Origin of the sequence: Erwinia sp. CGal63 (genome assembly GCF_037026505.1) — a bacterium.
Classification (GTDB): Bacteria; Pseudomonadota; Gammaproteobacteria; order Enterobacterales; family Enterobacteriaceae; genus Erwinia.
Window position 1 is genome coordinate 110,416 of sequence record NZ_JAKUMN010000008.1, and the last position, 56,399, is coordinate 166,814.

A 56,399-nucleotide genomic window follows, 5' to 3' on the forward strand; every position below is an offset into this window, starting at 1 on the left:
GCCGCGTAGGTGCCCTGCAGCTCCGCCGGAATGCCCGGATGCCGTTTGGTCAGGCCACGCACGTGGGCTTCATAGATCACCGTCGATCCCCAAGGCACGCGCGGCGGCTCATCGTCTTCCCAGTCGAAGTCGTCCGCCAGCACCACGCTTTTCGGCGCGACGGCGGCGCTGTCCGCCGTGTCCATCTTCTTTTCGCCGCACTGGAAGCGCGGATCGTCCGTGACTTCGCCAATGACCTCACGTGCGCAGGGATCGATCAGCAGCTTATGCGGATTGAAGCGATGCCCGGCTTCCGGCTGCCACGGCCCGTGGACGCGATAGCCGTAGAGCTGACCAGGCCTGATGGCGGGCAGATAGCCGTGCCAGATATCGTCGGTACGCGCGGGCAGATCCAGCCGCGTTTCGACGCCACGCTCATCGAACAGGCAGAGCTCTACCCGCTCGGCATGCTGCGAAAAAAGCGTGAAATTTACCCCTTTGCCGTCGTAGGTCGCGCCTGACGGCGTCGGCTTGCCGGGCTGCAAATGACTCATGACGCCTCCCTCACCAGCCAGACCGTGGCGAGCGGCGGCAGAGTGATACTGACGGAGTGTTCGCGGTTATGGCTCGGAATCGCCTCGCTCAGAACCGGCGCCAGGTTACCGACGTTGCTGCCGTGGTAATAAGCGGAATCGGTGTTCAGCACTTCCCGCCAGCTGCCAGGCTGCGTGACGCCGAAACGGTAATCGTGGCGCGGCACCGGCGTGAAGTTGCTGGCAACAATCAGCTCGTTGCCTTCGCGATCGCGGCGAACGAACACGAAAACGGAGTTATCGAAATCATCGACCACCAGCCACTCAAAGCCCATCTGATCGAAATCGAGCTGATAAAGCGGCGGATTTTCGCGATAGGTGTGGTTGAGATCGCGCACCAGGCGCTGCACGCCGTTGTGCCAGTTGTCTTCGCCTTCCAGCAGGTGCCAGTCCAGGCTGATATCGTGGTTCCACTCTTTGCCCTGAGCGAATTCATTGCCCATAAACAGCAGTTTTTTGCCGGGGAAGCCGAACATCCAGCCGTAGTAAGCGCGCAGGTTGGCGAACTTTTGCCAGGCGTCGCCAGGCATACGATCCAGAATCGAGCGTTTGCCGTGTACTACCTCATCATGCGACAGCGGCAGCACGAAGTTTTCAGTGGAGTTGTAGAGCATCCCGAAGGTCAGGTTGTTGTGGTGATGCTTGCGGTACACCGGATCGACCTGCATATAGTTCAGCGTGTCGTGCATCCAGCCCAGATTCCACTTGTACCAGAAGCCCAGGCCGCCGGTTTCGGACGGACGCGACACGCCCGGAAAATCGGTCGACTCTTCCGCGATGGTGACGGTGCCGGGCGCGGCGTTGCCCAGCGTGCGGTTGGTGTAGCGCAGGAAGGCGATGGCTTCCAGGTTTTCCCGACCGCCGAAATGGTTAGGGATCCATTCCCCTTCCGCACGGCTATAGTCGCGGTAGATCATCGAGGCGACAGCGTCCACGCGCAGGCCGTCGATACCGAAGCGCTCAATCCAGTACAGCGCGTTGCCGGTAAGATAGTTGCTGACCTCGCGGCGGCCAAAGTTGTAGATCAGCGTGTTCCAGTCCTGATGGTAGCCTTCGCGCGGGTCGCCGTGCTCGTAAAGCTCGGTGCCGTCAAATTTGGCCAGGCTGAAATCATCATCGGGAAAGTGGCCAGGCACCCAATCCAATAACACGTTAAGGCCAGCCTGATGGGCGACGGCGATAAAGTTGCGGAACTCGTCACGCGTGCCGAAACGGCGCGTCGGCGCGTACATGCCGGTCGGCTGGTAGCCCCAGCTGCCGTCGAAAGGATGCTCGTTGATCGGCATCAGCTCCAGATGGGTAAAGCCCATCTCTTTGGCGTAAGGCACCAGCTGCTCGGCCAGCTCTTTATAGCTCAGCCAATAGTTGTTATCGGTATGGCGGCGCCAGGAACCCAGATGCACCTCGTAGATAGAGATGGGCGCGTCGAAATCGTTGGCGCGCTGGCGCTCTTCCGGCATGGTGACCTTAGGCGGAATGCCGCAGATCATTGAGGCGCTGTCCGGCCGCATCTGGGCTTCGAAAGCGTAGGGATCGGACTTCAGCCGCAGCTGGCCGTTTTTATCGATGATTTCATATTTATAGAGCTGCCCCTGTATCGCGCCGGGCACGAATAGCTCCCAGACGCCGCTTTCCTGGCGCAGCCGCATAGGATGACGACGACCATCCCAGAAGTTGAAGTCGCCTACCACAGAGACGCGACGGGCATTAGGCGCCCAGACGGAGAAGCGGGTACCGATAACCCCATCAATCACATCGGAATGCGCGCCCATTGTCTCGTAAGGACGCAGGTGAGTGCCTTCCGCCAGCAGCCAGCTGTCGAGCTCTTTCAGCAGTGGCCCAAAGCGGTAAGCGTCGTCGATAAGATTTTGCTGCCCGTGCCAGGTGACGGCCAGCTGATAGCGAAAAAGATTTTTGCGGCGCGGGATCACGCCCTGAAAAAAACCACGTGAATCGATACATTCAAGCTGGGCGCATTTCCGTCCGGTATTGGTTTCAATAACCCAGACTTCCGTAGCGTCCGGCAGCAGGGCGCGCACCGTCAGCCCTTTTGGAGTCTGGTGCATGCCGAGAAGCGAAAAAGGGTCAGCATAGTGGCCGGAAATTAACGCGTTAATTAACCGGCGATCCGTAAGCTCTGACATGACTGTCTTCCCGTGATGTATGGCAGCCGACTCGCCAAAATTTGAGGAGTGCGCTGCTCTTCATTGAGCCAAAAGCACGCTGCCGGGTACGACCATCCGGTGCGAAAAACCGCCGCAGCGTGCGACAACTTCAGTTGAATACTCAAAACGCGATCGGGCGCGGCAGACAGCTCCGTCATCCTGCAATCGGGCGATACAGGTAAGCATAGCCAGGGCGCAACCAAAGCCTGCACCGAATAGAGAAAAATATTGCTTTCAGATCAAACTTTCATGGATTTATAACTTCCGGAAAACGCCGATACAGCCAATCAGGCGATGATAAAGGGCTGGACAAAGGCAGGCTGGCTGCATGGTTAAGCGTTTTCATCGTCATACAAGATGAATTTAAGAGGGGGTTGCTGAATCGAGGTTAAAAAATTCTTCGGACGTACGCCGCTCGTTCAAAGTGGCGAAAAAAGGCAATTAAGCGGAAGGCGGAGAAGAGACGTCCTGCCGCTATCGGCAGGACGCGAGGAGAGTTAGTCCACCAGCAGACGCAGCATACGGCGCAGCGGTTCGGCGGCGCCCCACAGCAGCTGATCGCCAACGGTGAAGGCGGAGAGATATTCCGGCCCCATATTGAGCTTGCGCAGGCGGCCTACCGGCGTTTTCAGCGTGCCGGTCACTGCGGCAGGCGTCAGCTCGCGCATGGTCAGCTCACGGTCGTTAGGCACCACGGTGGCCCATTCGTTATGCGCGGCCAGCAGCTGTTCGATCTCCGCCAGCGGCACATCTTTTTTCAGCTTCAGCGTGAACGCCTGGCTATGGCAGCGCAGCGCGCCAACGCGTACGCACAGGCCGTCGACCGGAATGATGCCTGCCGGCTGCAGGATCTTGTTGGTTTCCGCCTGGCCTTTCCACTCTTCGCGGCTCTGACCGTTTTCCAGCTGCTTGTCGATCCAGGGGATCAGGCTGCCCGCCAGCGGTACGCCGAAGTTGTCGGTCGGCAGCACGCCGCTGCGGCCCATCTCCGTCACCTTACGCTCGATATCCAGGATTGCGGACGCCGGATCCTGCAGCTCTTTCGCTACGCCGTCGTGCAGCATTCCCATCTGCGTCAACAGCTCGCGCATATGACGCGCGCCGCCGCCGGAAGCGGCCTGATAGGTGGCGACGGAGGCCCACTCCACCAGATCCTGCGCGAACAGGCCGCCCAGCGCCATCAGCATCAGGCTGACGGTGCAGTTGCCGCCCGCGAAGGTTTTGATGCCTTTATCCAGCCCCTGGCGGATAACGTGATGGTTGACCGGATCCAGAATAATCAGCGCGTCATCCTGCATACGCAGCGTAGAGGCCGCGTCGATCCAGTAACCCTGCCAGCCTGCGGCGCGCAGTTTTGGATAGATCTCGGTGGTGTAGTCGCCGCCCTGACAGGTGATAATGATATCCAGCGCCTTCAGCGCCTCCAGGTCATACGCGTTCTGCAGCAGACCCGGAGACTGGCCGCCAAACTGCGGCGCGGCCTGGCCGTGCTGTGAAGTAGAGAAAAACACCGGGCGAATAACGTCAAAGTCGCGCTCTTCGGTCATCCGCTGCATCAGCACGGAACCGACCATGCCGCGCCACCCAATTAAGCCTACTGATTTCATATTGCACCTGTTTCAGGCGAGTTCGCCTGCCAGCGCGCCACGCTGAAGCAAAGCAAACTGTCTGCGACAAAAACGCCTGACCTGTTAGAGTAAGTGATAAGAAAGAAATATGGCTAACACCTTACAAAATGCAGCAAAAGTGGCAAGTGAATTAATTCGATTAGCGTCGCTTTTTTAGCAGAACTGCTTATAACGGACAGCGAAGCGCGGTGAAACAGAGGGAAAACCCATGACAGAGATGATTTCGGTCACCATATTATTGCTGCTTATTATGGACCCGTTGGGCAATTTGCCGATTTTTATGTCGGTTTTGAAGCATCTGGAGCCGAAACGTCGTCGAACGGTGCTTATCCGCGAAATGCTGATCGCGCTGGCGATTATGCTGCTGTTTCTGTTCGCCGGTGAAAAAATTCTCGCCTTTCTGAACCTGCGTACGGAAACCGTCTCGATTTCCGGCGGCGTAATCCTGTTTTTAATCGCCATTAAGATGATTTTTCCGTCGCATGAAAGCAGCAGCAGCGGACTGCCCGCAGGCGAAGAGCCTTTTCTGGTGCCGCTGGCGATCCCGCTGGTGGCCGGGCCTTCGCTGCTGGCAACGCTGATGCTGCTGTCGCATCAGTATCCCAATAATATCGGCTATCTGGCGGGCGCGCTGCTGATCGCCTGGGGCGCAACGGTGACCATCCTGCTTTTTTCCGGGCTGTTTTTACGGCTGCTGGGCGAGAAAGGCGTCAATGCGCTGGAAAGGCTGATGGGGTTGATTCTGATCATGCTGGCGACGCAGATGTTTTTGGACGGGATACGGGCTTATCTGAAGTTTTGAAAAAAGGGCAGCCTGCGCTGCCCTTTTACCTGTCAGGAGAGCAGCTCAAAGGCGATCATGCCGACAATCGCGCCGGTGGTGCCGAGGATAGTTTCCATCAGCGTCCAGGTTTTCAGCGTCTGGCCTTCGGTGGCGCCGGTAAACCGGCCGAACAGCCAGAAGCCTGCGTCGTTGACGTGGCTGAAAATAATCGAACCGCCAGCGATGCAGATAGATAATGCCGCCATCTGCGCGCCGGAATAGTGCAGCGGCTCGATCACCGGCATAATCAGGCCGACCGCCGTCAGGCAGGCTACCGTGGCGGAACCCTGAATGATACGTACCGCGCCCGCCAGGATAAAGCACGCCAAAGCGACCGGCAGACCCGCGCCGGTTAACGCATGGCCCAGCGCCGGGCCAACGCCGGAATCCACCAGCACCTGTTTAAACACGCCGCCCGCGCCAATCACCAGCAGGATAATGCCCGCAGGCTGCAACGCGCTGCCGCAAATCTGCATCACTCGCTCTTTTTCCATGCCCTGCCGATACGCCAGACCATAAATCGCCAGCAGACAGGCAAGCAGAATGGCGATAAACGGATGGCCGATAAACTCCAGCCACTCGTAAAGCGAAGTGCCTTCGGTAGCGAAGCGCGCGCCAATGGTTTTCAGGCCGACCAGCACCAGCGGAAACAGGATCAGCGACAGGCTGAAGCCGAACGACGGCAGCTTATGCTCTTCGAACTCAGGATGGCTGGTTTCGGTCGGCAGCGTAAACTGCACGTGACGGCTGATAAAGTTGCCGAACAGCGGCCCGGCAATCAGCATACTGGGGATGGCGGCGCAAACGCCCAGTAAAATCATCCAGCCGAAGTCGACGTGCATCTGCGAAGCCAGCAGCATCGGCGCCGGGCCAGGCAGCAGAAACGCGGCGGCGGCGGCCACGCCAGCGAACAGCGGGATCACCAGTTTGACCAGGTTGTCGCCGGTACGGCGCGCCACGGCGAAGGCAATGCTGATCAGCAGCACTACCGCGACCTCGAAGAAAAGCGGCAGCGCACAGATCAGGCCAGCGATGCCCATCGCGTAGTGCGCGCGGCTTTCGCCGAAGGTTTTCAGCATTTTGATGGCGATTTGGTCGACCGCGCCGGTTTCATGCAGGATTTTGCCAAACATCGCGCCCAGCGCCACCACCACGGCCAGGAAACCCAGCGTGCCGCCCATGCCTTTCTGCATGGTGGCGGCGATATCGTCCAGCGGCATCCCGGAGAAAATACCCGCGCCGACGGAAACCAGCATCAGCGCCAGAAAGGCGTGCATACGCGCTTTCATCACGAGGAACAGCAGCAGCAGGACAGAGCCTGCCGCGGTTAATACCAGTGTTGCAGTTGCCATGACACCCTACTTGTTAATCGCACCTTCGATGGTGGCGATAGTGGCAGCCACAACTTCATCCAGCGTCTGGTTAATATCCACGACCAGCACGTCGCGCTCGTCGCTGCCCGGCTCCTGCAGCGTTTCAAACTGCGTCACCAGCATCTGCGGCTTGAAGAAGTGTCCTTTGCGCGCGCGCAGACGGGATTCGATGGTGTCGAAATCGCCCTTCAGATAGATAAAGGAGAGGTTGTCATTGCCTTCGCGCAGGATGTCGCGATAGCTCTGCTTCAGCGAAGAGCAGACGATCAGCGAAACCTGGTTGGTACGCTGCATAGCGAAAGCGGCGTCGTTGATCGCTTTCAGCCAAGGCTGACGATCTTCGTCGTTCAGCGGATGGCCGTCCGCCATTTTTTGTATATTGCTGCGAGGGTGCAGGAAGTCGCCATCCAGGAAGGCCGCTTTCAGGTGGTAAGCTACGGCGTTGGCAACGGCGGATTTGCCGCTGCCGGAAACGCCCATCAGCACAAACACATGATTGGACGCAGGTAATTTGTTCATTGTTTTACTCCGGCGAAGATGTCAGGGGCCAGCCCATAGCGTTAGCGTTATGTTGTTATCGGTAACATTGTCTGGACGCCTGTGAAGTATGGCAACAGCTGGGCGGGAAAAAGCTGGTAAATGTGAGATGCTTCAAAAAAATGGCAGATTCAGAGTCTTTGCGGCACAAAGGGTCAAAGAGCCGGGGCAATCGGCTCTATGTCTTCAGATACTGCCGCCTTCGGAGATGGTAAAGCCGACGTCAATCTGCTGCGTGCCCGTCTGTTCGCCACGGATGCGCGCCAGCAGCAGCGAGGCGGAAACCTGCCCCATTTTTTCACGTGGCGTCAGCACTGTCGCCAGCTCCGGCGTCACCACCTGGGTGATATCGTGACCGTGAAAACCGGCGATAGCCATATCTTCCGGCACGCGAAGCCCCTGGCGCTGGCATTCAAACATCGCGCCGACCGCCAGGTCATCGTTAGTACAGAATAAACTGTCCGTATCGGGATAGCGTCTTTGCGCCTCCAGCAGCAGCGTACCGCCCATCGAGAACGACGAAGCCTCTTCCATCATCACGCTGCGCGGCTCCAGGTTAGCTTCGCGCATCGCCTGTTCATAGCCCTGATGCTTCAACAAGGTACGCTCATCCAGCCGCGCGCCGAGGTAAACGGTGCGGCGATGCCCTTTGCGCAGAATAGCGTGCGTCATCTGTCGCGCCGCCTCAACGTTATCAAAACCGACCGCCAGATCCAGGCACGGCGAGACGCAATCCATCATTTCCAGTACCGGAATGCCCGCCGTTTCTATCATGCGCAGGCTCGCTGGCGTATGGGTACGCTCGGTCAGGATCAGGCCGTCAATGTTCCAGCCCAGCAGCGAACGCATCTGCAGCTCTTCTTTCTCTGCGCTGTAGCCAAAGTGGCCGAGCATGGTCTGATAGCCCGCCGCATCGGTCACGGCTTCGATACCGCGCAGCACATCGGCGAACACCTGGTTGGTAAGCGAAGGCAGCAGCACGCCGATCGCACGGCTGGTGGCATTGGACAAAATATCGGGCGCGCGATTGGGGATATAGCCCAGCTCGTCCAGCGCGGCGGCGATGCGACTCTGCAGCGCCACGGAAACCTGATCGGGATTGCGCAGATAGCGGCTGACGGTCATTTTGGTGATGCCCACACGATCGGCAACGTCCTGTAACACCGGTCTTTTTTTCTTCATGATTTTCAGTGAGTCAGGGGAAGAGAAGCTGAGTGTAACAAAAAAGTCAGAAAAGCGGTGAAGGTTGCAGCCTGACCTTCCCAGACTCCTGCGTAACCGGTAAAGCGTCAATGCTGTTCATTGGGTTGTTTCATAACCAGCCAGGCTTCAGGCCGCTTTCCTCCCATCCTTCCCGGTGTTATTGATAATAAAAACAATGTTAATATAATATGTCAAAACATCAGGTGAGCTTATGGCCGATAATATTGCGAACTAGAAGGGAACGGGAATTTTTATTATTGTGGAACGCCTGTACAGCAGAGGCGCACCAAACTGGCATGGTATCGGAGCATCAATGATGCTGTTGCACAGAATGGTTTATCAACTTTATCAGCAGCAGGATATTTTTCTTGAAGGACAAAAAATAACCCCGTCAATGGTAACTTTATGGCAGCGCGTAAAAATTCTTTTCGGTGCCGATCTGGTTCAAAGGAACTCAGCCACAAACAGCACTCGTTTTTCTCTTGATTATGCCGGTTCACGCTTCATGGCTACGCCTCTTGCCAGCATAGATTCTAAAAAGATCCCTGATTTTCTGAGCCGTGAATATACATTACCTGGACAAAATATACTGGCATTAGGTAATGATCCTTTCCCTAACGTGACTATTTATGGCCGTTCTGATGCAAAATTTGTCATGGCGGATGGCGTTAAAGGCGACCCAACGGCAGCCGCAAAATATGACATTAAAACCAAACAACTGGTGATGATCGATCCAGGCCAGGAGTTGCCCCGGCTGATGCAGCGCTTAAAAAAGCGGGGGGGAAAGTAATGAGACGCGTCGGTATAACCTTTGTTTTTAGCCTGCTTTTTTTACTGGCCGGCTATTTTTCCTGGCATAAAGTTACGCAATTCTATTTGGGCGATGCAATGGGAAATATAACTAACATGCGGATGTATCTTATTGCTCCGCTGCTTTGCGCCGTTTTGTGGCTAATGATTTTCCTGATAGCCAAAAAAATATTCAACCAGATTACTCTTTTACCTGTGGGAAAAGAGAGTGGTTTCTGCCTGTCTTTTTTGGCGGGCAATCTCGCTTTTTTATTTTTAATAAGCAAGCTGGCATATTTTATGCGAAGCGATGAGTTAAAATCGGTGCAGTTAGACACTATCAACATTCTGCCGCTGGCCCTTATTTATCTGGCTTCCGCCTTGCTATCAGTAACATTATTTGCAATTTTAAGAAGGAAATGCAGGTGATCTGTCTGCTGCGAATTATTAAAGATTCCCTGTTAAGGAGCTTTAACTACGAAGGGCGGGAAACGCGTGGACGTTATCTGGTTTTCCTCTCTTTTCAGCTGCTGTGGTTTTGTAGCTATCTGAACTGGTTTACCGGTGCAGAACATGAAATTAGCTTTACGGCGCTGTTTCTTTTTCTGCTGCCGACTTTTTCCTGCGCCGTCAGAAGAATTAATGACGCCGGTTACTCGCGCGGCGTTATCGCGCTACTGGTTATTGCGCCTTATTTGCTACTGCCCTTTTTGCTCTTTCCGGCTTCGGTAAACCTTTCAGATGAGCGAAGCTAAACAACCTGGCCGTGTCATCCTGTCAGATGAAGAATAACGTGCGCAAAAAGGGCGCGATAAATCGCGCCCTGGTCACTTTTACAAGTCGATTAAACCGGCGGCAGATCGAACAGCAGGATTTCAGCGTCGCTGGCGGCCTCGAGGCTCAGCGTGGTTTCGTCCCAGATAGCGAAAGCGTCGCTGGTGGTCGCTTTTTCGCCGTTAACCGTGACATCGCCTTTCACCACCTGAATCCAGATACGACGGTTCGGCTCAACCTGTACGCTATCCTGCTCGCCCTGCCGCAGCACCCAGCGTGAGAGCGTCATATCCTGATAAACCTTCAGCGAACCTTCGCGCGCGTCCGGCGTCAGGATCAGCTGGCGGCCCTGCACATCGTCAAAACGGCGCTGATCGTAGCGCGGCGTGATGCCGGTTGTTTCCGGGATAATCCAGATCTGGTACAGATGCAGCGGCACTTCTTTGCTGGCGTTGTATTCAGAATGACGAACGCCGGTTCCGGCGCTCATAATCTGGAACTCGCCTGCCGGGATCTGCTCTTTATTGCCCATGCTGTCCTGATGCTCCACCGTGCCGGAGAGCACATAGGTCAGGATTTCCATATCTTTATGCGGATGGGTACCGAAACCCTGGCCGGCGTCGATCACATCTTCGTTAATCACCCGCAGCGCCGAGAAGCCCATAAAATTGGCATCATAGTAGTTGGCGAAAGAAAAGGTATGCCAGCTATCCAGCCAGCCGTGGTTAGCGTGGCCGCGATCTTGTGCTTTGCGTAAGTAAATCATATTCAATTCTCCTCAACGTTTTCACACAGTCTGCACCTGAGCCTTGCGGGAAGATAGCGGAGAAAATTGTCTCCTCTGTTCAAAATATTCGATTAAACCGCTGGCGTCTATTCAGGCCATTTGCGTAAGGCTTCGATAATTGACAGAAGAAGGATAAAAGCGTCGTATTACAGGCAAAAAAAAGCCAGCACCCGGGCTGGCTAAGTCATACTGGAAGCAATGTGAGCAATGTCGTGCCTTCCCGACCGGTCCGTGAAGTCCGTATCGAAAACGCATCGCAATAATAATCATTATCATTCGCACTTGTAAAGTTTTTACCGCAATTTTTTCACTTGCTTTTACGCACGAATCCCATGAATTTAGAAAGGAAATCACCTAAAGGAGCTGAAAATGAGCGAGATTGCGATAAGACACGCTGCCGTTGATGACGCCGCCGCGCTATACCGAATCCTTAGCCAGCCGGAAACTTATGCCGATACGTTGCAGATCCCTCATCCGTCGCTTCAGCTCACTCAGGAACGCCTGCGGAACAATAAACCCGGCGCGCAGCGGCTGGTGGCCTGCATTGATGAACAGGTCGTCGGCGATCTCTATCTGGAAGTGAATGACCGCGCGCGGCGGCGTCATACGGCGACTTTCGGCCTCTGCGTCGATTCTCATTTTCGTGGCCGCGGCGTGGCGTCGGCTTTAATGCGCGAGATGGTTGGCCTGTGCGATAACTGGCTGAATGTCGAAAGAATAGAGCTGACGGTTTTTGCCGACAACGAGACAGCCGTCAGGCTCTATCAGCGTTTTGGTTTTGAAACCGAAGGCCGCGCGAGGCGCTTCGCTATGCGCAACGGCAAGCTGGTGGACGCGTTGTATATGGCACGGTTAAGGGCTGCGTAAACCAAAAATCTATCCCGTTGGTATTCTTAATAGCAGGTTAAAACGTGCTGTTAAGGTACCTTCAAGACTTACTCTTCACGTAAGAGATCTACATAAGCTTTGTAGACAAAGCTTTTCCCTCGTTGTTTGCCCGTTGTTTCAATCAGGATGCCAGCTTGCAGCAAAGTTTTAATCGCAGCATTTGCCGTAGGAAAGGTTACGCCAAGTTCAGACTGCGCACGTTCAACCGTTAGCTTTGGCATAACGGGCAACAGTTCAAAAAGCCGGAGCGTTTGCAGCGTACTGGAACTCATAGTAAGGACTTTTTTTCTGTCAGCCGCAATCAATGAAGCAATTTGAATAATACTTTGTTGCGCCTTCTCTGCAGCAATCTCCACGCCTTCCAGGAAAAAAAGTATCCATGATTCCCAATCGCCATTGCTGCGAAGTTCAGAAAGGCAGCGATAGTATTCCGTCTGATGGGCTTTAAGATAACCTGACATATACAACAAAGGCTGAGGCAAGAGTTTCCACTCTTCAAGCAGCATAGCTATCAGTAATCGTCCAATACGACCATTGCCGTCCAGAAAAGGATGAATGGTTTCAAATTGCGCGTGTACCAGCGCAATTCGCACAAGCGGAGGTAGTGTCGCTTGTTTGCTATGAATAAACAGCTCTAAATCACTAAGCAGATCGGGGACTATTTCAGGCGGTGGCGGGACAAATACCGCATTGCCTGGCCGGGTTCCTCCAATCCAGTTTTGGCTGGTACGGACAGAACCGGGACTTTTCGCCGCTCCACGTACCCCAGCCAGCAAAATTTCATGGGCTTGCGTAAGCAATCTTATCGACACAGGTAATCCTGTAGGAGAAAGGATTTGTTCGCGCGCAAATTTGAACGCTTTTAGATAGTTGGTAACCTCTTCGACGTCATCGCTATTTGTCACGGAAATACCGGCTTCATCGTCGAATACATCAATTAGCGTGGCCTGAGTTCCTTCCAGCTGCGAAGTAAGCAGCGCTTCTTTGCGTATGGCGCTGTAAATTAACCATTCACCTGATGTCACCAGACCTGACATGCCCGATAGCCTGGCTATCGCCAATTCCGCTCTACGGCTAAGATCCGTCCAGCACTCTGCCTGAATTTCCGGAGAATGTGGGGGCAAGGCTTCAGGCACGAATGCTCGTACGCTTTCATCATGACTTTTTGTCACTACATATCGACCTGCGACTCTTTTCATTAAAAGCTCCTTTAATTGCTCCCTTTCTTATTAAACGACTCTTTAATAAAACAGCCTATAATTAAATACCGTTTTAATAGCTATGCCCAGGCTGATCTGCAATCCGGATCAAAGCGACTTCCCTGTCGCCCTTTCACTCTTAATAACCTGCCGTCAGATCGTCAACGGTGCGCGGATCGGAAGCGCCATACAGCGAGCCATCCGGGCCAATCATAATGCTCTGCGTGCTGCCCATTGCCGGCAATACCTTCACCTGCTGGCCTTTCGCTTCCAGCAGTTTCAGCGTATCGGGGCTGAAGCCTTTTTCCACCCGCAGCTGATCCGGCAGCCACTGATGATGAAAGCGCGGCGCGCTGGTTGCTTCTGCAATGTTCATCCCAAAATCGATGCTATTTACCACCATTTGCAGCACGGTGGTGATAATACGACTGCCGCCAGGGCTGCCCGTCACCAGCCAGGTTTTGCCGTCTTTGGCGACGATGGTCGGCGACATGGAGGAGAGCGGCCTTTTGTATGGCTGCACCGCGTTGGCTTCGCCGCCAACCAGACCATAGATATTTGGCGTGCCCGGTTTGGCGGAGAAATCGTCCATCTCGTTATTCAGCAGAATACCGCTGTTGCCCGCTACGATGCCGCTGCCAAAATTGGTGTTCAGCGTATAGGTGACGGCCACCGCGTTGCCCTGCTTATCCACCACGGAGAAATGGGTGGTCTGGTTGCTTTCATAAGGCGCGAGCTTGCCGGGTTTAATGTCTGCAGAAGGCCGCGCTTTGTTGATATCTATCTGCTGCGCCAGCGATTTTGCATAGGCTTTGCTGGTCAGCGCCTGCCACGGCACTTTCACGAAATCGGGGTCGCCCAGGTATTCCGAGCGGTCGGCATAGGCGCGCTTTTCCGCTTCCGCCATCACCTGCATTGCGTCGGCACTGCCGAAGCCCATTTTCGCCAGGTCGAAGTTCTCCAGAATATTGAGGATTTGTACGATATGGATGCCGCCGGAAGATGGCGGCGGCATGGAAAAGACTTCATAGCCGCGATAGGTGCCGCCGATCGGCTTGCGCTCTACGGCTTTATAGTTCGCCAGATCCGCTTTGCCGATCAGGCCGCCGTTGGCCGCCATCTCCGCCGCGATTTCATCAGCTATTTTACCTTTATAAAAGGCGTCCGGCCCAAGCGTCGCGATCAGTTTCAGGCTGCGGGCCAGGTTGTGCTGCACCAGCTTCTCGCCGCGAGCGTAAGGCTCGCCGTCCGCTTTATAAAAAATCGCCTTGCTGTTGGCATGATCAAACAGCACTTCTTTGCCGTAGACTTTAAGATCGTCCGCCAGCGCCTCGTTTACCACTATGCCTTTTTCCGCCATGTTAATCGCGGGCGCGATCAGCTGAGAGAGCGGCAAAGTGCCATACTCTTTATTGGCCAGCGCAAAACCGGCGACGGTGCCGGGCACGCCGGTAGCAAGATGGGAAGTCAGCGATTTTTTGCTGTCGGCATTGCCCTGGGCATCCAGGAACATATCGCGGCTGGCTTTAATCGGCGCCATCTCGCGGAAATCGATAGCGGTAGTATGACCGGACGCGGTGCGAATTAGCATAAAACCGCCGCCGCCGAGGTTTCCGGCCTGCGGATGGGTGACCGCCAGCGCAAAGCCGACGGCGACGGCCGCGTCCACCGCGTTGCCGCCGCGCTTCAGCACGTCGACGCCAGCCTGGGTTGCCAGCGCGTCCACGGAGGCCACCATACCGTGCTGCTCTTTAACCGGATGAAAAGTATCTGCCTCAACGCCGTAGGAAACCGGCGGCGCGGCTGGCGCAGCCCACGCGCCCTGCCAGAGACATAATCCCGCTATCAGCGATACTGCCAACTGCTTTCTGCCCATAGACACCTCTTATTAGTATTATTTACGTTTGTTTACCGTCTCTAACTATGCACAAAATAAGCAATAAGGCGAGAGTTCACGCAAATTCAGAACGCTTCCCGGGCCAGAAAAGCGAGGCTGGCATACACTTATGCCACAGCAACATGGAGGATAATAAATGAAATGGTTACTCGTTTGCGCCGCGCTGCTGCCGTTAAGCGGCATGGCTAATATGTTAAATAACAATCAACCTAACCAGCCGGGCTATAACCCCAGCTCGCAGCGGATGCAGACGCAGATGCAAACGCAGCAGCAGCAACAGCAGCGCAAGCTGCAGCAGGATCAGCAGCAGCAGAGCCAGCAGCTGCAGCGTAAAATTCAGGAGCAGCGCAACAGCGCCTCCCAGCGCGTGTTGCAGTCGCAGCCAGGCAATACCACGCCGCCGCCGGTGCAGCAGAATACTCAGTAAGGCGTTTTCAGCATCGCTTCTCCTGAACAGGGGAAGCGATACCTGAAGCTTTAGCGCCGCTCGGCGAAATCCGCCGTCAGCAGATCGATACGATCCGTGCAGATAGCGTCAACGCCCCAGCTCAGCAGCTCCCTCGCTTTTTCCGGCTGGTTGACCGTATAAACCAGGATGCGTAGCCCCGACGCTTTTAACGCCGCCACTCTTTCCCGATCCAGCACCTTATAGTTGAAATGCACCGACACGCAGTCCAGCCGCTGCGTCAACGCAAGCCAGTCGTCGTGCCATTCATGCAGCAGCAGCCCGCGTGGCAGCTCAGGCGCGGCCTGCATCGCGGCTTCCAGCGCGACATAAGAAAACGAGGAGAGCAGCGGCGCGGTCTGGTTTCGCCACAGTTCGCGGGCCGCCAGCGCGACCACGCGTCCGGTATCCGCTTCCAGCCCGATAGTGGGTTTGATCTCGATATTCGCCATCATGCCGTAAGAGGCGCAGCGCTGCGCCACCTGCGAAAGCAGGGGCAGCCGCTCGCCGGTGAAATCCTTGCCGAACCAGCCGCCCGCGTCCAGCTGGATAAGCTTTTCCCAGGGAAGCTGGCCGGCAATGCCCCAGCCGTTGCTGGTTCTGTCCAGCGTATCGTCGTGTAGCAGGAAAATTTCATCGTCCAGCGACAGCTTGACGTCGAATTCAATCATTTTATGGCCCAGTCGCGCGCCGGTATCGATACCGGCCAACGTGTTTTCCGGGGCCAGCTTGCCGCCGCCGCGATGGGCGACGATGGGCGGGTAAGGCCAGGCTTTAGCAGTCATTCGAGCCGTTGTCCGTTGTGGGTGTCAAAGAAGTGTAGCGACTCCGCCGGCAGATGCAGCCACAGCAGGCTGCCGATAGCCGGACGCTCGACGTGCGGCAGGCGCACCACCATATTGCGGCCGCCCCATTTGCCGTGCGCCAGGTTATCCGCGCCCAGCATCTCCAGCGTTTCCACCGTCAGCGCCAGCCCGCTTTGCCGGTCGGCCAGCTTAATATGCTCCGGGCGGATCCCCAGCGTCAACTGACGGCCAGCCCACTGCGGTTTGGGCTGCGGCAGAGGAATGGCGCTTTCTCCCAGCGACAGTCGCGTGCCATCCTGGCTGATTTCGCCTTCCAGCAGATTCATCGCGGGCGCGCCGATAAAGCTGGCGACAAAGCGCGTAGCCGGACGCTCGTAGATTTCCACCGGCGTGCCAAGCTGCTCCAGCACGCCTTTATTCATTACCATCACCCGCTGCGCCAGCGTCATCGCCTCCACCTGATCGTGCGTGACGTACAGGCTGGTGGTTTGCAGACGGCGGTGCAGCTGCTGTAGCTCAAGCCGCATCTGTACCCGCAGCCGCGCGTCCAGGTTTGACAGCGGCTCGTCAAACAGAAACACCGCGGGTTCACGCACGATGGCGCGGCCCATCGCCACGCGCTGGCGCTGCCCGCCGGAAAGCTCGCGCGGCCGACGATGCAGCAGCGTTTCCAGCTCCAGGCTTTTCGCCGTTTCCAGCACACGCTGACGAATATGCTCCTTGCCCATGCCACGGATTTTCAGGCCGTAAGCCATGTTCTGCTCAACGCTCATATGCGGATAGAGCGCGTAGTTCTGGAAAACCATCGCGATGCCGCGATCCTTCGGCTCCAGATCCGTAACCCGTTCACTGTCGATGTAGATATCACCGCTGCTGATCTGCTCCAGCCCGGCAACCATCCGCAGCAGCGTGGATTTGCCACAGCCGGAAGGGCCAACCATCACCATAAACTCGCCGTCGCGGATATCGACGTCGAGCGGCTGAATAATCTGGTTTTTGCCGTCATAGGTTTTGGTGACGGCCTGAAATTTTACGCCTGCCATGCTATTTCTCGCTCTCTACCAGCCCGCGAACAAAAGCGCGCTGCATAACTAAAACAATGACTACCGGCGGGATCATCGTCAGCAGCATTGCCGCCATCACCAGGTTCCACTGCGTAGTGGTGCCGTCGCCGCTGCCGATCATGCTACGAATGCCCGCGACGGCGGTGCCCAGATCGATCTCGTTGATAATCAGCAGCGGCCAGAGATACTGGTTCCAGCCGTAGATAAAAGTGATAACGAATAGCGCGGCCAGATTGGTTTTCGACAGCGGCAGCACGATATCCCAAAAGAAGCGCATCGGCCCGGCGCCGTCGATGCGCGCCGCTTCGATCAGCTCGTCAGGGAGCGTCATAAAGAACTGACGGAACAGAAAGGTGGCGGTCGCCGAAGCCATCAGTGGCAGCGTCAGGCCGCTGTAGCTATCCAGCATATGCAGGTTTGAAATCACCTCCACGGTCGGGAAAATACGCACTTCGACCGGCAGCATCAACGTCAGGAATATCATCCAGAAAAACAGGCCGCGCAGCGGGAAGCGGAACCAGACCAGCGCAAAGGCGGAAAGGATGGAAACCGAAATCTTGCCCACGGTGATCGCCAGCGCCATAAAGGTGCTGTTAAACAGCATTCTGCCGAAAGGTGCGCTGTTCTGGCCTACGCCGTGCTGCCAAATGGTGCTGACGTTATGCCACAGCGAACCGCCGGGGATCAGCGGCATCGGCACCTGAAACACTTCGCTGTCGTTGAGCGTGGCGGCCACGAAAGCGACGTAGAGCGGAAACAGTACGGTCAGCGCGCCCAGAGCCAGCATAATATGGCTGAAGAGGCTCAGCCCGCGTCGGTTCTCAATCATTGGTAGCGTACCTTTTTCTCGACGAAGCGGAACTGGATTACCGTCAGCGCTATCACCAACACCATCAGCACCACGGACTGCGCGGAAGAGGAAGAGAGATCCAGACCGGCAAAGCCTTCGCGGTAGATTTTATAGATCAGCGTGGTGGTGGACTGTACCGGCCCGCCGCCCGTCGCCGCATCGATGACCGGGAAAGTATCGAAAAAGGCGTAAACCAGATTCACCACCACCAGAAAGAAGCCGACCGGCGTAATTAGCGGCAGCGAAATCTGGAAGAAGCGGCGTACCGGGCCAGCGCCGTCGATGGCGGCGGCTTCGATCAGCGATTTCGGGATCGACTGCAGCGCGGCGAAGAAGAACAGAAAGTTGTAGCTCATCTGCTGCCAGACGGAAGCCAGCACCACCAGCGTCATCGCCTGAGCGCTGTTTTGCGCATGGTTCCAGCTATAGCCCATCTGCCCCAGAAAATGGGTGATCAATCCCTGACCCGGACTAAACAGGAACATCCACAGTACCGCCGCCACTGCGGGCGCCACCGCGTAAGGCAGCAGGAACAGCGTCTGGTAAAACCGCTTCAGGCGCAGCACATAATCGGTCAGCGCGGCGAAAAACAGCGATACCACCAGGCCGATAACCGTGACCAGACCGCTGAAGATCAGCGTGGTTTTAAAAGACTCCAGGTAATACTCATCGTCCAGCAGCTGGCTGAAATTTTCCATGCCAACGAAAGTGCTGGAGATGCCGAAAGGATCGACGCGCTGTACCGAATACCATAAGGCTTCGCCAGCGGGCCAGAGAAAGAAGATCAGCGTAATCAGCAGCTGCGGCAGCATCAGTAAACAGGGCAGCCAGCGCGAACGAAAAACGGGGCGAGAAGCGGACATATAAGGACTCAAAGCGTGGGGTGATCCTTGCGCCGCCGTGAGCCACACGGCGGCGCGACTGACTACGGCTTAACGCTCTGCTCGAAACGTCTCAGCAAAACATTGCCGCGGGTTACCGCGTTATCCAGCGCGGCCTGCGGCGTTTTCTTGCCGGTCCAGACGCCTTCCAGCTCTTCATCCACTATGGTGCGGATCTGCGGCATATTGCCCAGGCGCATCCCTTTGGTGAACGGCAACGGCGGCTTGTTCAGCATCTGGCGCGTGGCGATATCGGCGCCGGGATTTTTCTCGTAAAAGCCCTGTTGGCGAGTCAGCTCGTAGGCGGCGGTGGTGATCGGCAGGTAGCCCGTTTTCTGATGCCATTCGGCGGCGATTTCCGGCTGCGCCAGGAACTGCATAAACTCCGCTACGCCTTTGTAAGTCGCGGCGTCTTTGCCTTTCATCACCCACAGGCTGGCGCCGCCGATAATGGCGTTTTGCGGCGCGTTCGGCACGCTGTCGTCATAAGGCATCATGCCGACGCCGTAATTGAATTTGGCATAGTGACGAATATCGGCCAGCGAGCCGGAAGAGGCGGTCGTGATGCCGCAGTCGCCGTTATAGAACTTGGCGGTGGATTCGTCCTTGCGGCCGAAATAGGTGAAGTCGCCCTTCTTGTTCATCTCCTGCAGCAGCTGAATATGACGCACCTGAACCGGCTTGTTGAATTCCAGCTCCGCGTCGGTGCCGTCGAAGCCGTTATTTTTGGTGGCGACCGGCAGCCCATGCCAGGCGCTGAAGTTTTCAATCTGGATCCAGCCCTGCCAGCCGCTGGCGTAGCCGCAGCTCATGCCGGCTTTGCGCAGCGCTTCAGCGTCTTTCGCCAGCTCCTGCCAGGTTTTCGGCGGCTCATCCGGGTTCAGCCCCGCTTTTTTAAAGGCATCTTTATTGTAGTAGAGCACCGGCGTGGAGCTGTTGAACGGCTGTGAGATCAGATGGCCGGTTTTCGAATCGCTGTAGTAACCGGCAACCGTCGGCACAAACTGCTTTTCATCGATGGTGATGCCGGCGTTTTTAAAGACGTCATATACCGGCACGATCGCTTTTGACGCCATCATCGTGGCGGTGCCCACTTCATAAACCTGAAGAATGGCAGGCGCTCTGCCGGAGCGGACGGCGGCGATACCGGCAGCCAGGCTTTGCTCATAGTTGCCTTTATAGGTCGGCACTATTTTGTAATCGGGATGCGATTCGTTAAAGCGCTGCGCCAGTGAATTGACCTCTACGCCCAGCTCGCCTTCCATAGAGTGCCAGAAAGGAATATCGGTGGCGGCCAGCGCCTGTCCGCTGAGAGTCAGTCCCAGCGCAATGGAAAGTGTGGTACGGCGGAAGAACAATGACATATCGGTTTCCTGTGCCCGGTGAATACGCGCGTCCCAGAACGCATCGGCAGGTAACATGACATGCAAAAATGACGGAGAGATAACGGTCAGATGACAGCGAGATGACGGAAGGATGACTAATAAGCCCGGCTGAACGATATCAGACCGGGCCTGAGAAAAAGCGTTTAGCCGCCCAGATAGGCGCTGCGTACCGCTTCGTTAGCCAGCAGGGCTTCGCCGGTATCGCTCAGTACCACATGGCCGTTTTCCAGCACGTAGCCGCGATCGGCCAGCTTCAGCGCCTGGTTGGCGTTCTGCTCCACCAGGAAGATAGTCATCCCTTCCTGACGCAGCTGTTCGATAGTGTCGAAGATCTGCTGAATAATGATTGGCGCCAGGCCCAGCGACGGCTCGTCCAGCAGCAGCAGGCGCGGCTGGCTCATCAGCGCGCGCCCGATCGCCAGCATTTGCTGCTCGCCGCCGGACATAGTGCCCGCACGCTGCACGCGTCGCTCATAAAGGCGCGGGAACAGCTCGTAGACGCGCTTGATCCGGGTCTGATACTGCTGACGATCGGCAAAAAAGCCGCCCATCGCCAGGTTTTCATCTACCGTCATGCGGGAAAAAACGCGTCGTCCTTCCGGCACGATAGCAATCGCCTCACGCATAATGCGTGCGGTTTGCCAGTCGGTGATCTCCTTGCCGTCAAACAGCACCTTTCCCTGAGTCGCGCGCGGCTCGCCGCACAGCGTCCCCAGAATAGTGGTTTTCCCGGCGCCATTAGCGCCGATCAGCGTGACGATTTCGCCCTGCTCGATATGCAGGCTGACGTTATGTAGCGCCTGAATTTTACCGTAGTGCGCGCTGACGTTTTCCAGAGAGAGCATCGGCATCTTAAGCTTCTCCCAGATAAGCGCGGATCACGTCCGGGTTATTGCGGATCTCTTCCGGCGTGCCGTTGGCCAACGGCGTACCCTGGTTGACCACGTAGATGCGGTCAGAAATGCCCATTACCAGTTTCATATCGTGTTCAATCAACAGTACCGATACCTTATGTTCGTTGCGCAGCTCGGCGATCAGTTCGTCCAGCTCCAGCGTCTCTTTCGGGTTCAGGCCAGCCGCCGGCTCGTCCAGCATGAGGATCTCCGGACGGGTGACCATACAGCGGGCGATCTCCAGACGGCGCTGCTGACCATAGGCCAGATTGCCCGCCTGACGATTGGCGAGCGCCAGCAGACCTACGCGATCCAGCCAGCTGGCCGCTCTGTCCAGCGCTTCGCTTTCCGCTTTGCGGAAGCCCGGCGTTTTCAGCAGTCCGGCGAATACGCCGCTCTTCAGGTGCTGATGCTGAGCGACCAGCAGGTTCTCAATCACCGTCATCTCGCGAAACAGGCGCACATGCTGAAAGGTGCGCACAACGCCCATCCGCGCGATTTCCTGTCCCGCCAGGCCCGCCAGCTGGCGATCGCCCAGCATGATGCTGCCGCCCGTAGGCCGATAAAAACCGGTCAGGCAGTTGAACACCGTGGTTTTGCCGGCGCCGTTGGGGCCGATCAGCGAAACGATCTCCTGAGGCCGCAGCTCCAGCTCGACGTTGTTGACCGCGAGCAGGCCGCCAAAGCGCATCATCAGGCCGTTTACGGCTAATAAAGGCTTCATGGCTGCTCTCCTTTTTCCACGCTTTTTAACTTCAGGTGCGGGCGCTGCATCGGCAGCAGACCCTGCGGCCGCCAGATCATCATCAGTACCATCAGGCCGCCCAGCACCAGCATGCTGTATTCATTCAGATCGCGCATCAGCTCGCGCGACACCACCAGCAGTATGGCGGCGAGGATCACCGCGAACTGCGAGCCCATTCCGCCCAGCACCACAATGGCCAGCACAAAAGCCGATTCGGCGAAGGTAAAGGATTCCGGGCTGACGAAGCCCTGGCGCGCGGCGAACAGGCTGCCGGCGAAACCGGCGAAGGCAGCGCTGATAGTAAAAGCGGTCAGCTTGATGCGCGTCGGACTAAGGCCCAGCGAACGGCAGGCGATTTCATCTTCCCGCAGCGCTTCCCAGGCGCGGCCCAGCGGCATTCTCAGCAGCCGGTTGATCACAAACAGCGTCAGTACCACCAGCAGCAGCGCCACCATATAGAGGAAAATGATGCGGTCGCTGGGATCGTATTTCAGGTTAAAGAAATGATGGAAAGTGTCCCAGCCGCCGTCACGCACGCTGCGGTTGAACTCCAGGCCGAAAAAGGAGGGTTTCGGGATCTGGCTGATACCGTTTGGGCCGCCGGTGATCTCCGTGTTATTCAGCAGCAGGATACGTACGATTTCGCCAAAGCCCAGCGTGACGATCGCCAGGTAGTCGCCGCGCAGGCGCAGCACCGGAAAGCCCAGCAGCAGGCCAAACAGCGCCGCCACGATACCCGCCAGCGGCAGACACTCCCAGAAGCCCAGGCCGAAGTAGTGGTTCAGCAGCGCGAAGGTATAGGCGCCGATGGCGTAGAAGCCGCCGTAGCCCAGCACCAGCAGGCCGGAAAGCCCAACCACTACGTTCAGTCCCAGGCCCAGCATCACATAAATCAGGGTCAGCGTGGCGATATCCACCGTGCCGCGGGAAACCAGGAATGGCCAGGCGACCGCGGCGATAATCAGCAGCAGCATAAAGAGCTTCTGCTTTGGCGTGGAGCCGTCGATACCCGGCAGCACCAGCGCCGGGCCGGAAATTTTCTTCAGGCCGCGCTGGAAAAGAGGCCGCAGCAGCTGGAAGAAAAACACTACGGCGCAGCCGATGGCGATCCAGTTCCAGCGCACGCTGCCTGCGTTATTCACCACCAGATGCGTACCGTCCAGCGTCAGGCGCATTCCCATAAAGAACGCGGCCAGCACCAACAGCATCAGGGCGGAAGTAAAGGCGTTAAAGAGGTTCTTCATACCTTTTCCACCTCCGGACGGCCCAGGATGCCGGTTGGCATCACCAGCAGCACCACAATCAGTAGTGCAAAAGAAACCACGTCTTTGTACTCGGTGCTCAAATAGGCCGAAGTCAGCGCCTCGGCGATACCCAGAATCAGGCCGCCCAGCATCGCGCCGGGAATGCTGCCGATGCCGCCCAGCACGGCGGCGGTAAACGCCTTCATGCCGGCCATAAAGCCGATATAGGGGTTAATCACGCCGTAAAACTGCCCCAGCAGCACGCCCGCCACCGCCGCCATTGCCGCGCCGATAACAAAGGTCAGCGAGATCACGCGGTCGGTGTTGATGCCCAGCAGGCTGGCCATTTTCAGGTCTTCGGCACAGGCACGGCAGGCGCGGCCCATACGGGAGTAGCGGATAAACAGCGTCAGCGCGAGCATGGCGACAAAGGTTACTGACCAGATCACTATCTGCATGGTGGAGATAGTGGCGGCGAAACCGTTGCTGACGCCCAGCGTCCACTGACCGCTAATCAGGCCCGGCAGCGCCAGATCGCGCGAGCCCTGCGTCAGGCTGACATAGTTTTGTAAAAAGATGGACATACCGATGGCGGAAATAAGCGCGATCAGACGCTTGGAGGAGCGTACGGGCTTATAGGCCACGCGCTCAATGCTCCAGCCATAGGCGCTGGCGATCACGATGGCAGCGAGAAAACCGGCGCCAATCAGCAGCCAGCCAGCGTCGATGCCCATCATCATTAGCGCGGCGATCACGATAAAAGAGACGTAGCTGCCGATCATATAAACCTCGCCGTGGGCGAAGTTGATCATGCCGATAATGCCGTACACCATGGTGTAGCCAATGGCGATCAGCGCATAGGTGCTGCCCAACGTCACGCCGTTGAACATTTGCTGCAGAAAATAGAGAAACTGCTCGGACATAGAAATACCTTACTGCTATCCGCCCTGGCGGAAAGAGAGTTGCTTTATCAACACGGGCGGAAAGCATTCCGTTATCGAAGCGCGCCCCGATATTTCCACCCCATCAGATCCTGGCGAGTGTTGCTACGGACAGCCCGTGAAGAATGGCGCGACGGGCGTCAGCGACGCCCGCTATTGTTATTATTTAACCGCGGTGGAAGAGCCGTCGGCATGCCAGGTAAAGATGCCGAACTCGAAGCCTTTCAGATCGCCTTTGGCGTCCCAGCTCAGATCGCCCATTACCGTTGGCACCGGCGCGCCCTCTTTCAGGTTTTTAGCAATTTCTTCCGGCTCGGCGCTCTTGCTGCGCTCCATACCGGTAGTCAGAGCCTGCAAGGCCGCGTAGGTTGTCCAGACGAAAGGCCCGGTTGGATCGAGCTTCTTCGCCTTCAGCGCGTCGACGATCGGCTGGTTGGCCGGCACCTGGTCGTAGCGTTTAGGCAGCGTAACCAGCATACCTTCCGAAGCCGCGCCGGCGATATTGGAAAGCGAAGCGTTACCTACGCCTTCCGGCCCCATAAAGCGAGTCTGCAGGCCCGCCGCGCGGGACTGGCGTAGAATCTGCCCCATTTCCGGGTAGTAGCCGCCGAAATAGACGAAATCGACGTTCTCTTTTTTCAGGCGCGCCACCAGCGTGGAGAAATCTTTGTCGCCTGCGGTGACGCCTTCAAACATCACCACGTTGCCGCCCGATTTTTTCAGGCTCGCCTGTACGGAGCGCGCCAGTCCTTCGCCATACTGCTGCTTGTCGTGGATAACGGCGATACGCTGCGGTTTGATCTGCTCAAGAATATATTTCGCCGCCGTTGGCCCCTGATCGGAATCCAGACCGGTAGTGCGCATAATCATCTTGTAGCCGCGGGTAGTCAGATCGGCGTTGGTCGCCGCTGGCGTAATCATCAGCACGCCTTCGTCTTCATAAATATCGGAAGCGGGCTGAGTGGAAGAGGAGCAGAGATGCCCGATAACGTAACGAATGCCGTCGTTGATCACCTTGTTAGCGACCGCGACCGCCTGTTTTGGATCGCAGGCGTCGTCATACTGCACGCCGACCAGCTTGTTGCCATTGACGCCGCCTTTGGCGTTGATATCGGCAATCGCCTGTTTCGCGCCGGTAAACTGCATATCGCCATACTGCGCCACGGGGCCGGACATAGCGCCAACGATAGCCACTTTAATCTCTTCCGCCATCGCGGCGTGGCTCAGCGCCATTGCCATACAACCTGCTAAAAACGCGCTACCTTTCATTTTCATCCCGACTACCCCATCAGTTATGTTTGCTGCTCTCGTCAATAATCGTCATGAGAATAACGGCTTAGCGAATGAGAGCGTTGTTTTAGTAATAAGGCTTTAAATTTCAGGTTATTAAACAGGAATTTTATTCTGTAAATCAACTGAAGAAATGGGCTATTGCCGCTTACTTCAGCATAAATGACTGGTACAAATGCGTGTTGTTTCACCACTTTGCCAGCTGGTTATTCTGCGTTCAGCAGGATGGCTCAGCGTTTATCATTAACTTTAATCGCCAGACTGACAGATTGCTTTGTTTTTATACAAAAAAAGTTCTGCGTTGCTCTGTGCCTGTTTTCGCTACAATCTGCCTTTCACACCTTCGGGGTAATTTGATGAAACTGACTATTCTCAGGCTGCAGCGGTTAACCGCTCAGGATCGTCTGGATCTAAGCAAAATCTGGCCGGAAAACGACGCAGATACGCTGGAGAGCGGGCTGAACGAGTGCAGCCAGCTCTACGCGGCGAAGTTTAACGATCGCCTGCTGGCCGCGGTAAAAGTGACGCTAAAAGGCACGCAGGGCGAGCTGACGGATTTCCTGGTACGGGAAGTCACCCGAAGGCGCGGCGTCGGCAGCTATCTGCTGGAGGAAGTGCTGGCGCACAATCCGGCCATTACGCAGTGGTGGATGGCGGATACGGGTGATGGGGATCGGGAAGGCATTGCGGCTTTTATGCAGCGGCACGGATTTGTCGCTCAGCCAAACGGCTGGGTATATCAGCGACAGTGAATCGGACGCCTTTTTTACGGAAACAAAAAAGGCGACCCGAAAGTCGCCTTTTTTCTGCTGCTGCGGTTTTTACGCTTCGATAGCGACGCGCAGCTTTTTCATCGCGTTCTTTTCCAGCTGGCGAACACGCTCGGCGGAGACGCCATATTTATCGGCCAGCTCCTGCAGCGTGGTTTTGTTGTCGTCGTCCAGCCAGCGGGCGCGGATAATGTCCTGACTACGCTCGTCCAGACCCTGCATGGCGTCGCTCAGCTTATCGGCAGCGTGGTTATCCCAGTTGTCTTCTTCGATGCCGTCGGCAAAGTCGGAAGATTTATCCTGCAGATAGAGCATCGGCGCCATTGAGCGGCCTTCGCCTTCGTCTTCCGGCGTTGGGTCAAAGGTCATGTCCTGAGCCGCCATACGCGACTCCATTTCCAGCACGTCTTTGCTGGTCACGCCCAGCTCGCGCGCCACCATTTCCACCTCGTCCTGGTTAAACCAGCCCAGACGCTGCTTGGCTTTACGCAGGTTAAAGAACAGCTTGCGCTGCGCTTTGGTGGTAGCGACCTTGACGATGCGCCAGTTGCGCAAGACGTACTCGTGGATTTCGGCTTTGATCCAGTGCACGGCGAAAGAAACCAGACGCACGCCCACCTCAGGATTGAAGCGACGCACGGCTTTCATCAGGCCGATATTGCCTTCCTGAATCAGATCCGCCTGCGGCAGGCCATATCCGGCGTAGTTACGGGCGACATGAACAACAAAGCGCAGGTGAGACAGGATCAGCTTTTTGGCTGCTTCCAGATCGCCCTGGTAATGCAGCCGTTCAGCCAGCGCTTTTTCCTCTTCTGCCGTCAGCACAGGCCAGGCATTAGCCGCCCGGATATAGGAATCCAGGTTGCCTAAGGGAGCAATAGCTAAAGTTTGCATTTCTTTGGTCATTCAAACCCTCTCTGTATTAAGCGATATTGCCGCAAGTTCCCTGCGCGATTCATAAGACTACGTGAACAACAGCGAGAAAGAAGAGCAATCAGTGCTACTCTGACCGCAAAGTTATCCACAAGTTCACTATCAGCTGTGCGTAATATACACACATTTCTCGGGTAGGGGGAACAGGCCGGAAGGAAGTTTTGCGAAAGAGAACTTCCTCTGCGGCACAACGTTCATGCAACAGAGGAATAGTATATCAAAAAAAGTGTGAAGAGGTTACTGCGGCGTAAATCGACGTAAATGTTGCACCGTCGCCAGCCAGGCGGCGATCCAGCCAATCATGGCGGAAATCAGCAGCAGCAGCAGGCTTTCATCCCAGGCCAGGCCGTGCAGCACAAAGGTGGTGCCGAAGACGGCAGCGACCTGAGTCACCACCGATTCCAGACGGAACACCAGCACCTCGGAGAGCACCAGCGACAGCAGCGCGCCGCAGAAGCCCAGCAGCGCGCCGCCGTACAGAAACGGCCGCAGAATAAAGCCATCGGTAGCGCCGATCAGCTTCTGCACGTTAATGGTGTCGCGACGGGCAAAGATGCTGAGCCGCACGCTGTTGCCGATCACCAGGAACACCGCAACGATCATCAGGATGCCGATCATGGTAGCGACCTGACCTACCAGGCCCGCCAGCGCCGCCAGCCGCGCGAACCAGCTGTCGTCCATCTTCACTTCATCCACGCCCTGCACTTTCGCCACGCGATCGCGCAGGTTGTTCATGGTGTCTGAATTCTGAAAATTGATTTTCGGCGTGATAATGGCGACGGCCGGCAGCGGATTCTGCTCAAGCATATCCATTGCGCCGCCGAAGCCCGACCAGTTGCGAAACTCGCCCATCGCCTCTTCCCGCGACAGGTAGTTCACCTTGTCCACGCCGTCCTCTTTTTTCAGCAGCGCCACCACGTTTTCCGCCGCATCGTCATCCAGCGTTTTGCTCAGGTAAACCGTCAGCTGCGGCGCCGGATACCACTGCTGCGCCGCGTTGCTGACGTTTTTCCAGACCATAAAGCAGACGCTCGGCAGCGTCAGAGAAATGGCTATTACCATTACCGTCAGCAGCGTCGCCAGCGGCTGTCGCCACATATCGGACAGGGTGCCGCGCAGCGCGTAGCGCCACTGCTCCTGCCAGCCGCCCTTCAGCGCTTTGCTTTTGGAAGGCTGCTTCGCAGCTTTAGGCGCGGCCGGGCGCGGATTACGCTTATTCGCCATAGTTGCCTCCGTGCAGACGTCCCTGATTCAGCGTCATCAGACGATAGTTGCGGCGGGCGATCAGCGCCCGATCGTGAGTTGCCATCAGTACGGTAACGCCCACGCGGTTGAACTCTTCAAACAGGCGCAGAATATCTTCCGACAGCGCGTGATCGAGGTTGCCGGTCGGCTCATCCGCCAGCAGCACGGCGGGCTTATTGACCACCGCGCGCGCGATACCCACGCGCTGCTGCTCGCCGCCCGACAGCTGAATAGGATAACTTTTCGCTTTGTCCAGCAGCCCGACTTTATCCAGCGCGGCGGAGACGCGACGACGAATATCTTCGCCGCTGGCGCCCGCGATAATCAGCGGGATAGCCACGTTGTCATAAACGGACCTGTCCATCAGCAGATGGTGATCCTGAAAAATCATGCCGATCTGACGGCGCAGAAAAGGCACTTCCCGGCTTTTCAGGCGGCTGATATCGTGCCCGCTGAACCAGATATGGCCAGCGCTGGGGCGCTCAATGCCGCAAATCAGTTTCAGCAGCGTGCTTTTCCCCGCGCCGGAATGGCCGGTCAGAAACGCCATTTCTCCCGGTTGCAGATGAAAATCCACTCCCTGCAGCGCTTGCCGACCGCCGAGATAAGCCTTACTGACTTCTTCAAAGCGAATCATCCTAATTAGTCCTCTCGGGCAAATAGTGCCTCTATAAAATCGTCCGCCTTGAACGATCGTAAATCTTCAATGCCTTCGCCAACGCCGATGTAGCGGATTGGAATGCCGAACTGGTCGGCGACGGAGAAGATCACGCCGCCTTTGGCGGTGCCGTCAAGCTTGGTCAGCGTAATGCCTGTCAGGCCTACCGCTTCATGGAACAGCTTAGTCTGGCTGATAGCGTTCTGGCCGGTGCTGGCGTCAATCGTCAGCATCACCTCGTGCGGCGCCTGCTCGTCCAGCTTTTTCATCACGCGGGTGATTTTCTTCAGCTCTTCCATCAGGTGCGATTTGTTCTGCAAACGCCCCGCCGTATCAGCGATTAATACATCAACGTTGCGCGCTTTCGCCGCCTGAATCGCGTCGAAAATCACCGAAGCGGAGTCCGCGCCGGTATGCTGGGCGACAACCGGAATATTATTGCGCTGGCCCCAAACTTGCAGCTGCTCTACGGCCGCCGCGCGGAAAGTATCGCCCGCCGCCAGCATGACCGATTTGCCTTCTGCCTGATACTGGCGCGCCAGCTTGCCGATGGTGGTGGTTTTGCCCACGCCGTTGACGCCGACCATCAGGATTACGAACGGCGTTTTGCCGCTCACATCCAGCGGCGCGTCGACCTTCGCCAAAATTTCAGACATTTCCTGCTTCAGCAGGCCGTACAGCGCTTCGGCGTCGCGCAGCTGTTTGCGGCTAGCCTGAGCGGTAAGATTGGTGATAATGCGACGCGTGGTTTCAACGCCTACGTCTGCGATCAGCAGCTGCTCTTCCAGCTCTTCGAACAGCTCGTCGTCGATTTTCTTGCCGCGGAACAGACTGACGAACCCAGAACCCAGATTCTGGCGCGTTTTCACCAGGCTGCGCTTCAGACGAGCGAAGAAGCCCTCTTTCGTTGGCCGCGCCTGCTCTTCGGCGACCTGCTCTTCAGCGGCGTTGGCCTGCTCAACCTTGACCAGCGCGGCGGCGATCGACTCTTCTTCTTCGATTTCCGTCAGCTCTTCTTCGGAAGCGCCTGCGGCCAGCGCCGCCGCTTCAAGCTCTTCCGGCGTGACGTCTTCAGGCTCCTCTGCCGCTATTGCCGCCTCTTCCGGCTGCGGTTCGTCAGCCACGATCTCTTCAGGCAAAAGCGCCGGCTCTGGCTGCACAGCAGCCGTTTCTTCCGGCAGCGGTTCCTGTTCCGGCTCAACGATTTTGCTTTCTTCCGGCAGCCGCTCTTCTTCTGGCTTAACGACTTCGTTCTCTTCCGGCAGCCACTCTTCTTCCACATGCGGTTTGGCTGGCGCAGCCTCTTCGGACACGCTCGTTTCTTCTGGCCGCGACCCGGACTCAGCAGGGGCACGCTCTTCAGGCTGCGCGCGAACCTCTTCCGCCTGCTCGCGAGCAACGGTTTCCGTTACTTCTACGACAGCTTCCGCGCGCTGTTCCGCTTCGGCAGGCGTGGCGGCATCCGCTGTTTCGCTCTGCTGCTCTGGCGTTTGGAGCTCTTCCTCAGGCGCTTTTTCTTCGCGTCCCAGTCCCAGCCAGGAAAAAAAGCCACGTTTTTTATTTTTTGCCATGGTGCAACCACACTCCTCGCGGGGAAAAAACCGTCAGGTCTCTGAAAATTATCTAATCCCCTAGTCTAACACTTTCCTGCTGACGCAACACAGCACCCTTTTTACGTTTCCTGAGCGCGAATCGCGCGTTAAACTGTGCAACAAATTATGAAAAGTTAAGTCAGATGATGAAAAAACCTCGCGGCGGCAGCGCCGGACAAATCCGCATTATTGGCGGCCAGTGGCGCGGCAGAAAGCTGCCGGTGCCGGACAGCGCCGGGCTGCGTCCTACTACCGATCGCGTCCGTGAGACGCTGTTTAACTGGCTGGCGCCCGACATTCAGGGCGCGCGCTGTCTGGACTGTTTCGCCGGTAGCGGCGCGCTGGGGCTGGAAGCGCTGTCGCGTCACGCGGCATCGGCCACGCTGCTGGAGCTGGAGCGCGCCGTGGCGCAGCAGCTTGGCAAAAACCTCGCTACGCTGGGCGCGGCCAATGGTCGGGTGATCAATACCAATACGCTGCAGTATCTGGCGCAGGCAGGCGAACCGCACCAGCTGGTGTTTATCGATCCGCCGTTCCGCAAGGGGCTGCTGGAAGAGACGCTGACGCTGCTGGAAACGCGCGGCTGGCTGGCGGAAGAAGCCTTAATCTATGTAGAGAGCGAGGTGGAGAACGGCGCGCCGCCCGTGCCGACGAGCTGGCAGCTGCATCGGGAGAAGATCGCCGGGCAGGTCGCTTATCGCCTTTACGTTCGTCATTCGCCAGAGAGGAGAGAGACTCATGCTGATTAACCTGGGCAGAGCGCTAATGGTCTGCGTATGGGCGTTTTTGTTGCTGAATCTGATCCACCCTTATCCCGCGCCGCTGAAATATTTTATTAATGTCGCGCTGTTTTTTATGGTGATTATGCACGGCCTGCAGCTGGTGTTGATGCGCGCCACGCAGCCGAAAGAGGGGCCGAAGCTGAGCGGCGCGCTACAGGCCAAAATCTTCTTTTTCGGCGTGTTCGAGCTGCTGGCCTGGCAGAAAAAGCAGCTGCCTAAATCGTGAATCCCGCGTTCCGGCCAGCCTTTATCGCGGCCGGAACGAGACAAATCGCTTGCCCTTGATCTGCAGATCGCCCTTCTCTCCCTGCTCAAGCTGCTGATAGTCGTCAGCCTGCAGCACCAGTTTAAAATCGCCCGCGCCGTTTAGCGGGTGAAACCATGCCTCATAGCGCATCGCCTCCACCGGGATCGTCTCACGCTGGCGCGATCGCAGCGCGGAAGTAGACACCGCCCGCTTATCCTTAACTTCCACCAGCAGGCTGCGCACAGGCGAAGCGTCGTTGACCGCGACTTCCTGCCGCTGCCTGATAAATTGCCGGGTCGCCAGCACGGCAATAATGGCCAGCGTAATAAAAAAAATCAGAGGTGGCTTCACGGCTTTTCCTCGTTTTTGCAGCGTAAACGGAAAGAATACAACCAGAGCGCTCTCATTGTCACATCGTCGACGCCTGGCCTAGACTAAAAAGATACTGTGGAATTTAGCATCTAAAAACAAAGGGACACATTATGATTTGGTCGTTTCTGGCAGTGCTTTTTTCCGGCTGGCTGTACGTTGACGCTACTTACCGTGGCCCACAATGGCAGCGCTGGGTCTTTAAACCGGTTACGCTGTTGCTGCTGCTTGCCTGGGCCTGGCAGGCGCCGGTTCTGAGCGCCACGGATTATCTGATTCTGTTCGGTCTGCTGGCGACGCTGGTCGGCGATGCGCTGATGCTACTGCCCGAGCGCCGTATGCTCTACGCTATTGGCGCTTTTTTCCTCTCGCATCTGCTCTATACCATCTGCTTCGCCAGCCATATGACGCTGACGTTCTTCTGGCCGATCCCGCTGACGGTGTTGATTATCGGCGCGCTGCTGATCGCCGCCATCTGGACGAAACTGGCCGAGCTGCGGTGGCCGATCTGTACTTTTATCGGCATGACGCTGCTGATGGTCTGGCTGACTACCGAACAATATTTCTTCCGGCCGACGGACTATGGTTTTTCACTGATGGTCGGCACCTCGCTGCTGCTGCTCGCCAATATCGTCTGGCTGGTTAGCCACTATCGTCGCCGCTTCACGGCCGACAGCGCCATCACCGCTGCCTGCTATTTTGCCGGCCACTTTATGATCGTCCGCTCGCTTTACCTCTGATTTACGCCTTGACTCTGGAGTCCGCTCCAGAGTGTAAGATAAGCCTCGCGGGAGAAGCTGCCCGCCAGGCTTATCAGGAGGCGCCATGCACCCACACTCACCTTTATCCTGCCCTTGCGGGCAGCGCCACGCGGCTGGCCAGCGAGGCTGCCGTCCGGCGCCTGGCAAAATTACCTCAATCGCTTTTTCTCCGACTGAAAAATCCAGCTGCTGCGCCGCGCCGCGCGAGGAAGAGAGCGACAGAGGCGACGCCGATTACCGCTGGCGGATTAGCGGTATGGATTGCCCTGCCTGCGCCAGAAAGATCGAAAACGCCGTAGGCCAGCTACCTGGCGTCGCTCAGGCACGCGTACTGTTCGCTACGGAAAAACTGCTGGTCAGCGCCGATAAAGATGTGCGTCAGCAGGTCGAACAGGCGGTCGTCAGCGCAGGATTTACGCTTCGCTCTGAGAGCCAGCCAGCCGAAGAAAACCCCGGCTTCTGGCGGGAAAACGGCCTGCTGCTGGCGCTGGGCGCGCTGTTGTTGGCCAGCTGGCTGCTGCAGGCCATCGATCCGCAGGCCGGGAAAATTGCGTTTATCCTGACCACACTGGTCGGCTGCTGGCCCGTTGCGCGTACCGCGCTACGGCTGATGCGCAGCGGCACGCCTTTCGCCATCGAAACTTTAATGACGGTGGCGGCGCTCGGCGCGTTGTTTATCGGCGCGACGGCGGAAGCCGCGATGGTGCTGCTGCTGTTTATGCTGGGCGAACGGCTGGAAGCCTTTGCCGCCGGTCGCGCGCGCCGCGGCGTGACGGCGCTGATGGCGCTAAAACCTGATGAAGCGCTACGGATACGCGGAGACAAACGCGAAACGGTGGCGGTGAGCGAGCTGCAGCCGGGCGATCTGATTGAGGTCGCGGCAGGCGGACGCTTACCGGCCGATGCCATTCTGGCGACGTCTTTCGCCAGCTTCGACGAGAGCGCGCTGACCGGCGAATCGATGCCGGTAGCGCGTCAGGCGGGCGAAACCGTCGCCGCTGGCAGCCTGAGCGTCGATCGCTTGGTCACACTGAAGGTGGCGTCAAAACCGGGTGAGAGCGCTATCGACCGTATTCTGCACCTGATCGAAGAAGCGGACGCGCATCGTGCGCCGGTGGAGCGTTTTCTCGATCGCTTCAGCCGCGTCTATACGCCGCTGGTGATGGCGCTGGCGCTGCTGGTAGCGCTAATTCCGCCGCTGCTGTTTGCCGGCGACTGGCAGACGTGGATCTACAAGGGCCTGACACTGCTGCTGATCGGCTGTCCCTGCGCGCTGGTGATCTCCACGCCTGCGGCGATAACTTCAGGCCTGGCCGCCGCGGCCCGACATGGCGTGTTAATCAAAGGCGGCGCGGCGCTGGAAAGCCTGAACAATGTGCGCACGCTGGCGTTTGATAAAACCGGTACGCTGACCGAAGGCAAACCGCAAATCGTCGCTATTGAAGCTTTCGACGGCCAGGACGAAGCGGCGCTGCTGGCGAAAGCCGCCGCTGTAGAACAGGGATCTTCCCATCCGCTGGCGAAGGCGATTGTGCAGCTGGCAGAGCAGCGTCGGCTGCTTATACCTCAGGCCACGGCGCAAAAAACGCTGGCGGGAAGCGGTATTGAAGCGGTAGTTGGCGGTCACAAACTTTCCATCTGCGCGCCGGAGAGGCTGGCGCTGACGGCGGAGCGGCAGGCGCAGGTGGCGCAACTGGAGTCGGCAGGCAATACCGTCGCGATTGTCGCGCAAAACCTGCAGCCGACTGGCCTGATAGCGCTGCGCGATACGCTACGTCCGGACGCGGCGGCGGCGCTGGCCGAACTGCGCGCGCTGAATATCACGGCGGTGATGCTGACCGGCGACAATCCGCGAGCGGCGGCGGCCATCGCCAGCGAGCTTGCTATCGACTATCGGGCCAGCCTGCTGCCTGAGGATAAGGTTGCGGCTATTCACGAGCTTAATCAGCGCAGCGCGGTAGCAATGGTGGGTGACGGCATCAACGACGCGCCCGCGATGAAGGCGGCGACGCTGGGGATTGCGATGGGCGGCGGCAGCGACGTGGCGCTGGAGAGCGCGGATGCCGCTTTAACCCATAACCGGCTGACGGGACTGGCGACGATGATCCGTCTGTCGCGCGCCACCCATGCCAACATCCGGCAAAATATTACGCTGGCGCTTGGCCTGAAAGGGTTGTTTCTGGTGACGACGCTGCTGGGAATAACCGGGCTATGGCTGGCGGTGCTGGCGGATTCCGGCGCCACCGCACTGGTGACGGCGAACGCGCTACGGTTACTGAGTAAGCGCTAAGTTAACATCTCGCCCTGCGGGTTTCGGCAGGGCGAGCCGCAGGGCGCTACAGCCCTTTTTTCAGCAGATAACGATAAGGTAATCCATCCGTTTCCTGCGCCAGCAGCGTATGTTCCATAAAGCGGCAGAAACCGGGGATATCGCGCGTGGTGGCCGGATCGTCGGCGATAATCAGCAGCGTTTCGCCTTCCTGCATGTGCCGCACGGCTTTACGTACCATCATGACCGGCTCGGGGCAGCGCAGGCCCAGCGCGTCCAGAGTTTGGTCGGGATTTGCGAAAATTTCGCTCATATTCTTCTCAATCAGCCAGGAAATGGTGCCATTTTACCCCCGAACGGCGCTTGTGCAAGCCGGGCAGACACCGATAACGTTTGCGCTAAAATTAACCATTGCATTGACAGAGTGATTCGGTAAGATGCCGCGCAATCGCTCAGGCGAGACAATTTTTTTTTGGGTTCCCTCACCCCAACGTTCAAAAAGGCTACATGATGATCTCTTTTTCTTCGCGTCAGCGTAAACACGCGCTGATCTGGCTGTCGCTGTTCCATCTGCTGGTGATTACTTCCAGTAACTACCTGGTGCAGCTCCCCATTTCTGTTTTCGGCTTCCACACCACCTGGGGCGCCTTCAGCTTTCCGTTTATCTTTCTGGCGACCGATCTGACGGTGCGGATTTTCGGCGCGCCGCTGGCAAGACGCATTATTCTGGCGGTGATGATCCCGGCGCTGTTTATCTCCTACAGCGTTTCCGCGCTGTTTTATCAGGGCGAATGGCAGGGAATGGCCGCGCTGGCGAGCGTCAACCTGTTTGTCGCCCGCATCGCCTGCGCCAGCTTTATGGCCTACGCGCTGGGCCAGATTCTGGACGTGCATGTCTTTAACCGTCTGCGTCAGCTGCCGCAGTGGTGGATAGCGCCCGCTTCCGCGATGTTTTTAGGCAATATCAGCGATACGCTGGCGTTCTTTTTTATCGCTTTCTATAAAAGCCCCGACGCCTTTATGGCGCAGAACTGGGTAGAGATCGCGCTGGTGGACTACAGCTTCAAGGTGCTTATCTGCATGGTTTTCTTCCTGCCCGCTTACGGCGTGCTGCTCAACGCCGCACTGAAGCGCATAACGGAAAAATCCTCTGGCGCTCAGGTGAACTTCGGCTAGTCTGTCACTCTGTGGGGCGCAGCCGTAACACGCGGTTGTCCACGGCAGGTTGCTTTTAGCTGCTGATTAATTATATAAGTTGCTGAAAAGCGTGAACGACTAACGTAAAAGGGATCATAATGCGTCACTTACTGAAATATGCCGGAATCGGTTTACTGGTGGTCGGACTGGCCGCTTGCGACGGCAAAAATGATAAAGCTGCCGCCGACGACAACGGCGTCAGCAGCAGCCAGAGCAGCCAGACCGTTACCCTGATGGACGGTAAACTCAGCTTCTCACTGCCGGCGGGCATGTCCGATCAGACCGGAAAAATGGGCACGCAGGCTAATAACATGCATGTTTACGCCGACGCCACCGGCCAGAAAGCGATTATCGTTATCGCGGGTGACGAAACCACAGAGAGCCTCGACGTGCTGGCGAAACGTCTGGAAGATCAGCAGCGCAACCGCGACGCACAGCTGCAGGTTGTGACCAATAAATCGATTGAGCTGAAGGGCCAGCCGGCGCAGCAGCTGGATTCGGTGATCTCGGCCAAAGGCCAGTCTTCCTGGTCATCGGTGCTGCTGGCGAAGGTCGACGGCAAGCTACTGACGCTGCAGATCACGCTGCCTGCGGATAACCAACAGCAGTCGCAGACGGAAGCGGAAAATATCATTAACACCGTGGTACTGAAATAAGCTCGTACTGCGAAAAAACAGCGCCTGATATCAGGTGCTGTTTTTTTATTGATTGCAGCACGGCTGCTCTACCTGCGGTAGAACGTCTTAAATGCCCGCGTGCTCGCGAATATATTTTCTGGCCTTAACGGCATATTCAAAAGGGTTAGCCAGCGCCGGATCCTGCTCCGCTTCCACCACCATCCAGCCTTTGTAGCCTGACTCGTCGAGAATTTTAAACACCGGCGCGAAGTCGATTACGCCATCGCCAGGCACGGTAAAGGTGCCTTTTTTCACGCCATCCAGAAAAGAGAGCCGCTGGCTTCTGACCTGGGCTACCACCTCATCACGCACGTCCTTCAGATGCACATGGTTGATGCGCGGCAGGTACTTCTCCAGGATCGCCAGCATTTGCGCCTGGCTGCCTTCCGAGTAGTAAGCGTGGCCGGTATCAAACAGCAGATAAACGTCGTCGTGGGTTAACGCCATAAATTTATCGATTTCCGCTGCGGTCTGGATCGCCGTGCCCATATGGTGATGCAGGCAAACCTGCATCCCTTTTTCCGCCGCAAGCTTCGCCAGCTCGTTGTAGCCTTCCGCCGTCAGCCGCCACTCTTCTTCGGTAAAGTGCGGCTTCTCTTCCAGCACCGGCAGCCCGGTTCCCTGAATGCTTTTACTCTGCTCCGAGCAGCCAATAACCTTCGCGCCCATCGCATGGAGAAAATCGCGATGGTTGATAAATTCATCAATGGTTTTCGCCCGTTCGCCGTTGGCGAAAAAAGTGCTGAACCAGGCGTTGCAGATCTGAATGTTACGGATCTCCAGCATGGGCCTGAGCACCGCCGGATCGCGCGGGTATTTACTGCCGACTTCGCTACCGGTAAAGCCCGCCAGCGCCATTTCGCTGACGATTTGCTGAAAGGTGTTCTCCGCGCCCAGCTCCGGCATATCGTCGTTGGTCCAGCCGATTGGGGCGATTGCCAGCTTCACGTTCTCTTTGTTCATGATGGTGTCTCAGCAGTCTGTCGATCAGGGTAGCGCGGCGCGTCCCGCAGGCTCTCCGCGCTTGGGTTCAGGCGCCGTGCGCCGGACGATTAACGCAGCAGCTCGCGTTCGATTAGCTCGCGGGTTTCCACTGCCTGGTACTTCATTTTTTCCGGATAGCCGAACAGCGACGCGGCGATAATCGACTCGCCGCCCACTTTGTAAGTGCGGTTCGCAAAATCCATTTCCCGCAGGGTTTTAAACAGCGTATCGAAATCCACTTCGCCCTCGCCCACGCCCACATGCTGATGGATGGTGGCGTCCACGCCTGGCGGATTGACGATATAGCGGCAGTGTTTGGTGTGGTTCATGGTGTCGGCGATCAGCACGTGCGAAAGATCGCCGCCCGCGTATTCCAGCATGCTTTTCACGTCGCCTTTGCCTTTGTCATAAAAGAAGGTGTGCGGCGCGCTATAGAGGTATTTGACGTTTTCGCTGCGGAACGACTTCACCAGATCGGCGGTTTCGTTATTTTCTTCGCAGAAATCCCACGGATGAGACTGGATTTCAATGCGAATACCTTCCCGCTCGACGATCGGCAGCAGCTCTTCCATTGAGCGATAGAGCATCTCTTCGCAGATCTCCGGCTCGTTAGGCGTGCCGGAAAGCTCGGTGTTGATCACCTGCACGCCGGTTTCCACCGCGATCTCGATCATGCGCTTCCAGTTGCGAACCGCGGCCTGGCGGCGAGCCTCGTCCGGCCCCGACCAGCGATAGACCACGATATAAGAAGAGATCTCCAGCCCGGTTTCGCGCAGCGCTCTTTTATATTCGGTAATGATTTCCCGGCTGGCTTTCGGGTGCTTGTAAAATGGGTTGATCTGCGGATGCGGCGACTGTTCGATATATTTGTAGCCCCAGTCCGCTACCTGGTGAACCATTTTAGTGATGCCTAAATCTTTGATGACATCAACGTCAAAGGCAATCTTCATCAGTTTCTCCCTGCTTATCGTTTGACGGCTCCTCTGCTGCCAGAGGAGCCGATCGGCGCTATTTGTTGTAGAACGCCGGACGCGGCGGCAGCTCTACGCTTTCAATGGCGCCGCTCTCCTGCGCCTTCAGGCAGGCGTCCGCCGCCACGGAGGCCGCATAGCCATCCCAGGCGGACGGGCCGTGCAGCTCGCCGGCCGTGACATCGTTGATAAAGGCCTGCAGCTCGACGTCGTAGGCGTCGATAAAGCGATCTTTCCAGTCGGTCAGAATAGAAGTCGAGAGCTTCGCCTCTTTACGCAGCTGTACGGATGAAGGTTCCGGCAGCCTGGCGATGCCGGTTTCGCCGACCACTTCGCACTGAATATCGTAGCCGTAGGCGCAGTTAACGAAGATTTCGACGTCGATGCGCACGCCCTTTTGCGTTTCAAACAGCACGATTTGCGGATCGCGCAGCTTCGCGTGGGTGTTTTTGGTATCGCGCGGGAAGACAACCTGGACGGTTTTATAGTCGTCCTCGGTCAGCCAGCGCAGCACGTCCAGTTCGTGGATTAGCGTGCTGGTGATCGCCATATCGGTAGTGTAGCTCTCCGGCACCGCTGGGTTACGGTGCGCGCAGTGCAGCATCAGCGGCTCGCCAATCTCGCCGTTGCTGATAACCTGCTTCAGCGCGCGGTAGCCGGTATCGTAAGGGCGCATAAAGCCAACCTGCACCAGACGCTTGCCGTGCGCGATTTCGGCGTCGACGACGCGACGACAGCCTTCAGCGGTCAGCGCCAGCGGTTTTTCGCAGAACACCGGTTTGCCCGCCGCAATGGCGGCGAGCGTGAATTCTTCGTGGGTTGGGTCCCAGGAGGTAACAATCAGCGCGTCCACGTCCGAGGAGCGGATCACGTCATGGCCGTTGGCATAGACTTCCGCCTCCAGACCCAGACGGCTGACCACGCCTTTGGCGCCTTCAATATTAATATCGGAAACAGCCACCACCTTCGCGCCCTGCAGCACTTTACTGCAGCGACGAATATGTTCCTGTCCGATTGCGCCGGTGCCGATAACGCCAAGTTTCAGTGTCATAACTACTCCGTTGAATCCAGGTTGTAGGGGAGCCTTCCGGGCTGGCAAAAGCAGCCCGGTTCAGGTCACAGAGGGATAATTAGTATTTACGTGCCTGGTCGATATGCTCGTTCAGCATCTGGGCCACGGCATCAATGCGTTCAGATTGCGAAACCTGCGCGCCGCCGACGCGCCACCAGCTGAAATATTTATGCACCATGGTTTTTGGCAGCACTTTAATGTCAATCAGCGTGGAAACCGGCGACTGGCGCGCTTCTTCCAGCGCCTGCTTCAGCTGCGCCAGCGTGGTCACGCGCCAGGTTTTACAGCCGTAGCCGGCGGCGATGGCGGCGAAATCTACCGGTATCAGGCCGCCGTCCAGCTTGCCGCCCTCGGCATTACGGAAACGGAACTCGGTGGTGAAGCTGTCCATGCCGTGTTCCATCTGCAGATTGTTAATGCAGCCGTTGGTCATGTTGTCGAACAGCACCACGTTGATTTTGGCGTTCTCCTGAATGGAGGTCACCAGCTCCGAATGCAGCATCATAAAGGAGCCGTCGCCGACCAGCGTATAGACCTCGCGGTGCGGCTCAGCCAGCTTGACGCCCAGCGAAGCGTTAACCTCATAGCCCATACAGGAGTAGCCATACTCGACGTGATAACTGTTGTAATCCTTGTTGCGCCAGACGCGCTGCAGATCGCCCGGCAGGCTACCGGCAGCGGCGACGATCACCGCATCCTTTGGGAGGTTTTCATTTAGCGTGCCCAGCACGCTGCTCTGGGTCAGAAAGGAATCCGTCAGCCGGTTGAATTCGGCGAAGACCGCCTCGCGATCCAGATGATCGTCAATCTCCGGGATAAAACCGTCATTGCTGTAGACCGCCTCGTAAACGCGCTGCGTCTCTTTCAGCAATTTGCTCTGCGCCTGGGCGATTTTTTCTCCCCAGCCGCTGCTAAAGCCCTGAGCGGCCAGTCGGCTATCCAGCGCCGTCAGCGCCTCGCGCGCGTCGGCGACGACCTGCACGCCATCCAGCTTGTAAGCGTCGAAGCTGCTGACGTTGATATTGAGATAGCTGACGTCCGGATGCTGGAAAATCCATTTTGAAGCGGTGGTGAAGTCGGTGTAGCGCGTGCCGACGCCAATCACCAGATCGGCCTCTTTCGCCAGCAGGTTAGCCGCCAGACAGCCGGTTTCGCCCACGCCGCCGACGTTTAGCGGATGATCGGAGAGGATCGTGCCTTTACCAGCCTGCGTTTCCGCAAAGGGAATCTGATGGCGCTCGGCGAACTGGCGCAGCGCTTCGCCCGCCTCGGAATATTTTACGCCGCCGCCGCAGACGATCAGCGGCTTGCTTTTGCCGGCTATCAGCTTCAGCGCCGCGGCCAGCTGTGCTTCCGTCGGCAGACGGCGATCCAGCAAATGTACGCGCTTCTGGAAGAAGTAGTCCGGATAGTCCCAGGCTTCGCCCTGCACGTCCTGCGGCAGCGAAATCGTGACGGCGCCGGTTTCTGCCGGATCGGTCAGCACGCGCATGGCGTTAATGCAGGCGGTCATCAGCTGTTCCGGGCGACTTACCCGATCCCAGTATTTGCTGACCGCGCGAAAGGCGTCGTTGGTGCTGATGCTGAGATCATGGTTCTGCTCGATCTGTTGCAGCACCGGATCGGGCTGGCGCGTGGCGAACACGTCGCCAGGCAGCAGCAGTAGAGGAATGCGGTTGGCGGAAGCGGTACCCGCCGCGGTAATCATGTTGGCGGCGCCCGGCCCGACGGAAGAGGTGCAGGCGATGATCTCGCGACGCAGCTTCTGTTTAGCGTAACCGATAGCGGCGTGCGCCATGCCCTGCTCGTTACGGCCCTGATGCACCACCAAATCGCCGCTCTTCTGCTCCAGCGCCTGGCCCAGCCCCAGCACGTTGCCGTGGCCGAAAATCGCGAAGATGCCTTTGACAAATTTGGTTTCAACGCCATCTACCGACAGATACTGGTTGTCCAGAAATCTGACCAGAGCCTGTGCCGTGGTTAATCTGATCTTGCCCATTTGCTCTTCCTTAACGGTACGGCGGCAGACCTTGAGCCTGCCGCGCTTCGCCTGAGTAATCGCCACTGCGGTAATGGCCGAAAATGAAACGTGAGGCGATTATAAACAAATATTTTTTTCACTAAACCACATTACAGAAGAAACATTTCATTTTGCGAGAGAGATCAAATTATGCCGTGAAACACAGGTCGCCGCGGCGATCCAGCCGACACAATGGTCATAGCCTTTGTCTGAAAACCCGATAACGCCTTATTCCTATCTTAATCAACAGGTTAATTAAAAATTTCACGTTTGTTGCAGCCGTTTTACCGTCTGTTGTCAGCCGTCAACAATCGTCAGAAAAAGCGCAGCCGGCGGTGAAATGCGAGAGTTTTAGCCACTTCACATTTTTGGGGTATTAATTTCATTCTTAGTTGAAGTTGAAATATTTATTCCCCATACTGATTTTCACCTCATATCCGGACGCCGCCACGCGTTCAGGAGGATGCGCTGACACAGCGCGGCTGGCCTATCACAGAAGGAAAACAGAATGAGTACACAACAGAAGCGGCTCGATGTGATCTGTATCGGGCGCATCGCCGTTGACCTCTATGGTCAGCAGATTGGTGCCCGACTGGAAGATATGAGCACGTTTTCCAAATACCTCGGCGGATCGTCCGGCAACGTCGCCTACGGTACGGCGATCCAGGGGCTGAAATCCGCCATGCTGGCTCGCGTGGGCGATGAGCATATGGGCCGCTTTCTGCGGGAAGAGCTGCAGCGCGTCGGCGCGGATACCGAGTGTTTGATCACTGATAAAACCCGCCTGACGGGCCTCGTGATCCTCGGGATCAAGGATCAGGACACCTTTCCGCTGGTGTTCTATCGCGACAACTGCGCCGATATGGGCCTGACGCCCGACGATATCAAAGAAGAGTACATCGCCTCTTCCCGCGCGGTCGCGGTAACCGGCACGCATCTGTCTCATCCTGATACTCGCGCCGCCGTGCTGAAAGCGCTGGAGATCGCTCGTCGCCACGGCCTGCGTACCGCGCTGGATATCGATTATCGGCCGGTGCTGTGGGGTCTGACTTCGCTGGGCGACGGCGAAACCCGCTTTATTGAATCCAGCCACGTTACGCAGCAGCTGCAGGAAGTGCTGCACTATTTCGATCTGGTGGTCGGCACGGAAGAGGAGTTCCATATTGCCGGCGGCAGCACTGATACGCTTACCGCGCTGAAAAACGTGCGCCAGGCGACCAAAGCGACGCTGGTCTGCAAGCGCGGCGCGCTGGGCTGCGTGGTGCTGGAAGGCGATATTCCGGATAGCTGGGAGCAAACCAAACTGCAAAGCGGCGTGCGCGTGGAAGTGCTGAACGTGCTGGGCGCGGGCGACGCCTTTATGTCCGGCCTGCTGCGCGGCTGGCTGAACGATGAAAGCTGGGAGCAGGCGTGCCGCTACGCCAATGCCTGTGGCGCGCTGGTGGTATCGCGCCACGGCTGCGCGCCGGCGATGCCGACCAAAGCCGAGCTGGATGATTTTCTCAGCCGCGATAACGAGGTCAAGCGCCCGGATCTGGACAGCCGCCTCAACCATCTGCATCGCGTCACCACGCGGAAACAGCAGTGGCCGGAGCTGTGCGTGTTCGCCTTCGACCATCGTAAGCAGCTGGTGGATATGGCGAATGAAGCGGGCGTCGACACGACTCGTCTGCCGGAACTGAAACAGCTACTGCTGCGCGCGGCGCAGGAAGCGGCTACCGAGGCCGGTCTGGATCGCCGCAGCGGCATCCTGGCGGACACAACGTTTGGGCAGCCCACGCTGAACGCGATTACCGGTAAAGGCTGGTGGATTGGCCGGCCGATTGAGATGCCTGGCTCCAGGCCGCTACGGCTGGAACATGGCAACATCGGCTCGCAGCTGGTGGACTGGCCGCAGGAGCACGTGGTGAAGTGCCTGGTATTTTATCATCCTCACGACAGCGCCGAGCTGCGTAAAGAGCAGGACGAGCTGATCCTGGACGTCTGGAAAGGCTGTAATAAAACCGGCCACGAGCTGCTGCTGGAGGTGATTCTGCCGGAGAGCAATCCGGACAAGAAAGAGTCTTACTATCTGGATATGCTGAGCCACTTCTACTCGCTGGGCGTGCAGCCAGACTGGTGGAAGCTGCCGCCGCTAAGCCTGGAGAGCTGGCAGGCTATCAGCGGGCTGATCGAGCAGCAGGACCCCTGGTGCCGCGGTATTCTGATTCTGGGACTGGACGCGCCGGAAGAGAAACTGAAGGCCGGTTTCGCCGCCGCCGCTCAGGCGCCGTGGGTCAAAGGTTTCGCCGTAGGCCGCACTATCTTCGGCCAGCCTTCGCGCCAGTGGCTGCAGGGCGAACTCAATGACGACGCCCTGATTGCCGAAGTGAAAGGCAATTATCTACGCCTGATCGACTACTGGCGTGAAGTGCGTCCGGTAAAATAACGTCCCGTCGTTAAGCCGCCCGCCAGTGGTTTTCTCTGTTATCTGGCGGCGCGGTCTCTCTCTTCCAGTTTCGGTTTCTGAGCCGCTTTCTGCGGTTAAAAAAAGCGAACGCCGGTAAAAGAGCGGCGATCGCGCTTTTTCTGTGATGCAATTCATATAGCGATGAAATAGAACCGCTGAATTTCGTTTAAAAGTGAAATTTTTTGTTCATCTGATAGAATAACCGCCAGAAGAATATGACTAATTTAGCGAGCCTGACTGCATGACTATTACGCCCACACAGCTTTCCCTGTTACAGGATGACATCCGCCGTCGCTACGACACCCTGAGTAAGCGCCTGAAACAGGTGGCTCGCTACATTCTCGACAACAGCAACAGCATCGCTTTTGACACCGTCGCCTCGATTGCTCAGCAGGCCGACGTGCCGCCTTCCACCTTAATCCGCTTCTCCAACGCTTTTGGTTTCAGCGGCTTTAATGAAATGAAGCAGGTGTTTCGCCAGCATTTGATGGAAGAGACGGTTAACTACACCGAACGCGCACGCCTGTTCCGCCAGACCTCTACGGATGAAGCGGCTACGCCGCCGGAAAATCCGGCTGAGATCCTCAACGTCTTTACTATGGTCAACTCTCAGGCGCTGCAGCAGCTGGCGATGCAGACCAACCCGGAGCAGCTGGATAAAGCGGTAGCGCTGCTGGCGCAGGCGGAGAATATCTACGTGATCGGCCTGCGTCGCTCGTTCAGCGTCGCCTCCTACCTGACCTATGCGCTGCGCCATCTGGAGCGCCGCGCCTTTCTGATCGACGGTCTTGGCGGCATGTTTACCGAACAGCTCACCATGGTTAACCCGAAAGATGTGGTTATCGCCATCAGCTATTCGCCTTACGCTCGCGAAGCTGTCGAGCTGGTGGAGCTGGGCGCGAAACGCGGCGCGCAGCAGATCGCCATTACCGACAGTCAGGTCAGCCCGCTGGCCGCCTTCAGCGACGTCTGTTTTGTAGTGCGCGAGGCCCAGGTCGACGGTTTCCGTTCGCAGGTCGCCTCGCTGTGCCTGGCGCAAACGCTGGCGGTTTCGCTGGCGCTGAACAACGCCAAAGACTAACCGACCGCCTGGCGTAATCCGGGCGATCGTCAATGCGCTACGCCAGCGGCTCTGCCGCTTGCGCCAGCCGCGCTCTTATTTGCTGATAGCGTTCCGCAACCTGCTGTTCCGCCCACTGCGTATCGGCTATTTTCTCTACCCTGACGGCGCAGTGTTTGAACTCCGGCGTTTTCGCCACGGGATCGACGCTGTCCAGCGTTAGCTCATTGCAGGCGCCGATCCACCACTGATAGGTCATATAGACCGCGCCGTAATTCGTTCTGTCGCTGACCTCGGCGCGGCTGATCACCCTGCCGCGTCGCGACGTCACCCAAACCAGCTCGCCGTCGTTGATATCCAGCCTGCGCGCATCCTCCGTGTTGATCTGCACCCGGCCTGGCTCATCGGCCTGGGCGGTTAAGGCGTGACAGTTGCCGGTCATGGAACGACAGCTGTAGTGGCCGACCTCCCGTACCGTGCAGAGCGCCAGCGGCCACTCCTCATCGGTGGTTTCCGCAGGCGGCTGCCAGTCGCAGGCGAACAGCAAGCCTTTGCCGGACGGTCGTGAAAAACGGTTTCCCTCGTAAAGATAAGGCGTACCCGGATGCGACTCGTCGGGACAGGGCCACTGGACGTAGCCGAATCCGGCCATTTTCTCCCAGGTCGCGCCGGTATAAAGCGGGCACAGCGCGCGCAGCTCGTCCCATATAGCCTTGTTGTTGGCGTAACGCATGGGATAACCCATCGCCTGCGCTACCCGGCAGATAATTTCCCAGTCCGGCAGCACATCGCCCTGCGGCTCTACGGCTTTTTCAAAGCGCTGGAAGCCCCGATCCGCGCTGGTGTAGACCCCTTCGTGCTCGCCCCAGCTGGTGGCGGGCAGCAGCACATCCGCCAGCTCGGCCGTTTTGGTCATAAAGATATCCTGCACGATGATCAGATCCAGCTTCGCCATCGCCTGGCGCATCAGGGCGAGATCAGGCTCGGTTTGCAGCGGGTCTTCGCCCATAATCCAGTAGGCGCGCAGCTTGCCTTCCAGCGCCAGATGCGGCACGTCGGTAATCGCGTGGCCGGGCTTATCGCTCAGCGAAGCCACGCCCCAGGCGGCGGCGAATTTGTCGCGTGCCGCCTTGCTGGTCACGGGCTGATAGCCAGGAAAAACGTCCGGCAAAGCGCCCATATCGCAGGCGCCCTGCACGTTGTTCTGGCCTCTCACTGGCCCAACGCCGACGCCGGGACGGCCAAAATTGCCGGTGGCCAGCGCCAGACTGGAGAGCCCTTTCACCACATCCACGCCCTGTCCCCATTGCGTCACGCCCATGCCCCATAAAATCGTGGCGTTTTTGGCGCTGGCGTAGAGGCGCGCGGCCTGGCGAATCAGCTCCGGCTTCAGCCCGGTGATCGCCTGCACAGCTTCCGGCGAGTAGCGCTGAACCACTTCCCGCCAGGCTTCAACCCCTTCCGTATGGTTATCGATATAGCTTTTGTTCCACAGCTTCTCGGCGATCAGCACGTGCGCCAGCGCGTTGACCAGCGCCATATTGCTGCCGTTTTTCAGCGGCAGCCACAGGTCGGCCAGTCGGGCGCTCTCAATATAGCGCGGATCGCAAACGATGATTTTGGCGCCTTTTTCTTTGGCGTGAAGAATGCGCCTTGCCAGAATCGGATGGGAATCCGCAGCGTTGTAGCCGAAGATCAACAGGCAGTCGCTCTCTTCGATATCCTTCATCGAGTTGCTCATCGCTCCGTTGCCCAGCGTCGCCCGCAGCCCGGCGACGGAAGGGCCGTGACAGACCCTGGCGCAGCAGTCGATATTGTTGCTGCCCAATACGGCGCGCACGAACTTCTGCATAACGTAGTTGGTTTCATTGCCCGGCCCGCGCGAAGAGCCGGTAACCATAATGCTCTCCGGCCCGAACCGGCTTTTGATTTTTTGCAGTCGGGCGCTGACGAAGTCTGTTGCTTCCTGCCAGCTTACCCGCTCAAAAGGGCCGCCTCGCTTACGACGAATGGCGGGATGCCGCAGCCGCGGCGTCAGCAGGCGAGTGTTATTGAGAAATTCCCAGCCGAAGTAGCCTTTCAGACAGAGCCTTCCCTCGTTGGTGACGCCGGGCGCGCCTTCCGCGCCAACGACTTTTCCGTCCGCAATCTGCAGCGCGATTTTGCAGCCGCAGCCGCAGTAGGGACAAACAACGATCGCTTTATCCATGTGTTTCCACCTCTTGTAAACAGGGGCCATTCAGCTGGCTCTCTTTCGCCGCTCGCTGCTGTTTTTGCCGCTGTCGCCGGGTTAACCGGGCGGAAGAGATCAGCGCAAGCGCGTCGGTCGGACAGACTCTGACGCAGGCCGGGCCGTCGGCCTGACCAGCGCAGAGATCGCATTTCACTATCAACGGCGTCTCTTCAGGCTTACTGACGATCTCTATAACGCCGAACGGACAGGCGATCACGCAGCTCTTGCAGTCGATGCAGAGCTGGCTACGGCTCTCTATAGCCTCTTCGCCCTTGTACAGCGCCGCTACGGGACAGGCCGCCACGCAGGGCGCGTTGTCGCACTGATGACACATCACGGGTACGCTAATCTGCGCCGATTTAATCACGTTCAGACGGGGAAAATAACGCTGCGCGGCCAGCAAAGGCGACCCGGTATGCGCAACGGCGCAGGCCACTTCGCAGGTGTGGCAGCCGATACATTTTTCCGGCTGGGCGACGATAAACTGATTCATGATGCCCGCTCCTTTCTTGCGGCGTTTTGTGCAAACATCGCCAGCATCTCTCGTGCGCTGCGACGTCCTTCCGCCATGGCCGTGACGACCAGATCCGCGCCGTGTACCGCGTCACCTGCGGCGAAGACTTTCGGATTGTGCGTCTGCGTGACGCGCCCTGAACAGCCCGTTTCAATCAGTCCCCAGCGATTGAAGCGAACTGACTGACCCGCCAGCCAGGGCATTTCGTGCGCCTGAAAACCAAAGGCCAGAACGAGCGCGTCGGCCGCCAGCACGAACTCCGATCCCTTCACCGGCTGAGGCCGTCGCCGTCCGTCACTGCCCGCTTCGCCGAGGACGGTACGGATCATCCCTATACCGCTCACCCGCCCGGCTTTATCCAGCTCAATATGCTGCGGCAGCAGGTTGAACATAAATTCCACCCCTTCCTCACGCGCATTGGCGACCTCTTTTTTAGAACCCGGCATATTCGCCTCATCGCGCCGATAGGCGCAGATCACCTGCTTCGCCTGCTGGCGAACCGCGGTACGCACGCAGTCCATTGCCGTATCACCGCCGCCCAGCACCACCACTCTTTTTCCTTTTAGCGAGATATAAGGCTGCTGCTTGTCTTCCGGCAGCCCCATAACCCGACGCGTGTTGGCGGTCAGATAGGGCAATGCCTGAATAACGCCCGACGCGTCTTCATGTTCAAGGCCCGCCCGCATCAGCTTATAGGTGCCCACGCCCAAAAAGACGGCGTCGTAATCCGCCAGCAGGCGGGAAAAAGGGAGATCGCGCCCAATCTCGCAGTTAAGGTGGAACTTAATGCCCATCTCGCCGAAAAGAGCCCGCCGCTTCGTCAGCAGCTGCTTATCCAACTTGAAGGAAGGAATGCCGAAGGTCAGCATCCCGCCGATTTCAGGATGGCGATCGAACACATCCACCTGAACGCCGCTGCGCGCGAGAATATCCGCACAGCCCAGGCCAGCCGGCCCGGCGCCGACGATGGCCACTTTTTCCCGGCGCGGCTTGACGGCGGGCGGCGCCGGACGCCAGCCCTGCTTCAACGCTTCATCGGTAATGTAGCGCTCGATATTGCCGATGGTGACCGCGCCCGCGCGTCCGTTCAGCGTGCAGGCGCCTTCGCAAAGACGATCCTGAGGACAGACGCGCCCGCAGATTTCCGGCAGGCTGCTGGTTTGATGCGACAGCTCCGCCGCCTCGATAATCCGGCCTTCGCGCGCCAGCCGTATAAAGTCGGGAATCGCGTTGTGCAGCGGACAGGCCCAGCCGCACCAGGCTTTTTGCGCGCAGTAGAGACAGCGCTCCGCTTCATAACCGGCCTGCGCCGGCGAAAACCCCTGATAAATTTCACCAAAGTGCTGTTTTCGCGCCTGCGCTTCAAGCTTGCGGGCGCCGACGCGCGGCGGCTTATCCAGCGCCTGTTCTGCTCGGCGCGCGGCTGAACCGCAGGTTTTATCGTCGGCGCTGACCTTCTGCCGATAGCTGCTCAGCTGCGTCAGCGCGGCGTCATCCATCAGCCGCAGCGCCTGAGTGGGACAAGCGGAGACGCAGGCGGGCTTGCCCTGCTCGCTCTGCTCGCATAGATCGCATTTGATCATTGTTCCCCTTAGCGCGGCCGGTTCGATCGCGCCAAACGGGCAGGCCAGCAGACAGTTTTTACAGCCAATGCATTTCTCTTCATGCAGCCGCACGCTGTGCCGATCGAAAACCAGCGCTCCGGTCGGACAGCTGGTGACGCACGGCGCGTTATTACAATGCCGACAGGTAACGGGGCCGTAGCCTTTAACAAGGTGGATGCGCGGGCGAAATTGCTCGCGGTCGCCTGGCCATTCGCCGTCGCCATGCGTTAACGCGCAGGCAACTTCGCAAACGTGGCAGTCGATACATTCAGCGGGATTAACAGTGACAAACCGGTTCATCTTTACTCCTTTTTATGCCGCACAATCCCTTTCACTGCCGGGGTTTATGCAAAAAAAGGGCAAATCTGCGCCGTCAGGCAGAATAAAATTGAATTCTGTGAACCAGTACGCAATTGCAAGCGAGGGATAATCTGACGCCGCCGCTCAGCAAGGCTCTGCGCGAGAATCAACTTCTCATTTTGAGAAAAATAACGCCAAAGTGAAACAGCACTTTCGCGTGCTGCCACCGCAAGGAAGGTCTTTTCAGGCTGGTTTCTACGACACGCTTCACAACCCCGTCGCCTAGCTGCTCCACATTCGCACTCTGGCATATCGCTTGCTTAAGGTGGCGCCAAAGAAGCGTATCAGGAGGGCCAGAACCCGTGAAAACTCATTTAGTGGGCAGTGAAGTCCCGCGCGTCGACGGCCTGGCGAAGGTCAGGGGCGCAGCCATATACGGCGACGACATCGTATTGAAAAACATGCTTTACGGCGTATGCCGCTACGCCGATATCGCCGCAGGAGAGATCGCCTCGCTGGATATCTCAGAGGCGGAAAAAATGCCCGGCGTAGTGAAAATAGCCACGTGCAAAGATATTCCAGGCCAGCGCTATATCGGCGTAGTCGTCCCGGACTACCCGCCTCTGGCCGATCGTGAAATCGCTTTTCGCGGCGACGTTATCGCCGTTGTCGCCGCGGAAAGCTATGAAATCGCCTGCCAGGCGGCCGAGAAGATCCGCGTCACCTACACGCCCTGGACGCCGATCACCTCGATAAAAGAGGCGACCAGGCCCGGTGCGCGTCTGATCCACAGCGATCGTGAAAACAATATTATCAATCACCATCATACGATTAAGGGCGATATTGAGGCGGGTTTCGCCGCTTCCACTCATATCTTCGAGCGCGATTTCGAGGTCGGTTTTCAGGAGCACGCCTACATCGAACCGGAATCGATCACTGCCGGTTATGATGATAACGAACAGATCGTCACGATCTACGGCTCGATACAGAACGCCCACCGCGTGCGCGGCATGGTGGCGAAATATCTGGATCTGCCGCAGTCGAAAGTAAACGTGAAGCGTTCGGTACTGGGCGGCTCCTTCGGCGGTAAAGATGACATTATCGATCATCTTGCCTGTCGGGCGGCGCTGCTGGCGGTGTTGACGTCAAGGCCGGTAAAAATGACCTATAACCGCGAGCAGTCGATGCGGGAAAGCTATAAGCGTCACCCTTATCAAATGCACTATAAAATCGGTCTGGACGATGAGGCGCGCATTCAGGCGATCAAAATCGATATCCTGGCGGACGGCGGCAGCTACGCCGGCCAGACCCCCTTTGTTACCTGGCGCAGCTCGGTGCAGGCCGCCGGGCCTTACAATATTCCCAATGTCCGCATCGATATCACTGGCGTCTATACCAACAACAACTATACCTCGGCCTATCGCGGCTTCGGCGCGCCGCAGGTGATTTTCGCCAATGAGTCGCTGATGGACGAGGTCGCCGAAAAAATGGGGCTGTCGCCGGTGGAGCTGCGGCTGCGCAACGTGCTGCGGCAGAACGATACCAGCATAGCCGGGCAGGTGTTCAGCGAGCACACCGTTTCAGCGCAGGAAGTCCTGCAAAAGGCGATCGATAAAACCGAGTTTCTGGCGAAGCGCGAGCACTATCAGAAGCTTAACCAGCAGGGCGGCCCAATCAAATATGGCATCGGGCTGGCGCTCAGCCACCGCGGCTGCTCGCTGGGCGCCGAAGGTCTGGACGCCTCTTCCGCGCTGATTCAGGTTAACGCCGACGGCAGCCTGAATCTTTCGACCTCGGTGTCGGAAAACGGTCAGGGCCTGCAAACCACGATGTCGCTAATCGCCGCGGAAGCCTTCGGCCTGAGCCTGGATCGCGTTCACTTTACCGAACCGGCCACCGCGATGATCGCGGACGGCGGCTCTACCGTAGCGTCGCGAGGCACGCTGATGGGCGGCCAGGCGGTGCTCAGCGCGGCCAATAAAATCAAGAGGCGCATGGCCAAAGCGCTGGCGCAGGAGCTGGATGTTACCGATCCCGACGAGCTGGTCTGGGAAAACGGCAAGGTATTCAACCGCAAGCATCCCTGGAAACGCCTGAGTTTCCAGCAGGCGGTGGATATCACCAAAGCCGCCGGCGCTAACCTTTCCGACTACGGCTGGCACGTCGCGCCGGCTATTCACTGGGATGAAGAAAAAGGCTGCGGCAGCCCCTATTTCACCTGGGTTTACGGCTGTCAGGTCGCCGATATCGCTCTGGATACCCGTACCGGAAAAGTGACTTTCAATAATATTACGGCCGTACATGACGTCGGCAAGGTGATCAATAAAGTCGGCTTTGAAGGCCAGGTCTATGGCGGCGTGGCGCAGGGCATGATCGGCTACGGTATGCTCGAGGAGTTCAATATCGAGCAGGGCGAAGTGAAATCAGAAAATTTCGACACTTATCTGCTGCCCACCATTAAAGACGTACCCAATATCGACATTATCGCTGTGGAAAACCATGACCAGGCTGGCCCTTATGGCGCGAAAGTTATCGGCGAACCCGTGCTGGAGCTGGGCGGCGCGGCGCTGAACAATGCGGTCAGCTTCGCGCTTGGACGACGCAACTACGCGCTGCCGCTGACGCTGGAACAGATTCGCCTGGGCTACGCCCTGAAAAAACCGGTGCGGCAGAGCGAGCTGCTGGCCGAGTCGGGCGATAAAAAACAGATACTGCGGCTGAATACGCTGCAAATCGCAAAGCCGAAAACGCTGGATGAGGCGCTACAGCTGCTGGCCGAGGGGCAATGCAGGCCGATTGCGGGCGGCACGGACGTGCTGGTACAGGCAAGGCTCAGCACCACCACGCTGCCGCTGGTAGATATCTCCGGCCTGACGGAGCTGAAACATATTGCGCCTTGCGACGAAGGCATCGCCATTGGGGCAGGCGTCTGCTTTAGCGACTTAACGGCGGACAAGCGAATGCAGGAAAACTATCCGCTGCTGGTCACCGCCTGCAACACCATCGGCTCTCTGCAGCTACGCAACCGCGCGACGCTGGGCGGCAATATCGTTAACGCCGCGCCCTGCGCGGACTCCGTGCCGCCGCTGATCGTCTATGACGCCATAGTAGTGTTGCAGAGTCGGCAGGCGCAGCGCCGTATGCCGCTGGCGGATTTTATTACCGCTGGCTATCGCACTCAGCTACGGCCTGACGAGTTGCTGACGTCGATAATCCTTCCCCAGCCATACCGCGATGCTGGTCTGCAACAGCGCTATTTACAGCTGGGCCGCCGTAACGCCCTCAACATTACCCGCCAGAGCCTGACCGGTCAGTTTACCTTTAACCAGGCCGGCATTCTGGTGCGCTGTCGACTGGTGGACGGCGCGCTGCTCAGTAAACCTCAGCGCCTGATTGCGGTTGAGAAAGTCCTGACCGGCCAGAAGCTGAGCGACGTGCAAACAGAAGCGGGCGCCAGCGCGCTTGAAGCGCTGCTGATGGCCGCGATAGGCAACCGCTGGTCTGCCGCTTACAAAGTGCCGGTCGCGCTGGATATGTTGCGTCAGATATTACAGGAAGCCCGCGAAGCCGGGGCACAATAAGGAGCAAAGCATGAATCGGATCAGGCTGACTATAAACGGTATTCAGGTTGAAAAAGCGGTTGCGGACAATCGCCGCCTGCTTGATTTTTTGCGGGAAGACCTGCAGCTGACCGGCACTAAAGAGGGATGCTCAGTAGGCGAATGCGGCGCCTGTACGGTTATCATGAACGGGAAATCCGTCTGTTCATGCCTGGTGCTGGCGGCGCAGTGCGACGGCGCGGAAGTCACTACTGTCGAAGCGCTGCACAGGGATAAAGTCGGCCAGAAACTGCAGCAGGCGTTTGTCCGTCACGGCGGCGTACAGTGCGGCTTCTGTACGCCTGGCGTGTTGATGAGCACCAAAGCGCTGCTGGATAAGCATCCCAATCCCAGCGACCAACAGATTGCGGAAGCGCTGGAAGGAAACCTCTGTCGCTGTACCGGCTATCGACCGATTATCAAGTCGATTAAAGCGGTGCTGAAAGCGGATTAAGGCTGCGAAGTGAAAGCGTGCATTATGCTGGCGGCAGGCTTCTCATCGCGTATGGGAGCCTGGAAAATGCTGCTGCCGTGGCGGAAGAAGACCGTGCTGGACAGCGCGCTGCGCAACGCGCTGGGGTTTTGCGACAGGGTTATTCTGGTCACGGGCTATCGTGCCGAAGAGCTGCATCAGCGCTACGCTGGCTGGCCTGCCGTTCAGCTTTGCTATAACGCCAACTATCCGTCGGGCATGTTTTCTTCGGTACGCTGCGGCGCCGCTGCGCTCTCCGGCGAACACTTTTTTGTCGTCCCCGGCGATATGCCCGCTATTGATGCCCGCATCTATGCGCGACTCTGGCAGCATCGCGGCTCGCGCTGCCTGCTACCGCGCTATGCGGGCAGAAACGGGCATCCGGTGCTGCTGCCGGGCACGATGGCGACGCACATTATGGCGGCACCTGAAAGCAGCACGCTACGCACGTTAATGCAGGACTTTGGCTGCGCCAGCCTGCCGGTCGACAGCCCGGCCATTCACTGGGATCTGGATACGCCCGAGCAGTATCAGCAGCGGCTGGGCAATGCCTGTTAATTCTTTGCCTGGGACAGGCCATATTTTTTTATTTTGCGATAGAGGGTCGCGACACCAATGCCCAGCTCTTCCGCTATCTGTTTTTTATTGCGGGTGCGCTGCAGCGCTGCCTCTATCAGATTTTTTTCCACCAGTTTCAGCTTCGCGCCCTCTTCTTCTTCGGGCGAGGCACAGACTGTTTTCGCTGAATATTCCGTGGATGGCGCGGCACGAATAGCGGTATGAAACAGCGGCGGCAACAGCGCGCTGTCGATAATTTCGCCCTCAGGGACAATATTCACCAGGTATTCGACAAGGTTGCTCAGCTCGCGCACGTTTCCTGGCCATGGGTGACGCTGCAGCAGCCTGATGACTTCCCGACTGATGCCGGGATAGGCGCAGCCGATACGCTGCGAATGATGGTTAAGAAAGTAATGCAGCAGCAGCTCAATATCCCCTTCACGCTCGCGTAAAGGCGGCATTTCCAGCGGAATAACGTTGAGACGATAGTAGAGATCCTCACGAAATTTACCTTCGATAATAAATTGCCGCAGGTTCTGATGAGTGGCGGAGATAATGCGGATATCGACGGGCACGGGACGGCTGGCGCCAACGGGCAGCACTTCCCGACTCTCTATCGCCCGCAGTAAGCGAGCCTGCAGGCCTGGCGGCATATCACCGATTTCATCCAGGAACAGCGTGCCGCCGCTGGCTGACTGAATCAGACCCGCCCGACCACCGGGCGCTGCGCCGGTAAAAGCGCCTTTCACATAGCCGAACAGCTCGCTTTCCAGCAGATTTTCCGGGATCGCCGCGCAGTTTATCGCTACAAAAGGCTTATCGTGTCGGTTGCTAAGCCGATGGATGGCCCGCGCCACCACCTCTTTACCCGTGCCGCTCTCGCCCAGGATCATCACGCTGGAAGGGCTGGAGGCGATGCGCATAATCAGGCGCTTTAGCTCGCGCATCGCCGGCGATTTGCCGACCAGCCGCTCAATGCCGGGCGGCTCGTTTTCTACCAGAAAAGAGGCCGCGGCGTCCTGGTGAAAAGCCAGCAGAAACAGCGTTTGCGGGCCGATGTGATGCAGCTGGCCCGTCAGCAGCGTCTCATGCTCGCCCAGGATAACGCGATGCTGGGCGTTTCCCCGCCCGGCTTCCCGTTGGCGGCTGAGCGGCTCAATACTCAGCGATCTTCCCGTTAAGTTTTCCTGCGGCACATGTAATTGGCTGAGCGCCCGCTCGTTAATCGCTTTGATCCTGCTCTCTTTATCCAACAGGATCACGCCCTGATCCATATTACCTAGCAGCGTGTGCCAAACGGCGTCGCTTTGCGGCTGCCGCTGCTGTGCGCTGGCAAGGTTAGCCACCAGCAGGCGGGAAACGTGCCACATATACTGCACAAACATTTCCGCGTTATCGCTAAGTTTACGATGTTGCTCATTATTAACCGCAATCAGGCTAATAACGCCCAGGCATCGCTGAGGCGCGAGGATAGGCACGCCGATAAATGCCCGCTCTTTACAGGCATGGCGATGCTGGCAGGCTTTGCAAAGCGGGTTGTAGCGCGAATCGACCACCACCATCTCTTTTTGCGTTTCGATCACGTTTCTGAGCAGGCGGGTATTGCTCTCCAGGCTATGCCCGAAGCGCTGACCATAAGGGCCTGTGCCGGCGATACGGATAAGATGGCGGTCGACAACCTCTACTTCCATTTCCAGCACGTTAGCCAGCAGACTGCTGAAATTCAGTATGGTCGGCTGGATCGCCATCAGCGTAGAAGGTAACGATGGGTTTTCATCCATGGAAAACGTCCTTTTGTCCATAGTCCATTCTCTCATCCGGGAGAATCTGGCACCGCCTCTCATTTTGAGAGAAACGGTAAGCTTTATCATTTTGAGCGCGAAG

51 protein-coding genes (1 of these 51 running past the window's edge) are annotated in these 56,399 nt (G+C 57.5%); 18 read left to right on the forward strand and 33 right to left on the reverse strand.

The features are described from left to right. The 3 genes from glgX to asd all read right to left on the reverse strand — a co-directional run. Positions 1 to 533, reverse strand: the 5' portion of a protein-coding gene (gene glgX / locus MKZ79_RS19635) for a glycogen debranching protein GlgX (protein WP_336144299.1). 1,453 nt of this gene lie to the left of the window's left edge; 533 of the gene's 1,986 nt are visible here — the first part of the coding sequence; its start codon is at positions 531 to 533; its stop codon lies beyond the left edge, outside the window. Beyond that, the gene (gene glgB, locus MKZ79_RS19640) at positions 530 to 2,716 is read right to left on the reverse strand and encodes a 1,4-alpha-glucan branching enzyme (RefSeq protein ID WP_336144300.1); all 2,187 of its coding nucleotides are present in this window, start codon (positions 2,714 to 2,716) and stop codon (positions 530 to 532) included. Before glgB ends, glgX begins: the two co-directional genes overlap by 4 nt. Positions 2,717 to 3,234: 518 nt before the next feature. Continuing rightward, the gene (gene asd, locus MKZ79_RS19645) at positions 3,235 to 4,344 is read right to left on the reverse strand and encodes an aspartate-semialdehyde dehydrogenase (protein WP_336144301.1); all 1,110 of its coding nucleotides are present in this window, start codon (positions 4,342 to 4,344) and stop codon (positions 3,235 to 3,237) included. Between the two features lie 229 nt (positions 4,345 to 4,573). Between asd and MKZ79_RS19650 the strand changes: the two genes are divergently transcribed. Next, positions 4,574 to 5,167, forward strand: a complete 594-nt coding sequence (locus MKZ79_RS19650; protein ID WP_336144302.1) for a YhgN family NAAT transporter — start codon at positions 4,574 to 4,576, stop codon at positions 5,165 to 5,167. 32 nt (positions 5,168 to 5,199) lie between these two features. Here MKZ79_RS19650 and gntU read toward each other — a convergent pair whose 3' ends face one another. The 3 genes from gntU to gntR all read right to left on the reverse strand — a co-directional run bounded on the left by gntU (position 5,200) and on the right by gntR (position 8,280). Next, a complete protein-coding gene (gntU, locus tag MKZ79_RS19655) occupies positions 5,200 to 6,540 on the reverse strand; it encodes a gluconate transporter (protein WP_336144303.1) in 1,341 nt (446 codons plus the stop codon). Between the two features lie 6 nt (positions 6,541 to 6,546). Next, positions 6,547 to 7,080, reverse strand: a complete 534-nt coding sequence (gntK, locus tag MKZ79_RS19660; RefSeq protein WP_336144304.1) for a gluconokinase — start codon at positions 7,078 to 7,080, stop codon at positions 6,547 to 6,549. A 204-nt stretch (positions 7,081 to 7,284) separates the two neighbouring features. Further along, a complete protein-coding gene (gntR, locus tag MKZ79_RS19665) occupies positions 7,285 to 8,280 on the reverse strand; it encodes a gluconate operon transcriptional repressor GntR (protein WP_336144305.1) in 996 nt (331 codons plus the stop codon). Positions 8,281 to 8,614: 334 nt separating this feature from the next. Here gntR and MKZ79_RS19670 point away from each other — a divergent pair, with 334 nt between their 5' ends. Genes MKZ79_RS19670 through MKZ79_RS19680 form a run of 3 tightly spaced genes read left to right on the forward strand, consistent with a single transcriptional unit; the run spans position 8,615 to position 9,845 of the window. Then, the gene (locus MKZ79_RS19670; protein ID WP_336144306.1) at positions 8,615 to 9,091 is read left to right on the forward strand and encodes a hypothetical protein; all 477 of its coding nucleotides are present in this window, start codon (positions 8,615 to 8,617) and stop codon (positions 9,089 to 9,091) included. Further along, a complete protein-coding gene (locus MKZ79_RS19675) occupies positions 9,091 to 9,519 on the forward strand; it encodes a hypothetical protein (protein WP_336144307.1) in 429 nt (142 codons plus the stop codon). The genes MKZ79_RS19670 and MKZ79_RS19675 overlap by 1 nt, the downstream gene beginning before the upstream one ends. Further along, positions 9,510 to 9,845: a DUF805 domain-containing protein gene (locus MKZ79_RS19680; RefSeq protein ID WP_336144308.1), complete on the forward strand. Its 336-nt coding sequence runs from the start codon at positions 9,510 to 9,512 to the stop codon at positions 9,843 to 9,845. The genes MKZ79_RS19675 and MKZ79_RS19680 overlap by 10 nt, the downstream gene beginning before the upstream one ends. An 89-nt stretch (positions 9,846 to 9,934) precedes the next feature. Here the strand turns inward: MKZ79_RS19680 and MKZ79_RS19685 are convergent, their stop codons facing one another. Next, positions 9,935 to 10,630, reverse strand: coding sequence for a pirin family protein (locus MKZ79_RS19685; RefSeq protein WP_336144309.1), 696 nt, complete (start codon positions 10,628 to 10,630; stop codon positions 9,935 to 9,937). A 390-nt stretch (positions 10,631 to 11,020) separates the two neighbouring features. Here MKZ79_RS19685 and MKZ79_RS19690 point away from each other — a divergent pair, with 390 nt between their 5' ends. Then, positions 11,021 to 11,518, forward strand: a complete 498-nt coding sequence (locus MKZ79_RS19690; protein ID WP_336144310.1) for a GNAT family N-acetyltransferase — start codon at positions 11,021 to 11,023, stop codon at positions 11,516 to 11,518. A 68-nt stretch (positions 11,519 to 11,586) separates the two neighbouring features. Here MKZ79_RS19690 and MKZ79_RS19695 read toward each other — a convergent pair whose 3' ends face one another. Together MKZ79_RS19695 and ggt are read right to left on the reverse strand one after the other, a co-directional pair. Further along, on the reverse strand, positions 11,587 to 12,738 hold the full coding sequence (locus MKZ79_RS19695) for a Fic family protein (protein WP_336144311.1): 1,152 nt from the start codon (positions 12,736 to 12,738) through the stop codon (positions 11,587 to 11,589). 139 nt (positions 12,739 to 12,877) lie between these two features. After that, positions 12,878 to 14,614, reverse strand: coding sequence for a gamma-glutamyltransferase (ggt, locus tag MKZ79_RS19700; RefSeq protein ID WP_336144312.1), 1,737 nt, complete (start codon positions 14,612 to 14,614; stop codon positions 12,878 to 12,880). Between the two features lie 157 nt (positions 14,615 to 14,771). On the opposite strand from ggt, the gene MKZ79_RS19705 reads away from it, so the two are divergent. Further along, positions 14,772 to 15,062, forward strand: coding sequence for a DUF2756 domain-containing protein (locus tag MKZ79_RS19705; protein WP_336144313.1), 291 nt, complete (start codon positions 14,772 to 14,774; stop codon positions 15,060 to 15,062). Between the two features lie 50 nt (positions 15,063 to 15,112). Here the strand turns inward: MKZ79_RS19705 and ugpQ are convergent, their stop codons facing one another. The 10 genes from ugpQ to MKZ79_RS19755 all read right to left on the reverse strand — a co-directional run bounded on the left by ugpQ (position 15,113) and on the right by MKZ79_RS19755 (position 25,164). Beyond that, a complete protein-coding gene (ugpQ, locus tag MKZ79_RS19710; RefSeq protein ID WP_336144314.1) occupies positions 15,113 to 15,865 on the reverse strand; it encodes a glycerophosphodiester phosphodiesterase in 753 nt (250 codons plus the stop codon). Then, positions 15,862 to 16,929 carry a sn-glycerol-3-phosphate import ATP-binding protein UgpC gene (locus MKZ79_RS19715; RefSeq protein ID WP_336144315.1) on the reverse strand — a complete coding sequence of 356 codons (1,068 nt, stop codon included), beginning with the start codon at positions 16,927 to 16,929 and terminating at the stop codon, positions 15,862 to 15,864. Before MKZ79_RS19715 ends, ugpQ begins: the two co-directional genes overlap by 4 nt. Position 16,930: 1 nt before the next feature. Beyond that, entirely contained in the window at positions 16,931 to 17,779 is an 849-nt protein-coding gene (ugpE, locus tag MKZ79_RS19720; RefSeq protein WP_336144316.1) for a sn-glycerol-3-phosphate ABC transporter permease UgpE, read from the reverse strand. After that, positions 17,776 to 18,663, reverse strand: a complete 888-nt coding sequence (gene ugpA, locus MKZ79_RS19725) for a sn-glycerol-3-phosphate ABC transporter permease UgpA (protein ID WP_336144317.1) — start codon at positions 18,661 to 18,663, stop codon at positions 17,776 to 17,778. The genes ugpE and ugpA overlap by 4 nt, the downstream gene beginning before the upstream one ends. Positions 18,664 to 18,725: 62 nt before the next feature. Beyond that, a complete protein-coding gene (gene ugpB / locus MKZ79_RS19730) occupies positions 18,726 to 20,045 on the reverse strand; it encodes a sn-glycerol-3-phosphate ABC transporter substrate-binding protein UgpB (protein ID WP_336144318.1) in 1,320 nt (439 codons plus the stop codon). Positions 20,046 to 20,209: 164 nt separating this feature from the next. Further along, positions 20,210 to 20,917 (reverse strand): high-affinity branched-chain amino acid ABC transporter ATP-binding protein LivF, encoded by a 708-nt coding sequence (gene livF, locus MKZ79_RS19735; protein WP_336144319.1) that lies wholly within the window; start codon positions 20,915 to 20,917, stop codon positions 20,210 to 20,212. A 1-nt stretch (position 20,918) separates the two neighbouring features. Further along, positions 20,919 to 21,683: a high-affinity branched-chain amino acid ABC transporter ATP-binding protein LivG gene (gene livG / locus MKZ79_RS19740; protein ID WP_336144320.1), complete on the reverse strand. Its 765-nt coding sequence runs from the start codon at positions 21,681 to 21,683 to the stop codon at positions 20,919 to 20,921. Further along, positions 21,680 to 22,948 carry a high-affinity branched-chain amino acid ABC transporter permease LivM gene (locus tag MKZ79_RS19745; RefSeq protein ID WP_336144321.1) on the reverse strand — a complete coding sequence of 423 codons (1,269 nt, stop codon included), beginning with the start codon at positions 22,946 to 22,948 and terminating at the stop codon, positions 21,680 to 21,682. The genes livG and MKZ79_RS19745 overlap by 4 nt, the downstream gene beginning before the upstream one ends. Then, a complete protein-coding gene (livH, locus tag MKZ79_RS19750) occupies positions 22,945 to 23,871 on the reverse strand; it encodes a high-affinity branched-chain amino acid ABC transporter permease LivH (RefSeq protein ID WP_336144322.1) in 927 nt (308 codons plus the stop codon). Before livH ends, MKZ79_RS19745 begins: the two co-directional genes overlap by 4 nt. 180 nt (positions 23,872 to 24,051) lie before the next feature. After that, a complete protein-coding gene (locus MKZ79_RS19755) occupies positions 24,052 to 25,164 on the reverse strand; it encodes a branched-chain amino acid ABC transporter substrate-binding protein (RefSeq protein ID WP_336144323.1) in 1,113 nt (370 codons plus the stop codon). A gap of 371 nt (positions 25,165 to 25,535) precedes the next feature. Between MKZ79_RS19755 and panM the strand changes: the two genes are divergently transcribed. Beyond that, positions 25,536 to 25,931 carry an aspartate 1-decarboxylase autocleavage activator PanM gene (gene panM, locus MKZ79_RS19760; RefSeq protein WP_336144324.1) on the forward strand — a complete coding sequence of 132 codons (396 nt, stop codon included), beginning with the start codon at positions 25,536 to 25,538 and terminating at the stop codon, positions 25,929 to 25,931. Between the two features lie 69 nt (positions 25,932 to 26,000). Here panM and rpoH read toward each other — a convergent pair whose 3' ends face one another. From rpoH to ftsY, 4 genes are all read right to left on the reverse strand, one after another. Beyond that, on the reverse strand, positions 26,001 to 26,855 hold the full coding sequence (gene rpoH, locus MKZ79_RS19765; protein WP_336144325.1) for an RNA polymerase sigma factor RpoH: 855 nt from the start codon (positions 26,853 to 26,855) through the stop codon (positions 26,001 to 26,003). A gap of 264 nt (positions 26,856 to 27,119) precedes the next feature. Beyond that, positions 27,120 to 28,106: a permease-like cell division protein FtsX gene (gene ftsX, locus MKZ79_RS19770; protein WP_336144326.1), complete on the reverse strand. Its 987-nt coding sequence runs from the start codon at positions 28,104 to 28,106 to the stop codon at positions 27,120 to 27,122. Then, positions 28,096 to 28,764: a cell division ATP-binding protein FtsE gene (gene ftsE / locus MKZ79_RS19775; protein ID WP_336144327.1), complete on the reverse strand. Its 669-nt coding sequence runs from the start codon at positions 28,762 to 28,764 to the stop codon at positions 28,096 to 28,098. Before ftsE ends, ftsX begins: the two co-directional genes overlap by 11 nt. A gap of 5 nt (positions 28,765 to 28,769) precedes the next feature. Further along, positions 28,770 to 30,356 carry a signal recognition particle-docking protein FtsY gene (ftsY, locus tag MKZ79_RS19780; RefSeq protein ID WP_336144328.1) on the reverse strand — a complete coding sequence of 529 codons (1,587 nt, stop codon included), beginning with the start codon at positions 30,354 to 30,356 and terminating at the stop codon, positions 28,770 to 28,772. Positions 30,357 to 30,520: 164 nt separating this feature from the next. On the opposite strand from ftsY, the gene rsmD reads away from it, so the two are divergent. Both rsmD and MKZ79_RS19790 read left to right on the forward strand, forming a co-directional pair. Continuing rightward, positions 30,521 to 31,126 carry a 16S rRNA (guanine(966)-N(2))-methyltransferase gene (gene rsmD / locus MKZ79_RS19785; RefSeq protein ID WP_336144329.1) on the forward strand — a complete coding sequence of 202 codons (606 nt, stop codon included), beginning with the start codon at positions 30,521 to 30,523 and terminating at the stop codon, positions 31,124 to 31,126. Further along, positions 31,116 to 31,385: a DUF1145 family protein gene (locus MKZ79_RS19790; RefSeq protein ID WP_336144330.1), complete on the forward strand. Its 270-nt coding sequence runs from the start codon at positions 31,116 to 31,118 to the stop codon at positions 31,383 to 31,385. Before rsmD ends, MKZ79_RS19790 begins: the two co-directional genes overlap by 11 nt. A gap of 21 nt (positions 31,386 to 31,406) precedes the next feature. Here the strand turns inward: MKZ79_RS19790 and MKZ79_RS19795 are convergent, their stop codons facing one another. Next, the gene (locus tag MKZ79_RS19795; protein ID WP_336144331.1) at positions 31,407 to 31,757 is read right to left on the reverse strand and encodes a DUF2500 domain-containing protein; all 351 of its coding nucleotides are present in this window, start codon (positions 31,755 to 31,757) and stop codon (positions 31,407 to 31,409) included. Between the two features lie 131 nt (positions 31,758 to 31,888). Between MKZ79_RS19795 and MKZ79_RS19800 the strand changes: the two genes are divergently transcribed. Further along, entirely contained in the window at positions 31,889 to 32,515 is a 627-nt protein-coding gene (locus tag MKZ79_RS19800) for a lysoplasmalogenase (RefSeq protein WP_336144332.1), read from the forward strand. Positions 32,516 to 32,600: 85 nt separating this feature from the next. Then, positions 32,601 to 34,826, forward strand: a complete 2,226-nt coding sequence (locus MKZ79_RS19805; RefSeq protein WP_336144333.1) for a zinc/cadmium/mercury/lead-transporting ATPase — start codon at positions 32,601 to 32,603, stop codon at positions 34,824 to 34,826. 46 nt (positions 34,827 to 34,872) lie between these two features. Here the strand turns inward: MKZ79_RS19805 and tusA are convergent, their stop codons facing one another. Then, positions 34,873 to 35,118, reverse strand: a complete 246-nt coding sequence (gene tusA, locus MKZ79_RS19810) for a sulfurtransferase TusA (protein ID WP_336144334.1) — start codon at positions 35,116 to 35,118, stop codon at positions 34,873 to 34,875. Between the two features lie 197 nt (positions 35,119 to 35,315). Between tusA and MKZ79_RS19815 the strand changes: the two genes are divergently transcribed. After that, positions 35,316 to 35,981 carry a 7-cyano-7-deazaguanine/7-aminomethyl-7-deazaguanine transporter gene (locus MKZ79_RS19815; protein ID WP_336144389.1) on the forward strand — a complete coding sequence of 222 codons (666 nt, stop codon included), beginning with the start codon at positions 35,316 to 35,318 and terminating at the stop codon, positions 35,979 to 35,981. 119 nt (positions 35,982 to 36,100) lie between these two features. Continuing rightward, the gene (locus MKZ79_RS19820) at positions 36,101 to 36,658 is read left to right on the forward strand and encodes a DcrB family lipoprotein (protein WP_336144335.1); all 558 of its coding nucleotides are present in this window, start codon (positions 36,101 to 36,103) and stop codon (positions 36,656 to 36,658) included. 87 nt (positions 36,659 to 36,745) lie between these two features. Here MKZ79_RS19820 and iolE read toward each other — a convergent pair whose 3' ends face one another. The 4 genes from iolE to iolD form a co-directional block, all read right to left on the reverse strand. Next, positions 36,746 to 37,642: a myo-inosose-2 dehydratase gene (iolE, locus tag MKZ79_RS19825; RefSeq protein WP_336144336.1), complete on the reverse strand. Its 897-nt coding sequence runs from the start codon at positions 37,640 to 37,642 to the stop codon at positions 36,746 to 36,748. An 89-nt stretch (positions 37,643 to 37,731) separates the two neighbouring features. After that, a complete protein-coding gene (locus MKZ79_RS19830; protein ID WP_336144337.1) occupies positions 37,732 to 38,613 on the reverse strand; it encodes a sugar phosphate isomerase/epimerase family protein in 882 nt (293 codons plus the stop codon). Between the two features lie 58 nt (positions 38,614 to 38,671). After that, the gene (locus MKZ79_RS19835) at positions 38,672 to 39,685 is read right to left on the reverse strand and encodes a Gfo/Idh/MocA family protein (RefSeq protein WP_336144338.1); all 1,014 of its coding nucleotides are present in this window, start codon (positions 39,683 to 39,685) and stop codon (positions 38,672 to 38,674) included. Between the two features lie 79 nt (positions 39,686 to 39,764). After that, positions 39,765 to 41,705, reverse strand: a complete 1,941-nt coding sequence (gene iolD / locus MKZ79_RS19840; protein WP_336144339.1) for a 3D-(3,5/4)-trihydroxycyclohexane-1,2-dione acylhydrolase (decyclizing) — start codon at positions 41,703 to 41,705, stop codon at positions 39,765 to 39,767. A 529-nt stretch (positions 41,706 to 42,234) separates the two neighbouring features. Here iolD and MKZ79_RS19845 point away from each other — a divergent pair. After that, positions 42,235 to 44,154, forward strand: coding sequence for a bifunctional 5-dehydro-2-deoxygluconokinase/5-dehydro-2-deoxyphosphogluconate aldolase (locus tag MKZ79_RS19845; RefSeq protein ID WP_336144340.1), 1,920 nt, complete (start codon positions 42,235 to 42,237; stop codon positions 44,152 to 44,154). Between the two features lie 262 nt (positions 44,155 to 44,416). Continuing rightward, positions 44,417 to 45,256, forward strand: coding sequence for a MurR/RpiR family transcriptional regulator (locus MKZ79_RS19850; protein WP_336144341.1), 840 nt, complete (start codon positions 44,417 to 44,419; stop codon positions 45,254 to 45,256). Between the two features lie 37 nt (positions 45,257 to 45,293). On the opposite strand, the gene fdhF is transcribed toward MKZ79_RS19850, so the two are convergent. The 3 genes from fdhF to MKZ79_RS19865 are packed head-to-tail and all read right to left on the reverse strand — an operon-like array spanning position 45,294 to position 49,886. Then, entirely contained in the window at positions 45,294 to 47,444 is a 2,151-nt protein-coding gene (fdhF, locus tag MKZ79_RS19855) for a formate dehydrogenase subunit alpha (protein ID WP_336144342.1), read from the reverse strand. Next, positions 47,437 to 47,961 (reverse strand): 4Fe-4S dicluster domain-containing protein, encoded by a 525-nt coding sequence (locus tag MKZ79_RS19860; protein WP_336144343.1) that lies wholly within the window; start codon positions 47,959 to 47,961, stop codon positions 47,437 to 47,439. The genes fdhF and MKZ79_RS19860 overlap by 8 nt, the downstream gene beginning before the upstream one ends. Continuing rightward, positions 47,958 to 49,886, reverse strand: coding sequence for an FAD-dependent oxidoreductase (locus MKZ79_RS19865; RefSeq protein WP_336144344.1), 1,929 nt, complete (start codon positions 49,884 to 49,886; stop codon positions 47,958 to 47,960). Before MKZ79_RS19865 ends, MKZ79_RS19860 begins: the two co-directional genes overlap by 4 nt. A gap of 362 nt (positions 49,887 to 50,248) precedes the next feature. Here MKZ79_RS19865 and MKZ79_RS19870 point away from each other — a divergent pair, with 362 nt between their 5' ends. From MKZ79_RS19870 to MKZ79_RS19880, 3 genes are read left to right on the forward strand one after another with little or no spacing between them, the layout of a single operon-like run. Then, positions 50,249 to 53,467, forward strand: coding sequence for a molybdopterin cofactor-binding domain-containing protein (locus MKZ79_RS19870; RefSeq protein WP_336144345.1), 3,219 nt, complete (start codon positions 50,249 to 50,251; stop codon positions 53,465 to 53,467). 10 nt (positions 53,468 to 53,477) lie between these two features. After that, on the forward strand, positions 53,478 to 53,939 hold the full coding sequence (locus tag MKZ79_RS19875) for a (2Fe-2S)-binding protein (protein WP_336144346.1): 462 nt from the start codon (positions 53,478 to 53,480) through the stop codon (positions 53,937 to 53,939). A gap of 9 nt (positions 53,940 to 53,948) precedes the next feature. Continuing rightward, positions 53,949 to 54,515, forward strand: a complete 567-nt coding sequence (locus tag MKZ79_RS19880; protein WP_336144347.1) for a nucleotidyltransferase family protein — start codon at positions 53,949 to 53,951, stop codon at positions 54,513 to 54,515. Here the strand turns inward: MKZ79_RS19880 and MKZ79_RS19885 are convergent. Then, on the reverse strand, positions 54,512 to 56,296 hold the full coding sequence (locus MKZ79_RS19885) for a sigma 54-interacting transcriptional regulator (RefSeq protein WP_336144348.1): 1,785 nt from the start codon (positions 56,294 to 56,296) through the stop codon (positions 54,512 to 54,514). The genes MKZ79_RS19880 and MKZ79_RS19885 overlap by 4 nt on opposite strands. Positions 56,297 to 56,399 lie beyond the last annotated feature (103 nt).

Bases quoted from the DNA above. Each gene is read 5' to 3' on its own strand.
- glgB (WP_336144300.1), bottom strand. From the start codon at position 2,716: ATGTCAGAGCTTACGGATCGCCGGTTAATTAACGCGTTAATTTCCGGC.
- asd (WP_336144301.1), bottom strand. From the start codon at position 4,344: ATGAAATCAGTAGGCTTAATTGGGTGGCGCGGCATGGTCGGTTCCGTG.
- MKZ79_RS19650 (WP_336144302.1), top strand. From the start codon at position 4,574: ATGACAGAGATGATTTCGGTCACCATATTATTGCTGCTTATTATGGAC.
- gntU (WP_336144303.1), bottom strand. From the start codon at position 6,540: ATGGCAACTGCAACACTGGTATTAACCGCGGCAGGCTCTGTCCTGCTG.
- gntK (WP_336144304.1), bottom strand. From the start codon at position 7,080: ATGAACAAATTACCTGCGTCCAATCATGTGTTTGTGCTGATGGGCGTT.
- gntR (WP_336144305.1), bottom strand. From the start codon at position 8,280: ATGAAGAAAAAAAGACCGGTGTTACAGGACGTTGCCGATCGTGTGGGC.
- MKZ79_RS19670 (WP_336144306.1), top strand. From the start codon at position 8,615: ATGATGCTGTTGCACAGAATGGTTTATCAACTTTATCAGCAGCAGGAT.
- MKZ79_RS19675 (WP_336144307.1), top strand. From the start codon at position 9,091: ATGAGACGCGTCGGTATAACCTTTGTTTTTAGCCTGCTTTTTTTACTG.
- MKZ79_RS19680 (WP_336144308.1), top strand. From the start codon at position 9,510: ATGCAGGTGATCTGTCTGCTGCGAATTATTAAAGATTCCCTGTTAAGG.
- MKZ79_RS19685 (WP_336144309.1), bottom strand. From the start codon at position 10,630: ATGATTTACTTACGCAAAGCACAAGATCGCGGCCACGCTAACCACGGC.
- MKZ79_RS19690 (WP_336144310.1), top strand. From the start codon at position 11,021: ATGAGCGAGATTGCGATAAGACACGCTGCCGTTGATGACGCCGCCGCG.
- MKZ79_RS19695 (WP_336144311.1), bottom strand. From the start codon at position 12,738: ATGAAAAGAGTCGCAGGTCGATATGTAGTGACAAAAAGTCATGATGAA.
- ggt (WP_336144312.1), bottom strand. From the start codon at position 14,614: ATGGGCAGAAAGCAGTTGGCAGTATCGCTGATAGCGGGATTATGTCTC.
- MKZ79_RS19705 (WP_336144313.1), top strand. From the start codon at position 14,772: ATGAAATGGTTACTCGTTTGCGCCGCGCTGCTGCCGTTAAGCGGCATG.
- ugpQ (WP_336144314.1), bottom strand. From the start codon at position 15,865: ATGACTGCTAAAGCCTGGCCTTACCCGCCCATCGTCGCCCATCGCGGC.
- MKZ79_RS19715 (WP_336144315.1), bottom strand. From the start codon at position 16,929: ATGGCAGGCGTAAAATTTCAGGCCGTCACCAAAACCTATGACGGCAAA.
- ugpE (WP_336144316.1), bottom strand. From the start codon at position 17,779: ATGATTGAGAACCGACGCGGGCTGAGCCTCTTCAGCCATATTATGCTG.
- ugpA (WP_336144317.1), bottom strand. From the start codon at position 18,663: ATGTCCGCTTCTCGCCCCGTTTTTCGTTCGCGCTGGCTGCCCTGTTTA.
- ugpB (WP_336144318.1), bottom strand. From the start codon at position 20,045: ATGTCATTGTTCTTCCGCCGTACCACACTTTCCATTGCGCTGGGACTG.
- livF (WP_336144319.1), bottom strand. From the start codon at position 20,917: ATGCCGATGCTCTCTCTGGAAAACGTCAGCGCGCACTACGGTAAAATT.
- livG (WP_336144320.1), bottom strand. From the start codon at position 21,683: ATGAAGCCTTTATTAGCCGTAAACGGCCTGATGATGCGCTTTGGCGGC.
- MKZ79_RS19745 (WP_336144321.1), bottom strand. From the start codon at position 22,948: ATGAAGAACCTCTTTAACGCCTTTACTTCCGCCCTGATGCTGTTGGTG.
- livH (WP_336144322.1), bottom strand. From the start codon at position 23,871: ATGTCCGAGCAGTTTCTCTATTTTCTGCAGCAAATGTTCAACGGCGTG.
- MKZ79_RS19755 (WP_336144323.1), bottom strand. From the start codon at position 25,164: ATGAAAATGAAAGGTAGCGCGTTTTTAGCAGGTTGTATGGCAATGGCG.
- panM (WP_336144324.1), top strand. From the start codon at position 25,536: ATGAAACTGACTATTCTCAGGCTGCAGCGGTTAACCGCTCAGGATCGT.
- rpoH (WP_336144325.1), bottom strand. From the start codon at position 26,855: ATGACCAAAGAAATGCAAACTTTAGCTATTGCTCCCTTAGGCAACCTG.
- ftsX (WP_336144326.1), bottom strand. From the start codon at position 28,106: ATGGCGAATAAGCGTAATCCGCGCCCGGCCGCGCCTAAAGCTGCGAAG.
- ftsE (WP_336144327.1), bottom strand. From the start codon at position 28,764: ATGATTCGCTTTGAAGAAGTCAGTAAGGCTTATCTCGGCGGTCGGCAA.
- ftsY (WP_336144328.1), bottom strand. From the start codon at position 30,356: ATGGCAAAAAATAAAAAACGTGGCTTTTTTTCCTGGCTGGGACTGGGA.
- rsmD (WP_336144329.1), top strand. From the start codon at position 30,521: ATGATGAAAAAACCTCGCGGCGGCAGCGCCGGACAAATCCGCATTATT.
- MKZ79_RS19790 (WP_336144330.1), top strand. From the start codon at position 31,116: ATGCTGATTAACCTGGGCAGAGCGCTAATGGTCTGCGTATGGGCGTTT.
- MKZ79_RS19800 (WP_336144332.1), top strand. From the start codon at position 31,889: ATGATTTGGTCGTTTCTGGCAGTGCTTTTTTCCGGCTGGCTGTACGTT.
- MKZ79_RS19805 (WP_336144333.1), top strand. From the start codon at position 32,601: ATGCACCCACACTCACCTTTATCCTGCCCTTGCGGGCAGCGCCACGCG.
- tusA (WP_336144334.1), bottom strand. From the start codon at position 35,118: ATGAGCGAAATTTTCGCAAATCCCGACCAAACTCTGGACGCGCTGGGC.
- MKZ79_RS19815 (WP_336144389.1), top strand. From the start codon at position 35,316: ATGATCTCTTTTTCTTCGCGTCAGCGTAAACACGCGCTGATCTGGCTG.
- MKZ79_RS19820 (WP_336144335.1), top strand. From the start codon at position 36,101: ATGCGTCACTTACTGAAATATGCCGGAATCGGTTTACTGGTGGTCGGA.
- iolE (WP_336144336.1), bottom strand. From the start codon at position 37,642: ATGAACAAAGAGAACGTGAAGCTGGCAATCGCCCCAATCGGCTGGACC.
- MKZ79_RS19830 (WP_336144337.1), bottom strand. From the start codon at position 38,613: ATGAAGATTGCCTTTGACGTTGATGTCATCAAAGATTTAGGCATCACT.
- MKZ79_RS19835 (WP_336144338.1), bottom strand. From the start codon at position 39,685: ATGACACTGAAACTTGGCGTTATCGGCACCGGCGCAATCGGACAGGAA.
- iolD (WP_336144339.1), bottom strand. From the start codon at position 41,705: ATGGGCAAGATCAGATTAACCACGGCACAGGCTCTGGTCAGATTTCTG.
- MKZ79_RS19845 (WP_336144340.1), top strand. From the start codon at position 42,235: ATGAGTACACAACAGAAGCGGCTCGATGTGATCTGTATCGGGCGCATC.
- MKZ79_RS19850 (WP_336144341.1), top strand. From the start codon at position 44,417: ATGACTATTACGCCCACACAGCTTTCCCTGTTACAGGATGACATCCGC.
- fdhF (WP_336144342.1), bottom strand. From the start codon at position 47,444: ATGGATAAAGCGATCGTTGTTTGTCCCTACTGCGGCTGCGGCTGCAAA.
- MKZ79_RS19860 (WP_336144343.1), bottom strand. From the start codon at position 47,961: ATGAATCAGTTTATCGTCGCCCAGCCGGAAAAATGTATCGGCTGCCAC.
- MKZ79_RS19865 (WP_336144344.1), bottom strand. From the start codon at position 49,886: ATGAACCGGTTTGTCACTGTTAATCCCGCTGAATGTATCGACTGCCAC.
- MKZ79_RS19875 (WP_336144346.1), top strand. From the start codon at position 53,478: ATGAATCGGATCAGGCTGACTATAAACGGTATTCAGGTTGAAAAAGCG.
- MKZ79_RS19885 (WP_336144348.1), bottom strand. From the start codon at position 56,296: ATGGATGAAAACCCATCGTTACCTTCTACGCTGATGGCGATCCAGCCG.